General features: G+C 43.4%; 51 protein-coding genes, 1 tRNA gene and 8 pseudogenes (1 of these 60 only partly in view). 39 read left to right on the forward strand and 21 right to left on the reverse strand.

What is annotated here, in order from left to right:
- The 7 genes in view from ONZ52_RS13460 to ONZ52_RS13490 are tightly spaced (at most 38 nt apart) and all read left to right on the forward strand, a layout consistent with a single transcriptional unit that may run on beyond the window.
- Positions 1-252, forward strand: partial view of an HlyD family secretion protein gene (locus tag ONZ52_RS13460; protein ID WP_265219173.1) — the 3' end only. The gene continues 621 nt to the left of window position 1, outside the view; the window shows 252 of its 873 coding nt (coding positions 622-873); its start codon lies off the left edge, out of view; it ends in the stop codon at positions 250-252.
- The gene (locus ONZ52_RS13465; protein ID WP_265219174.1) at positions 222-545 is read left to right on the forward strand and encodes an HlyD family secretion protein; all 324 of its coding nucleotides are present in this window, start codon (positions 222-224) and stop codon (positions 543-545) included. The genes ONZ52_RS13460 and ONZ52_RS13465 overlap by 31 nt, the downstream gene beginning before the upstream one ends.
- Positions 542-715: a hypothetical protein gene (locus ONZ52_RS13470; RefSeq protein ID WP_265219175.1), complete on the forward strand. Its 174-nt coding sequence runs from the start codon at positions 542-544 to the stop codon at positions 713-715. Before ONZ52_RS13465 ends, ONZ52_RS13470 begins: the two co-directional genes overlap by 4 nt.
- A 12-nt stretch (positions 716-727) precedes the next feature.
- Entirely contained in the window at positions 728-1,021 is a 294-nt protein-coding gene (locus ONZ52_RS13475) for a hypothetical protein (RefSeq protein ID WP_265219177.1), read from the forward strand.
- The gene (locus ONZ52_RS13480) at positions 994-2,829 is read left to right on the forward strand and encodes a site-2 protease family protein (protein WP_265219179.1); all 1,836 of its coding nucleotides are present in this window, start codon (positions 994-996) and stop codon (positions 2,827-2,829) included. The genes ONZ52_RS13475 and ONZ52_RS13480 overlap by 28 nt, the downstream gene beginning before the upstream one ends.
- A gap of 38 nt (positions 2,830-2,867) precedes the next feature.
- Complete coding sequence (locus ONZ52_RS13485) at positions 2,868-3,680, forward strand: hypothetical protein (protein ID WP_265219180.1); 813 nt, start codon at positions 2,868-2,870, stop codon at positions 3,678-3,680.
- Between the two features lies 1 nt (position 3,681).
- Positions 3,682-4,185, forward strand: a complete 504-nt coding sequence (locus tag ONZ52_RS13490; RefSeq protein ID WP_265219182.1) for a hypothetical protein — start codon at positions 3,682-3,684, stop codon at positions 4,183-4,185.
- 11 nt (positions 4,186-4,196) lie between these two features.
- On the opposite strand, the gene ONZ52_RS13495 is transcribed toward ONZ52_RS13490, so the two are convergent.
- The gene (locus ONZ52_RS13495) at positions 4,197-4,358 is read right to left on the reverse strand and encodes a hypothetical protein (protein ID WP_265219183.1); all 162 of its coding nucleotides are present in this window, start codon (positions 4,356-4,358) and stop codon (positions 4,197-4,199) included.
- A 142-nt stretch (positions 4,359-4,500) separates the two neighbouring features.
- On the opposite strand from ONZ52_RS13495, the gene ONZ52_RS13500 reads away from it, so the two are divergent.
- A complete protein-coding gene (locus ONZ52_RS13500) occupies positions 4,501-4,815 on the forward strand; it encodes a transcriptional regulator (RefSeq protein ID WP_265219184.1) in 315 nt (104 codons plus the stop codon).
- Positions 4,808-5,107, forward strand: coding sequence for a helix-turn-helix domain-containing protein (locus ONZ52_RS13505; RefSeq protein ID WP_265219186.1), 300 nt, complete (start codon positions 4,808-4,810; stop codon positions 5,105-5,107). The genes ONZ52_RS13500 and ONZ52_RS13505 overlap by 8 nt, the downstream gene beginning before the upstream one ends.
- Positions 5,108-5,114: 7 nt before the next feature.
- Here ONZ52_RS13505 and guaD read toward each other — a convergent pair.
- The 3 genes and pseudogenes from guaD to dbpA all read right to left on the reverse strand — a co-directional run bounded on the left by guaD (position 5,115) and on the right by dbpA (position 8,245).
- Positions 5,115-6,415, reverse strand: a pseudogene (guaD, locus tag ONZ52_RS13510) (guanine deaminase).
- Between the two features lie 88 nt (positions 6,416-6,503).
- Entirely contained in the window at positions 6,504-6,866 is a 363-nt protein-coding gene (locus tag ONZ52_RS13515) for a VanZ family protein (protein WP_265219187.1), read from the reverse strand.
- On the reverse strand, positions 6,863-8,245 hold the full coding sequence (dbpA, locus tag ONZ52_RS13520) for an ATP-dependent RNA helicase DbpA (RefSeq protein ID WP_265219188.1): 1,383 nt from the start codon (positions 8,243-8,245) through the stop codon (positions 6,863-6,865). The genes ONZ52_RS13515 and dbpA overlap by 4 nt, the downstream gene beginning before the upstream one ends.
- A 196-nt stretch (positions 8,246-8,441) precedes the next feature.
- Between dbpA and ONZ52_RS13525 the strand changes: the two genes are divergently transcribed.
- The gene (locus tag ONZ52_RS13525; protein ID WP_265219189.1) at positions 8,442-9,935 is read left to right on the forward strand and encodes a putative bifunctional diguanylate cyclase/phosphodiesterase; all 1,494 of its coding nucleotides are present in this window, start codon (positions 8,442-8,444) and stop codon (positions 9,933-9,935) included.
- A gap of 45 nt (positions 9,936-9,980) precedes the next feature.
- On the opposite strand, the pseudogene ONZ52_RS13530 reads toward ONZ52_RS13525, so the two are convergent.
- The 6 genes and pseudogenes from ONZ52_RS13530 to ONZ52_RS13555 form a co-directional block, all read right to left on the reverse strand.
- A pseudogene (locus tag ONZ52_RS13530) lies at positions 9,981-10,915 on the reverse strand (LysR family transcriptional regulator).
- Between the two features lie 49 nt (positions 10,916-10,964).
- Positions 10,965-11,976 (reverse strand): annotated as a pseudogene (locus ONZ52_RS13535) (ABC transporter ATP-binding protein).
- A complete protein-coding gene (locus tag ONZ52_RS13540) occupies positions 11,976-12,974 on the reverse strand; it encodes an ABC transporter ATP-binding protein (protein WP_265219190.1) in 999 nt (332 codons plus the stop codon). Before ONZ52_RS13540 ends, ONZ52_RS13535 begins: the two are co-directional and overlap by 1 nt.
- Position 12,975: 1 nt before the next feature.
- Positions 12,976-13,914, reverse strand: a complete 939-nt coding sequence (locus ONZ52_RS13545) for an ABC transporter permease (protein ID WP_265219191.1) — start codon at positions 13,912-13,914, stop codon at positions 12,976-12,978.
- Positions 13,911-14,891, reverse strand: a complete 981-nt coding sequence (locus ONZ52_RS13550) for an ABC transporter permease (RefSeq protein WP_265219192.1) — start codon at positions 14,889-14,891, stop codon at positions 13,911-13,913. The genes ONZ52_RS13545 and ONZ52_RS13550 overlap by 4 nt, the downstream gene beginning before the upstream one ends.
- A gap of 281 nt (positions 14,892-15,172) precedes the next feature.
- Positions 15,173-16,705: an ABC transporter substrate-binding protein gene (locus ONZ52_RS13555; RefSeq protein WP_265219193.1), complete on the reverse strand. Its 1,533-nt coding sequence runs from the start codon at positions 16,703-16,705 to the stop codon at positions 15,173-15,175.
- Positions 16,706-16,926: 221 nt separating this feature from the next.
- Here ONZ52_RS13555 and ONZ52_RS13560 point away from each other — a divergent pair, with 221 nt between their 5' ends.
- The 7 genes from ONZ52_RS13560 (at position 16,927) to ONZ52_RS13590 (ending at position 23,546) form a co-directional block, all read left to right on the forward strand.
- The gene (locus ONZ52_RS13560; protein ID WP_265219194.1) at positions 16,927-17,547 is read left to right on the forward strand and encodes an acyl carrier protein phosphodiesterase; all 621 of its coding nucleotides are present in this window, start codon (positions 16,927-16,929) and stop codon (positions 17,545-17,547) included.
- Between the two features lie 243 nt (positions 17,548-17,790).
- On the forward strand, positions 17,791-18,402 hold the full coding sequence (locus ONZ52_RS13565) for a YlqF/YawG family GTPase (protein ID WP_265219195.1): 612 nt from the start codon (positions 17,791-17,793) through the stop codon (positions 18,400-18,402).
- Positions 18,399-18,818 carry a hypothetical protein gene (locus ONZ52_RS13570; RefSeq protein ID WP_265219196.1) on the forward strand — a complete coding sequence of 140 codons (420 nt, stop codon included), beginning with the start codon at positions 18,399-18,401 and terminating at the stop codon, positions 18,816-18,818. Before ONZ52_RS13565 ends, ONZ52_RS13570 begins: the two co-directional genes overlap by 4 nt.
- 11 nt (positions 18,819-18,829) lie before the next feature.
- A complete protein-coding gene (locus ONZ52_RS13575; protein ID WP_111636645.1) occupies positions 18,830-19,210 on the forward strand; it encodes a YacL family protein in 381 nt (126 codons plus the stop codon).
- An 85-nt stretch (positions 19,211-19,295) separates the two neighbouring features.
- Positions 19,296-19,895, forward strand: a complete 600-nt coding sequence (locus ONZ52_RS13580) for a hypothetical protein (protein ID WP_265219198.1) — start codon at positions 19,296-19,298, stop codon at positions 19,893-19,895.
- 155 nt (positions 19,896-20,050) lie between these two features.
- On the forward strand, positions 20,051-22,405 hold the full coding sequence (locus ONZ52_RS13585; protein ID WP_265219199.1) for a fatty acid cis/trans isomerase: 2,355 nt from the start codon (positions 20,051-20,053) through the stop codon (positions 22,403-22,405).
- 157 nt (positions 22,406-22,562) lie between these two features.
- Positions 22,563-23,546, forward strand: a complete 984-nt coding sequence (locus tag ONZ52_RS13590) for an LLM class flavin-dependent oxidoreductase (RefSeq protein ID WP_265219200.1) — start codon at positions 22,563-22,565, stop codon at positions 23,544-23,546.
- Between the two features lie 78 nt (positions 23,547-23,624).
- Here the strand turns inward: ONZ52_RS13590 and ONZ52_RS13595 are convergent, their stop codons facing one another.
- Both ONZ52_RS13595 and ONZ52_RS13600 read right to left on the reverse strand, forming a co-directional pair.
- A complete protein-coding gene (locus ONZ52_RS13595) occupies positions 23,625-24,554 on the reverse strand; it encodes a lysophospholipid acyltransferase family protein (protein WP_265219201.1) in 930 nt (309 codons plus the stop codon).
- Positions 24,547-25,257: a 3-deoxy-D-manno-octulosonic acid kinase gene (locus tag ONZ52_RS13600; RefSeq protein WP_265219203.1), complete on the reverse strand. Its 711-nt coding sequence runs from the start codon at positions 25,255-25,257 to the stop codon at positions 24,547-24,549. Before ONZ52_RS13600 ends, ONZ52_RS13595 begins: the two co-directional genes overlap by 8 nt.
- Positions 25,258-25,365: 108 nt before the next feature.
- Here ONZ52_RS13600 and ONZ52_RS13605 point away from each other — a divergent pair, with 108 nt between their 5' ends.
- Positions 25,366-26,391: a glycosyltransferase family 9 protein gene (locus ONZ52_RS13605; protein WP_265219206.1), complete on the forward strand. Its 1,026-nt coding sequence runs from the start codon at positions 25,366-25,368 to the stop codon at positions 26,389-26,391.
- Here ONZ52_RS13605 and ONZ52_RS13610 read toward each other — a convergent pair.
- Positions 26,384-27,343 carry a hypothetical protein gene (locus tag ONZ52_RS13610; protein WP_265219208.1) on the reverse strand — a complete coding sequence of 320 codons (960 nt, stop codon included), beginning with the start codon at positions 27,341-27,343 and terminating at the stop codon, positions 26,384-26,386. The two genes, ONZ52_RS13605 and ONZ52_RS13610, sit on opposite strands and share 8 nt — an antisense overlap.
- Positions 27,344-27,537: 194 nt before the next feature.
- Between ONZ52_RS13610 and ONZ52_RS13615 the strand changes: the two genes are divergently transcribed.
- From ONZ52_RS13615 to ppnP, 4 genes are all read left to right on the forward strand, one after another.
- Positions 27,538-28,083, forward strand: coding sequence for a DUF1285 domain-containing protein (locus tag ONZ52_RS13615; RefSeq protein WP_265219210.1), 546 nt, complete (start codon positions 27,538-27,540; stop codon positions 28,081-28,083).
- 88 nt (positions 28,084-28,171) lie between these two features.
- Positions 28,172-29,518: a DEAD/DEAH box helicase gene (locus ONZ52_RS13620; protein WP_265219211.1), complete on the forward strand. Its 1,347-nt coding sequence runs from the start codon at positions 28,172-28,174 to the stop codon at positions 29,516-29,518.
- A 141-nt stretch (positions 29,519-29,659) separates the two neighbouring features.
- Positions 29,660-30,547 carry a transcriptional regulator GcvA gene (gene gcvA, locus ONZ52_RS13625; protein WP_321160320.1) on the forward strand — a complete coding sequence of 296 codons (888 nt, stop codon included), beginning with the start codon at positions 29,660-29,662 and terminating at the stop codon, positions 30,545-30,547.
- A gap of 59 nt (positions 30,548-30,606) precedes the next feature.
- The gene (gene ppnP / locus ONZ52_RS13630; protein ID WP_265219213.1) at positions 30,607-30,897 is read left to right on the forward strand and encodes a pyrimidine/purine nucleoside phosphorylase; all 291 of its coding nucleotides are present in this window, start codon (positions 30,607-30,609) and stop codon (positions 30,895-30,897) included.
- A 41-nt stretch (positions 30,898-30,938) separates the two neighbouring features.
- Here the strand turns inward: ppnP and ONZ52_RS13635 are convergent, their stop codons facing one another.
- Together ONZ52_RS13635 and gloB are read right to left on the reverse strand one after the other, a co-directional pair.
- On the reverse strand, positions 30,939-32,531 hold the full coding sequence (locus tag ONZ52_RS13635) for a lytic transglycosylase (RefSeq protein ID WP_265219215.1): 1,593 nt from the start codon (positions 32,529-32,531) through the stop codon (positions 30,939-30,941).
- 145 nt (positions 32,532-32,676) lie between these two features.
- A complete protein-coding gene (gloB, locus tag ONZ52_RS13640) occupies positions 32,677-33,450 on the reverse strand; it encodes a hydroxyacylglutathione hydrolase (RefSeq protein WP_265219217.1) in 774 nt (257 codons plus the stop codon).
- Between the two features lie 95 nt (positions 33,451-33,545).
- Here gloB and ONZ52_RS13645 point away from each other — a divergent pair, with 95 nt between their 5' ends.
- The 3 genes from ONZ52_RS13645 to dnaQ are packed head-to-tail and all read left to right on the forward strand — an operon-like array spanning position 33,546 to position 35,436.
- Positions 33,546-34,286 (forward strand): class I SAM-dependent methyltransferase, encoded by a 741-nt coding sequence (locus ONZ52_RS13645; RefSeq protein ID WP_265219218.1) that lies wholly within the window; start codon positions 33,546-33,548, stop codon positions 34,284-34,286.
- Entirely contained in the window at positions 34,283-34,726 is a 444-nt protein-coding gene (rnhA, locus tag ONZ52_RS13650; protein WP_265219219.1) for a ribonuclease HI, read from the forward strand. The genes ONZ52_RS13645 and rnhA overlap by 4 nt, the downstream gene beginning before the upstream one ends.
- Positions 34,723-35,436 carry a DNA polymerase III subunit epsilon gene (gene dnaQ / locus ONZ52_RS13655; protein ID WP_265219220.1) on the forward strand — a complete coding sequence of 238 codons (714 nt, stop codon included), beginning with the start codon at positions 34,723-34,725 and terminating at the stop codon, positions 35,434-35,436. The genes rnhA and dnaQ overlap by 4 nt, the downstream gene beginning before the upstream one ends.
- 126 nt (positions 35,437-35,562) lie before the next feature.
- On the opposite strand, the gene nhaB is transcribed toward dnaQ, so the two are convergent.
- Positions 35,563-37,065 carry a sodium/proton antiporter NhaB gene (gene nhaB / locus ONZ52_RS13660; RefSeq protein WP_265219221.1) on the reverse strand — a complete coding sequence of 501 codons (1,503 nt, stop codon included), beginning with the start codon at positions 37,063-37,065 and terminating at the stop codon, positions 35,563-35,565.
- Between the two features lie 257 nt (positions 37,066-37,322).
- On the opposite strand from nhaB, the gene sohB reads away from it, so the two are divergent.
- The gene (gene sohB, locus ONZ52_RS13665; RefSeq protein WP_265219222.1) at positions 37,323-38,369 is read left to right on the forward strand and encodes a protease SohB; all 1,047 of its coding nucleotides are present in this window, start codon (positions 37,323-37,325) and stop codon (positions 38,367-38,369) included.
- Between the two features lie 110 nt (positions 38,370-38,479).
- On the opposite strand, the gene ONZ52_RS13670 is transcribed toward sohB, so the two are convergent.
- From ONZ52_RS13670 to folX, 3 genes and pseudogenes are all read right to left on the reverse strand, one after another.
- Positions 38,480-39,160, reverse strand: coding sequence for a CsiV family protein (locus ONZ52_RS13670; protein ID WP_265219223.1), 681 nt, complete (start codon positions 39,158-39,160; stop codon positions 38,480-38,482).
- Positions 39,157-42,571: pseudogene (mfd, locus tag ONZ52_RS13675) on the reverse strand (transcription-repair coupling factor). Before mfd ends, ONZ52_RS13670 begins: the two are co-directional and overlap by 4 nt.
- Positions 42,572-42,578: 7 nt before the next feature.
- Positions 42,579-42,947, reverse strand: a complete 369-nt coding sequence (folX, locus tag ONZ52_RS13680) for a dihydroneopterin triphosphate 2'-epimerase (RefSeq protein WP_265219224.1) — start codon at positions 42,945-42,947, stop codon at positions 42,579-42,581.
- Between the two features lie 440 nt (positions 42,948-43,387).
- Between folX and ONZ52_RS13685 the strand changes: the two genes are divergently transcribed.
- From ONZ52_RS13685 to sthA, 9 genes and pseudogenes are all read left to right on the forward strand, one after another.
- The gene (locus tag ONZ52_RS13685) at positions 43,388-44,725 is read left to right on the forward strand and encodes a Na(+)-translocating NADH-quinone reductase subunit A (RefSeq protein ID WP_265219225.1); all 1,338 of its coding nucleotides are present in this window, start codon (positions 43,388-43,390) and stop codon (positions 44,723-44,725) included.
- A 3-nt stretch (positions 44,726-44,728) separates the two neighbouring features.
- Entirely contained in the window at positions 44,729-45,925 is a 1,197-nt protein-coding gene (locus ONZ52_RS13690; protein WP_265219226.1) for an NADH:ubiquinone reductase (Na(+)-transporting) subunit B, read from the forward strand.
- The gene (locus tag ONZ52_RS13695; protein ID WP_265219227.1) at positions 45,918-46,718 is read left to right on the forward strand and encodes a Na(+)-translocating NADH-quinone reductase subunit C; all 801 of its coding nucleotides are present in this window, start codon (positions 45,918-45,920) and stop codon (positions 46,716-46,718) included. The genes ONZ52_RS13690 and ONZ52_RS13695 overlap by 8 nt, the downstream gene beginning before the upstream one ends.
- Entirely contained in the window at positions 46,718-47,380 is a 663-nt protein-coding gene (locus ONZ52_RS13700; protein WP_111607677.1) for an NADH:ubiquinone reductase (Na(+)-transporting) subunit D, read from the forward strand. The genes ONZ52_RS13695 and ONZ52_RS13700 overlap by 1 nt, the downstream gene beginning before the upstream one ends.
- Entirely contained in the window at positions 47,381-47,989 is a 609-nt protein-coding gene (gene nqrE / locus ONZ52_RS13705; RefSeq protein WP_111607678.1) for an NADH:ubiquinone reductase (Na(+)-transporting) subunit E, read from the forward strand.
- Positions 47,990-48,031: 42 nt separating this feature from the next.
- Positions 48,032-49,259, forward strand: a pseudogene (nqrF, locus tag ONZ52_RS13710) (NADH:ubiquinone reductase (Na(+)-transporting) subunit F).
- A 62-nt stretch (positions 49,260-49,321) separates the two neighbouring features.
- Positions 49,322-50,335 (forward strand): FAD:protein FMN transferase, encoded by a 1,014-nt coding sequence (locus tag ONZ52_RS13715; protein WP_265219229.1) that lies wholly within the window; start codon positions 49,322-49,324, stop codon positions 50,333-50,335.
- Positions 50,336-50,372: 37 nt separating this feature from the next.
- The gene (gene nqrM, locus ONZ52_RS13720; RefSeq protein ID WP_265219230.1) at positions 50,373-50,606 is read left to right on the forward strand and encodes a (Na+)-NQR maturation NqrM; all 234 of its coding nucleotides are present in this window, start codon (positions 50,373-50,375) and stop codon (positions 50,604-50,606) included.
- 21 nt (positions 50,607-50,627) lie between these two features.
- A pseudogene (gene sthA, locus ONZ52_RS13725) lies at positions 50,628-52,023 on the forward strand (Si-specific NAD(P)(+) transhydrogenase).
- A 117-nt stretch (positions 52,024-52,140) separates the two neighbouring features.
- Here the strand turns inward: sthA and ONZ52_RS13730 are convergent.
- Together ONZ52_RS13730 and ONZ52_RS13735 are read right to left on the reverse strand one after the other, a co-directional pair.
- Positions 52,141-52,692: a hypoxanthine-guanine phosphoribosyltransferase gene (locus tag ONZ52_RS13730; RefSeq protein WP_265219231.1), complete on the reverse strand. Its 552-nt coding sequence runs from the start codon at positions 52,690-52,692 to the stop codon at positions 52,141-52,143.
- Positions 52,693-52,731: 39 nt separating this feature from the next.
- Positions 52,732-53,577, reverse strand: a complete 846-nt coding sequence (locus ONZ52_RS13735; RefSeq protein WP_265219232.1) for a YihY family inner membrane protein — start codon at positions 53,575-53,577, stop codon at positions 52,732-52,734.
- 489 nt (positions 53,578-54,066) lie between these two features.
- Here ONZ52_RS13735 and ONZ52_RS13740 point away from each other — a divergent pair.
- The 4 genes and pseudogenes from ONZ52_RS13740 (at position 54,067) to clpX (ending at position 57,594) form a co-directional block, all read left to right on the forward strand.
- Positions 54,067-54,143, forward strand: a tRNA-Arg gene (locus tag ONZ52_RS13740).
- Between the two features lie 118 nt (positions 54,144-54,261).
- A pseudogene (tig, locus tag ONZ52_RS13745) lies at positions 54,262-55,589 on the forward strand (trigger factor).
- Positions 55,590-55,663: 74 nt separating this feature from the next.
- Entirely contained in the window at positions 55,664-56,296 is a 633-nt protein-coding gene (gene clpP / locus ONZ52_RS13750) for an ATP-dependent Clp endopeptidase proteolytic subunit ClpP (RefSeq protein WP_111607686.1), read from the forward strand.
- Between the two features lie 16 nt (positions 56,297-56,312).
- A pseudogene (gene clpX, locus ONZ52_RS13755) lies at positions 56,313-57,594 on the forward strand (ATP-dependent protease ATP-binding subunit ClpX).
- Positions 57,595-57,671: the final 77 nt, after the last annotated feature.

Consider the following 57,671-nt stretch of genomic DNA (forward strand, 5'->3'; position numbering starts at 1 on the left):
GCAAAAGAGGCTCTGCTCGTGACGTCTGCTATTGCAGGTGCGGTAAGTGAGGTAAGGGTTAAGCCTGGAGATTTGGTTAGCATGGGACAGCCTATTGTCATCATGGATAAAACGGAGTTCCAAGGGCGCTTTGACGTTGCACAGCGTGAATTAGAAAGGGCGATGGCGGAGCTTAGAACCACAGAACAGGCAGGCTATGTTGATCGTCGAAAAAAGCGGAATTGGCTGAGTTGGAATCTCAGGTCGCTCTAAAAACTATTGAGCGAGATTATTTACAAACTAAGCTTGATCAGACTCAAATTTTAGCCGATAAAGCGGGGGTTGTGGTGCTAGATGACCCAGAAAAATGGAAAGGTCGTCCTGTCGTTGTCGGCGAGCGTATCATGTCGATTGCAGACCCCAATAACATACAGTTAGAAATTAGGCTGCCAGTTACTGACGCTATATCGTTAAATCATGGTAACGAGGTCACACTATTTCTTGATACGGATCCTTTAAATCCTCTCCCATTTTTGGTGAATTATTCGTCTTTGAGCCGAGTTTGACCCAAGATCAGATCATTGCCTATCGGATAGTGGCGGATATACATGGTGATATTAAGCCACCAAGAATTGGTTTACGTGGCACGGCGAAACTGTATGGTGATGAGGTGTCTTTAGCATATTATTTGTTGCGTCGCCCCCTTACCTTTATTCGTCAATTTTTGGGTTTTTAGGTGTCTGTCCAAATGGAAGCGAACGCACTGCCTAAATTACGTCAAAACCTGTCTTTACTGACGGCTCCGCCAGACGAAGATGGCGAGCCGCGTTGGCAGATTTTTGATCCGCTTAGCAATAAATTTTACTATTTATCCAGAACCGCTTTTTATATTTTTCGGGAGTGGCGTTATGCGAGCCACGATAATGAGTTATTGTCTCGGCTTGCTCAAAAAGGCATTGACGTGGATGAGAAGGAGTTTGATTATTTCTTGCGTTTCTTGGAGTCGAATCATTTTTGGAGGCTCGCACAGAAAAAGATTTAACGCGCTTACGAACGGAAGTTAGTCAACATAAAAAACATTTTTTATCATGGCTTTTACACAATTACTTATTTATCAAAATCCCACTTTTCCGCCCTGATTTGTTCTTAAATCGTTTCTATCCACTGGCTAGGTATCTTTTTAAATGGCGTATAGACAGAATCGCCTTAGTACTTGGTGCCCTTGGCTTAGCGATGGTGTTAAGGCAATGGGAGACGTTTACTCATACCTTTCAAGACTTATTTAATTTATCCGCCATTGTTTATTACATTTTAGCCTTGGTATTAGTGAAAACGGCCCATGAGTTAGGGCATGCTTTGGTGGCTAAGCGTTACGGTTGTCGAGTGAGTTCTATGGGCGTCGCGTTCTTATTGATGACGCCCATTTTATATACCGATACGACTGACGCGTGGCGTTTGCGCTCACGTTTTCAGCGGTTAAGTATTGTGACCGCTGGGGTGAAAGTTGAAATTTACATTGCTTGTGTGGCGACATTTTTATGGGGGATCGTGCCTGATGGTGGTCTTCGTGGTGTGTTGTTCTTTGTTGCTACCACCAGTTGGATTTCGTCTTTATTGATTAATATTAGTCCGTTTATGCGCTTTGATGGCTATTATGCGTTGTCAGACTTTCTTGGTATGGAAAACTTGCAGCCACGTTCTTTTTTAGTCGGAAAGTGGTTCTTGCGAGAGCGACTATTTGGTTTTGGTTTTTTACCGCCAGAGCCTCTTAATCGAAAGAAATGTGCATTGATGGTGAGTTATGCGTGGTGCACTTGGGTTTACCGGTTTTTCTTATTTTTAGGCATTGCCGCTTTGGTGTACTACTTCGCTTTTAAAGTATTAGGTATTGTTCTTTTTTTGGTAGAAATTATTTGGTTTGTGTTGCTACCGATTGTGAAAGAAGTAAAGGTATGGATCAGTTTGAGAAAAAATATGTCGTTTAATCGCGCCACCACAATGACGGTATTGTTTTGTGTTTTAGGGTTGTTTGTTCTTGTTGTGCCATGGAAAACTCACATTAGTGTACCTGCGGTAGTTACTTTTGAACGTCATCAAACTCTTTATCCCAGTGAAGCTGGTAGGGTGGTTGCTTGGCAGGTGGCGCCAAATGAAAAGGTAAAGCAAGGGCAGTTACTGATATTGCTAGAGTCTCCCGATGTTGAACAGCAAATTGTGTTGACTCAGTCTAGGCTGAACGCGTTGCAAATAAGTTGGCAGCGAGCGGGATCCGGTGCGGGTATATTGGATGCCTTTTCTAGTCTACAAGTACAGATAGCAAGGGAGCAAGCTCGTCTACAATCCTTGCTTGACCAAAGAGAAAGGCTTGCGATCAGAGCGCCCTATGATGGTTATATAGGTGAGTGGCTATCTTTAAACGTTGGTGATTATGTCAATGAGCATTCAGCATTGGCAACACTGTATGATGATGAAAGCCTGATTGTTAAAGCCTATATAGATGGTCGTTTTATTCCATTGTTGAAACATGATGAAACGGCTTCATTTATAGGTAATGATGGTAATCCGTTGGCGGCAAGCCTGCTTATTGATAAGGTTATCCCCATCGCTATAAAACGTTTGCAGTACTCAGGGCTTGCTTCAACCCACGGTGGTGCAATAGCAACGCAAAAGTTAAACGATGAGTTGATCCCTGAAACAGCCACCTATGAAGTGCATTTAGTATTGCAAAGAAGCACGCAACTTAATCGTCAACAATTTGGTATGGTGAGTTTAGCTATTGAGCCAACCAGTTTTCTGGTCGATGGGTTGCGTTATCTTTATGGGGTGTTTATTCGAGAGTCTGGTTTTTAAATCAGGCCTGATGTCGATATTACAATGAAAATGATGATATGAAAAAGCAGAACCGTTTAGCCATTGATTGGACGCCTGAACAAATTGACGCAGTAGTAAAAGATTTAGCTACTTTGCGTTTGACGGTGGATCTGGATCTGGTGCCTCGTTACCCTTATTTTGGCGATAAAATTTATCCATTAGGACGTTGCAAAGAAATACGTGACGCTGTTTTTACCGCTTTGCAAACTCAGCTTCAACAGCCAAAAGGAGAAGGCATCACCTTAATAAGAGACGCGCTTGATAAAGGGGCGGTGTTAAAGAAAATATGGGGAGATTTGCGCGGTGTGTATTTTCAAAATGCGATGACGTTGGGAAACTGGTATTTGGATGTTTCTAACGACACCGTCAATCCTAATAAACCAAGAGTGGAAGTTTTGCCTTTAGCTGACTCGGGGTTTGCTGATATATCCAGTTTTGAGCAATTTATTAAGGTTGCCCAGTTTTATTGGGGGGTTGACGTGTATCGTAATGATGTTTGCCCAGCATTAGCGCCTTTTATGCCGTTGATCTATATACGTGAAGATGGGGTGAGTTGGATGGGAGAGGCGAACGACGATATGTTAGCCATGACCATGAGTAACGAATTTTCAGCCGCTGAGCGTATTTTGTCTGCGTTACCTTCTCCACCTGAAACATTGATGCAAAAGTGGCGTAATGTCATATCAAACTTGGCACCTAATGATTTTTTGCACGCCAAAGGCGATGCTATAGAATATTGTCGACACTATAGAGCGCAGCAATATTATTTGGGATCTCGTGTTCGTGACAGTGCCGTGATGGCGTATTTGGCGTTGCCAAAAGGTATTTGATATGCACAGTAGTCAGCAAGAAAAAATAGCGCTGGAACACCAAGCTGCGAAACTTTTTATGCGTTGTTATGAGCGTAATACGGGCAAACCTATCCGTCATATCTGGCACAATGATCCCATTCGCCCCGATGTCTCCTGCATGTTAGAAGGTGAACGCCTAGATCTGGAAATTGCGCACCTTTATGGTTCGGAAGAGGAGGCCATGGAAATACTGGGTCGTGACCTAAGTGATGCAACCCGTAACGTGCTACGTGCCTTAAAAGCAGAGCCTGTAGATGAGCGTTTATTGCAGGCTTTGAATCGAATTTTAGAAAATAAAGCCGGTAAGCGTTACGATACTAAGCGTGTTTGGCTGGTGATTCGAAATGCGCATCCTGCTTGGAGTAAAGAAGACATCAAGGCGTTGGAGCATCTTATTACTATTCCTATTCCTCATGCCTTTGAGAAGGTGTGGATTCTTGGCGATATGGAAGGTAAAAGCGGGATTGTGCGCCTTTACCCCTAAATTGAAAAACGTTACTTGTTTTTTTGTTTCTCTTCTAGGCGACTCTTTGCTAATTCATTGATTCGTATTTGTTCTGCTTTGTATTTTTTTAGAATAACCAGACCAACAATTAACGCGGCGCAGAAGAAAATAATAGCAAAGGCACCAAGGGCAACGGTGGCAAGTGAGTTCATGGTATTTGACCTTATAAAGTGATGCACGGATTATATAAAAAAATGGCCACACTGAAAGAAAGTGACATAGCTTTTTTGTTTTACCGCATCATTTTACCTTGTTGGTCTTGTAATAATCCGTCAATGACGTATATTTGTCATTATGTTTACTATTATTGAAACGCCTACATTTGAAGCGGATGCTAGAAAAATTTGGACAGAGGAAGAACGAAGTTCTTTTTTTGCTTGGTTGGCTGCGAATCCGGAAATTGGTGACCCCATTGTCGGTAGTGGTGGATGTAGGAAGGTTCGTTGGTCGGTTGCGGGTTCAGGGAAAAGTGGAGGAGTAAGAGTTATCTACTTCACTAGGTTAGCAAATGGTGAGATTTGGTTATTAGTGATTTACAAAAAAGCCGTCAGGGAAAGTATACCCGCGCATATCTTAAAGTCGATTCGTGAGGTATTAGAAAATGAGTAATGAGATTTTGAGTGCAGAGGAGCTTGGTAACAAGCTGCTTCAGTCTGTTAAAGAAATGAAAGCGGGCAAAGCCGCACGATTGAGTTATGCAAAGCCTAACATGGTGACAGAGGCTCGTGGTAAAACGGGTTTAACCCAAAAAGAATTTGCTAAAGTGCTGCATATTTCTTCGCGTACTTTACAGGAATGGGAACAGGGGCGTCGTCAGCCTTCTGGACCTGCTAAGGCGCTCATCGAGATTGCCTTTCGCCATCCAGAAGTGATCCGAGAAGACTTTAGTCTCAGAGGTTGATGGTATTCTAGCGTTGGTGAACGCATTTGCCAGCAGAGTAGGTGGCTTGGATAGCTCGGTCATCACCAATGGTCATAAAGACAAAAAGTGTCTCTTCGATGCCTTTTGATAAGGCCAAGCGTGATGTGAGTAGAGGCGTGGCTTTTTTGTCTAAGATGATGAAATCTGCTTCACTACCAACCGTCAGGTTACCAATTTTATCGTCTAAACGAAGTGCTCTGGCACCACCTAGAGTAGACAAATATAGAGATTTGATTGGGTTTAGGTTCTCGTTCTGTAGCTGAATCACCTTGTAGGCTTCGTTCATGGTTTGCAGCATGGAAAAGCTGGTTCCACCGCCGACATCTGTGCCAAGGCCAACATTCACTTTATGCTCTTCCGCTTTATTAAGTTTGAATAAACCGCTACCAATAAACAGGTTAGAGGTTGGACAGAAAGAAATCGCTGAGCCGGTTTCGTGCAATCTATGGTATTCGTTATCACAAAGGTGAATGCCGTGAGCAAATACAGAACGCTCGCTCAACAGTTTGTGCTGGTCATACACGTCTAGGTAGTTGGTACTTGCAGGGAAAAGGTCTTGTACCCACGCACATTCATCTTTGTTTTCAGATAGGTGAGTGTGAAGATAAACATCTTTGTATTCACTTAGCAGCTTACCTGCTAATTGCAGCTGCTCGTCTGAACTGGTCGGTGCGAAACGCGGTGTGATGGCGTAATGCAAGCGACCTTTGTTGTGCCAAGTTTCAATAAGCTCTTTGCTTTCTTGATAGCTCGTTTCCGGTGTGTCTGTTAGATAATCTGGTGCGTTGCGGTCCATCATGACCTTGCCGCAAATCATACGCAAATTATGGACTTCGCTGGCTTCAAAAAAGCTTCAACAGACACTTTATGTACCGTGCCAAATACCAGTGCGGTGGTTGTGCCGTTGCGTAAAAGTTCTTTTAGGAAGCGGTCTGCAACATTGCGAGCATGAGTTTTGTCACTAAACTTACTTTCTTCTGGGAAGGTGTAGGTGTTTAACCAAGTTAGTAATTGTTCGCCGTATGAGCCGATCATATCGGTTTGTGGGTAATGGATATGTGTATCAATGAAGCCAGGTGTGATAAGCGCGTCTGGATGATGCTCAACTAGGGTGTTATCTGGTAGTGTTGGTAGTAGATCGACTGCGTTACCAAGGGCGTAAATCTTATCGTCTTGAATGACTAGCAAGCCATCTTCAAAGTATTCATAGGCGGCATCAATGCCGACGTCTTTGGGATCTGCGATGCAGTGAATAATGGCGGAGCGCCACGCTTTCAAATGGCTCATATGTTTCTCGTGGGTGTCTTCTAAAATGATTTGAAATATAAAGTTTGACCGAATGGTTATACTTTATCAGGTCTTTTTCGTACTTTCATCAAACCTTATATTGTGATTTAAGAAATAATCCAATTATTAGTCTTGCTAGTATCACCAAAATAACGCCGAAAGCATCCGCGTAGAAATCTAACCATTCCGCATAGCGGTTTACATAAGGCTGAATCAGTTCAATGGCGCCACCTAAAAATATGATGAATAAAGACAGCAAGAGAAAGCGTTTCATTGGGCCAAAAGCACATAAAAGTGCCCATCCACCAAAGCCAATAACATGATGCGTTTTATCAGTACCCGGCACTGATGGAAGGACATCTGCAGGCGTTAATGTAGCTAGGCAGATGATGAATGCGCCTAAAACAAAACCGACAGCTTGTGCTGTCGGAGAGGTGAGCTTGTTGATCATCGTAAAATGCGCGCTCGAATATTTTTGCCTTTGATCTTTTTGTTTTCGAACTCTTTGACTACCGTTTTAGCCACTTCGTTGTCGACAGAGACATAAGCATGAAAGTCAAAAATATCGATTTTACCAACTTGCGATTTATCCAGTCCTAGCCCCGCTGTTAATGCGCCTAATATGTCGCCTGGACGAAGCTTGTTTTTACGACCCGCATCAAAAGAGATGGTGGTTTTTTGTGGAATCAAACGATAGTGCGGATCAATACTATCCAGTTCGATGAAGTTTGCCGTAGTGTTAAAGCGTGTTTCAATATCACGCACCTTGTAATCGTCTTTGGATGTAACAAGGTTGACGGCAATACCTGCTGCGCCGGCACGGCCGGTACGACCGATGCGATGGGTATGAACATCGGTATCACGGGTGGTATCGTAGTTAACGACTAGATCAATTTCTTTTACGTCAATGCCACGAGCAGCGACATCAGTAGCCACTAAGACACAGCTACTTTGGTTGCTAAAACGAACCAATACTTGGTCGCGTTGTCTTTGTTCAAGGTCGCCATGAATTGCCTGAGCAGCGACTTTATGCTCTGCTAGCCAATCAGCAACCACTTGTGACTCAGCCTTTGTGTTGCAGAACACAATAGCTTGACGTGGTTCAAAGTGCTGTAATGTGGCAAGCAGTGTTTCACATTTGTCTTTGTTTTCACTGCGCACAAAAAATTGTTCGATATTCGGTTTAAGGTCTTCTTGTGCTTCGACTTTAATGCTGATGGGATGGTTTTGGAATTCAGCACTGATGGCTTCAATTCCGTCGCCATAAGTGGCTGAAAAAAGCAGAGTTTGGCGGTTGCTTGGCGTTAATTCTACGACTTCACGTATGCTGTCGATGAATCCCATATCCAGCATTCGGTCTGCTTCATCCAATACGAGTGTGTTTAAGGCATTGAGTTTCAGTGATGCCTTGCGTAGGTGCTCCATCAAGCGACCAGGTGTGCCCACAACGATATGCGCGCCATGCTCCAAAGAACCAATCTGTGGACCAAACGGCATACCTCCACATAGGCTCAGAACTTTAATGTTGTCCTGAAAACGAGCCATTTTACGTATTTCTTTTGATACTTGATCAGCCAATTCACGTGTCGGACACATAACCAAAGCTTGAACGCCAAAGAAGCGTGGGTTGATTTTTAGCAACAGACCAATGGCAAAAGCAATGGTTTTACCACTGCCTGTTTGTGCTTGGGCAAGAATGTCTTTGCCATCAATCATAGGGGGTAAGCTTTGTTCTTGAATCGGAGTAAAAGTGGTGAACCCCATGTCTGAAAGTAAAGCGGTTAGTTTGGTCGGTAAAAGATTGTTTAGTGCATGCTGGAATTGGATCACAAGAGACTCGTTCGATGGAATAAATAATGGGCAAAGGATACCAGAAAACAACGCTGAATACTTTTCTTAACTATTTATTCCGTGTTGATTTTATGATTTTTAGGTAAAGTAGGCGTAAGTATAGATATAGTTGTATTGGCGCGGGTTTTGTTTACGGATTGGCAACGAGTGGATGATGGCTTCTTCAAGGAATAATGTGAAAAATAAAAACACACACTACATTGTCTTTTTTATTGTTTTTGCATGTGGTGTTGTGGCCAATTTTATGCCGTGGGAATGGAGTCCTCTATGGGTGTTTAGTGTATTGGCTTTGGTTTTGTCTTTTTATACAAAAAAATTCTTATCGAAATACTACTCTGTCCTTGATTCTGTCAAGAAACGGATCGAAATAGATGAACTTACTGGTTTATATAGTCGTTATCAGATTCAACAAGAGTTAAGTCAATTAATTCTTAATTGTCATGCGCAAGACAAAAAATTAGCGGCTTTAGTGTTGGATTTAGATCATTTTAAAACCATTAATGATGCGTTTGGTCATGAAATTGGCGATAAGCTACTGGCTAGTGTCGCTCAGCGTCTTGTTTTTGTTTGTCCGCCACAGGCTGTGGCAGGGTATTTGGGCGGGGATACCTTTCTGGTTTTGTTGGCGCTGAACAGTGATCAGGGTAAATCGGATTTGGTGACTTTATCCAAAAGTATCATAGATCATGTTAGTCAGAGTTACCTTGTCGATGCGTTGACGCTTAATATTGGCTGTTCGATTGGTGTTGCTATGTACCCAGAGTTTGGTTTGGATGCGGCAGCATTAATGAAAAACGCCGATATGGCTGTGTATCGCGCCAAGTCCGCGGGTCGAGCCACGTATTATTTTTACGATGGTGAAATGGGGAAACAGTTTGCGCGGAATGTCAGAATAGAGACTCGTTTGCGACAGGCTTTACAAAATGAGCGTTTAGAATTGCACTTTCAGCCCAAGGTGGATCTCATCACTGAGCACTGTGTGGGGATGGAGGCGCTATTACGCTGGAATGATGAGGAACTGGGGCGTGTATCTCCGGCAGAGTTTATTCCGATTGCTGAGCAGACTGGCGTGATTTTGCCTTTGGGTGAGTGGGTGTTTGAACAAACGTTTCGACATATTTTGGAATGGCAAAAGCAGGGCATTACCGTCCCTCCAATCGCGATTAACTGTTCGGCAGCGCAGCTCAAAAGAGTGGATTTTTTACCTAAACTATTAATGTTGTTGGATAAATATAAGATTGATCCCAGTTTATTAGAGATTGAAGTGACGGAATCCATTTTGATTGAAGACGCAAAAAGTTGCGCGGAGCTTTTGCGTCAAATGAGTCATCTTGGTATTAAGCTGGCCATTGATGATTTTGGCACGGGATATTCGAGCTTGAGTTATTTGAAAGATCTTCCTTTTCATTATGTGAAAATAGATCAGGTATTCATCCGAAATATTGTTGATGATAAAAGTCATGCGGCCTTAACGAACGCCATTATCAGTCTCAGCCACAGTTTGAACTTGAAAGTCATTGCTGAGGGTATTACAAGTCTAGAACAACTTACCTTGTTACGTGAATATGGCTGCGATATAGGCCAGGGCTATCTGTTCAGTAAAGCGCTTGGTGCGGATTCTTTAGCGAGTGATCCTATGATTGTCGCACTGAATGAACAGGCACTATAGTCTGGCAACAAGTATTGCTGTCCAACTATGCGCTTAGCGATGCCATTACAGCGTGCCGTCTTTACGTACTTTTTCTTTTAACGTATCCCAGAATTGTGTGAGATTAGGGTTCTGATTAAACCTTGAACGGTATAGTCGTATTTCCAGCGGAATATTCCAGTTGGCCTCTCCTGCCAACGCTACTTTTCCATAGTTCAGCGTGTCTAGCATCAGGCGTTTAGGAATCCAACCTATGCCGTAGCCCTCTTTTACCATGGCTTTGATACTGACCGAATGGTAGTTCTCGGACAGTGTCTGCAGCTGCGGGATGTCTCTTTGACGCTGTAGATGGTGATGTATCACAGGCTGTAAAAAGAGTTTTCATAGTAGCCAATATAAGGCAGCGGTTTTCTTTTTACTCCGGGCAGGGTGAATTTGGGTTGCCCTGTGTTGTCTGTGGCACTACATGGAATAAGTGTCTCTTCGGCAATAACCAAATGCTCGTATTGTTCATCATCGAGGGCACGGATAAAGTTGATCGCAGGATGCCAGTAGCACAACATGATGTCGCATTGTTGGTCCATAAGCGCATTGACAAAATCAATCCCTAACCATGAGCTTGATTTCATGTTGATGTCTAAATCAACATTGATACTTTGACAAAACGGTTCAATGACGTCTTTGTAAAAACTCAGAAATAATGTTTGTGTTGTTACAAAGCGTATTTGAGACTCTTCCTGTTTGCGAATTTCTTGGCAGCGCTCTTTGGCGTCTCGTAATTGTCTTGTAATCAGCTCTGCGCTTTGAAGAAAGACTTCTCCTGCTGGCGTTAAAGATAAAGGCAGGGTGTTTCTGTCTATCAGGGTGACGCGCATTTCCTCTTCGAGCAGTTTAATGCGTCGGCTAAAAGTTGGTTGTGTAACGTTTTGCTCATCCGCTGCACGAGAAAAATGACGTGTTTTCGCGAGCGCAATAAAGTCTTCAAGCCATCTTATTTCCATACAACCTCCCAAGAGAACGAAGGTATGTGTTTGAGTAATAGTGAGAGAATCATAATCTTCTCTCCTCAATTGCATGGCAAGCCACGCTACTGCCATCACTTTGTAGCACCATCGCAGGGGATTGTTCATAACAACGCTGATTTGCGTAAGGGCAGCGAGCCTGAAAAACACAGCCAATAGGTTTTTCTGTTGGGGTTGGTACTTCACCAATTAAACGAATAGGTTGCGCAATGTTGCTGTCCAAGCGCGGGATCGCTGATAACAAGGCTCTGGTATAAGGGTGCTTAGGCGCGCTGAATAATGTGCGTGTCGGAGCTAATTCACATACGCGCCCTAAATACATAACCGCCACACGTGTGGCGAAATGTTCCACTACAGCGAGGTCGTGAGTGATAAACAAGTAGCTTAGATTGCGTTCTTCTTGTTTATCCATCATCAAGTTAAGCACTTGAGCTTGTACTGATACGTCTAATGCGGATAAAGGCTCGTCGGCGACAATAAAGTCTGGTTCCACAGAAAGCGCACGAGCAAGACTTATACGTTGTCGTTGTCCACCTGAAAACTCATGGGGATAACGGTCTGAACTTGATGCAGAAATGCCCACGGATTCGAGTAATTCGTCAATTTTCTCATCCACTTGAGTCTGTGAAAGCTGTGGGTTATGGAAAGAAATGGGGCTCGCTAAGAGTTTGGTAAACCGTCATTCTAGGGTTCAAAGACGCATAAGGGTTCTGAAATACCATTTGCATACGGCGACGAAAAAACATGCGTTGGCGATTGTTTAACTGGTCAATACGCTGATCAAGGTAATGTATTTCCCCCGCACTTGGTTTGGTTAACCCCATAATAACGCGTGCTAATGTGGATTTGCCACAACCTGTTTCACCGACGACACATAAGGTTTCACCTTGATTGATCGTGAGATTAACGCCATTAAGAGCATGAACACTGTCTTTGTGTCGTTTAAATTTACCTTCATGGAGGCGCCATTGACTGAGCCAGCTTTCATTGGTTGAGAAGGCTTTTTCTAAACCACTAATCTGAATAAGAGGGGTGACCATCAGTTTGCCTCCTGATCTTGTTCAGCAAACTCATTGAGCATGTCTTCTACTAAAAAACAGGCCACACTAGATACGCCACTGTAAATAAAACGAGGTTGTTCCTCTCGGCACTTTTGCGTTGCGTAAGGGCATCTCGGGTGGAAGGCGCAACCGGAAGGGCGCTCAGCCAGTGATGGCATGCTGCCCTGAATTTGGTTCAATCTTTGTCCTGGTAACGTCATTTGGGGTAAGGCATTCAGTAAGCCCTGTGTATAAGGATGTTGCGGATCATTAATGATTTCCAGTGTGGGTCCTTCTTCGACAATATGACCGGCATACATGACAATAGTCCGCTCAGCCACTTTAGACACTACGCCAAGGTCATGACTAATCAGCACTAACGCCACGCCATTGTCTCTGCAGATTGCCAGTAGCAGCTGTAGAATTTCCGCTTGAATGGTGACGTCCAGTGCTGTTGTCGGTTCATCTGCAATAATAATATCTGGGTTTAGCAACAAAACCGAAGCAATGATGACCCTTTGTCTCATGCCGCCAGATAATTCGTGTGGGTATTGGTTAAAGCGTTTTTCAGGCGAGGCTATTTGGACGTGGTGCAGTTTTTCGATGGCAATATTGCGCGCGTCTTTGTAAGAGATTTTAGTATGGCTGCGGATGGTTTCGACCAGCTGATCGCCAATGGTTAAAACGGGGTTAAGCGTCATCATAGGGTCTTGAAATATCATCGCAATGCGTTTGCCACGAATTTCCTGAAGTTGACGCAGGTTCATTTTGGTCAGTTCTTTGTTTTCTAATTTAATGGAACCGGATTCGATATACCCAGGTTTGCCAATCAAGTTCACAATAGAGAAGCCCAATACCGATTTTCCCGCACCAGATTCCCCTACAATCGCGATGCGCTCTCCACGGTTTAGCGTGAAGCTGACGTCAATGAGGGCGGCGAGTTCGCGCTCTTTAGTGTGAAAGTTGACGTGGAGGTTGCTGACGCTTAGTAAATTCATTTTAGTCTTTGTAGGTCCTAGGGTTAAGGTGGTCGCGTAGCCAATCACCAAGAAGATTCATGACGAGAATCAAGAGTATTAGGGTGAGGCTTGGTATCACACAGATCCACCAAGATCCAGCAAACATGTAAGCAAATCCTGCGGATATCAAGGAGCCAAGAGAGGGTTCAGTGGCTGGCATGCCTAAGCCTAAAAAAGACAAGGCGGCTTCAGCGACAATGGCATTGGCGATTTGCACGGTAAAAATGACCAAAATTGGGGACAAGGTGTTAGGTAGGATATGGCGAAACATGATGCGTTTAGAGCTGATGCCCATGACACGAGCTGCATCGACGTATTCTTTCTGCTTTTCGGCCAATACCGAAGCACGAATCGTACGTGCGAAAAGTGGCCACTCAGTCAAACCAATTACTAAAATCAGAATAACCATCGCCAGTTGTTGATATAACGCAATGCCAAATAAAGATTGAAAAATAGCAAGAAAAACAATGGCCACCATCATGTTTGAGAAAGACAGTTGGATGTCCGCACAACGCATTAAAAAGTTATCGATGCGTCCACCCAAATATCCTGCGATGAGGCCGATACAGATGCCTAATGTCGCTTGTATTAATACGGCACAAATACCTATTGTTAAGGAAAGTCGCGTGCCGTACAGGATGACTGACAATAAATCACGCCCTTGAGCATCTGTGCCGAATAAAAACCGTTCGTCACCACTGATCCAGCTCGGCGCGATCTCGGCGTTCATGAGATCCATAAAGGCCGGATCTGCTATATCAAATGGCGCTACCAATGGTGCTAACAGGGCAACAAGGCAGTAAAAAAGAAAAACAATCAAGGCTAGGATAGCCAGTTTGTCACCGACAAAGCCAGACCAAACATGGTGCCAGCGGCTGCTTGGGATAGGATGAATAAGGTCTTTTTTCGAGTACTTCATAATCCGTGACTCGCTAAGCGTACGGTGGGATTGACCAATCCGTAAATTAAGTCCACTAAGGTATTAGTGATAACAAATATGCCTCCAACGACGATTAAATACGCAGAGACAAGCGGTGTGTCTACTCGGTTAACCGCATCCATAAACAAAAAACCCATGCCGGGCCACTGGAAAATAGTTTCTGTCAATATGGTATAAGCCACCAAAGTCCCTGCTTGAATACCGCCAACGGTTATAACAGGCAGCATGGTGTTCTTTAGGGCGTGTTTAAAATAAATGCGTGGTGCAGATAGCCCTTTTGACCAAGCAAAGCGAATGTATTCTGACTGTAAAACCTCCATCATTTCAGCTCGTATTAAGCGAACAAAAATTGGCATCAAGGCAATGGCTAGGGAGAAACTAGGAAGGAGCAGGTGTTTTAAGCCGTCTTTAGTAAATAGTCCGCTTTCCCATAAGCCAAAAATCTCGGTCGTCTGTCCTCTACCAAAACTGGGGGCCATATTCAATTCAATCGAAAAGATATAGACCATAAGAATGGCGACAATAAAGATAGGCACAGAGAGGCCAATCGAGCTGACGATCATTAATAGGCGGGAGAGTATGTGTTTAGGCTTAATCGCTGCTAACACCCCGCAAGGTGTTGCCACAAGGACAATGATTAAAATGGCGCAAAATGCCAGCTCTAATGTGGCGGGTAATTTGTTAAGAATCACATCTAAAGCTGGCTCTTTATAATAATAAGATGTGCCTAAGTCGCCGTGCAGTACGCCCTTTGCAAAGCGCCAATATTGACTGAAAAAACCATCGTTTAAGCCTAATTCGTTGCGAAGTTGATTACGCTCTTCTGGTGATACTGTCATACCAACCATTTGTTGCACTGGATCACCTAGTTTGTCTTGTATGGCAAAGCTGATGATGCTGATAATGATCATAACAAAACAAGCCTGCATTAAGCGGCGGAGTAAGAATATCAACATGGAATGAGACCTTTCACGACTACTGCGCTCTCCAATACTTTGTTAAAAACAGACTCAAAATGCTCATTTATACCCCATAGACTCGGCTTTGGCTCTCTGCGTCGCTCTAACACCTGCATCCATGTAGGTGTCCGCTTTTTCGTCTGTTTTTGCCTCGTCTTGGCTTCGCTCGTGACATCGTGCAAAGTTCTCATGGAATAATTTTATTCCTTTTGGCCTTTGCTAGAGTTATTTTAGTCATTGCCTTTTGAACAAATGTGCCCGCAACACACTTGGGATTTTTACTGTTTTTCAATGAATAAATCTCCTAGATGCGGGTAGTTTTGATCATTGACTATGTCTTGTATTTTGACATTGTCCTTTGCTGCCCAAATCAGCGATTGCCAGTAGAGAGGGACAACGGCTGCATCATTGTAAAGTGTTCTTTCTATCTGTTGCAAAAGGCGTAAACGTCTTTCTGGGTTCATTTCTCTATTGGCTTGACGAATATCGTTATCAATACTAGGTTGGCAATATTCGCTGGCATTATAAGCACCTAAGCCCGTTTTGGCATCCGCGCAGGCGATAATAAATTCAAATAAGTTGTTCGAGTCCATGGTGTCTGACTGCCAACCCAGCATCATCATATCGGCACTGCGGTTATCAAACTCTTTAAAATATTGCGCTTTAGGTAAGGTTTTTAAATCAACCGTGATATTGATTCGGGCCAACATGGCGGTAATAGCTTGAGCGACTTTTTCATCGTTCATATAACGGTTGTTTGGTGCCATCATACTAATGCGAAAGCCTTTTTCGTAGCCGGCCTGTTTCATCAAATCTAGAGCCTTTGATACATTGTATTCGGGTTCTAGGCCATTAATGTGGCCTAAAAAACGATCAGGACTTAATTGGCTTGCGGGTGTGGCATAGCCTTTTAATATTTTCTCCACAATGAGCGGTTTGTTGATGGCTAAGTTAATGGCCCTTCTTACCCTGACATCCTGAAATTCGACACGACGTTTTTGATTCATATGTAGCAATAAAATACGCGTGCTGGGTAGAGTAACTAGTTGTATTCCGTGTATTTTTTTTGTTCGTTCTATGTCTATCGGGGAAACAGGGAAAATAAAATCCACATCGCCAGAGAGTAGCGCCGCCAGTCGAGTCGAGTCCGCGTGAATGGGTGTTAGGATAATCTGATCGACGTTGCCAACGGTATCTTTATCCCAGTAATTGGGGTTGCGTTTAAGTTCCATGCGGCTGCCCAGTTCACGGTTCGTGAGTATGAACGGACCAGTTCCGGAGACATGGCTAGAAGCAAAGGTTTCGCCGTATTTAATGATTTCGTCGTGACCTTGGTAAAATGCCTCATCGAGTGGAAAAACATAGGTCATTATGTTGAGTAACAGAGGATTGGTATAGGTCGTATGAACGTCGATGGTGTAATTGTCAACCATAGAGACAGCATCAATTGTGTCGAACATCGCGCGAAAATCTGGAGACCTTTTTAGACGCTGGATGGTATACACCACATCTTTTGCGGAAAACGGATTGCCATTGCTGAAGGTAACATCTTGGCGTAAATAAAAGCGCATGGTCTGAGCATCAAGACGCTGCCACTTTGTAGCCAAACGGGGATCAAATTGGCCATTTTGTTTCCATCGTATAAGAGGGTCGAAAACTAGGTGAGAAAATTGTAATGTGCTTTCTGACAGCTGTTCGTGTGGATCCAATGAAACAGGGTCAGCGTCGAATGCCATTCTCAGGGTTGTTGCTGCCGCTTGATTCCATAAAGTGAGAGCCAAGCAGCAGGCTAGAATAACCTTTATTTTCATTATCTCTGTCTCTTTATTAGATGTGGCTTACACGCGATGATGGTGTGCTTTATCGAATGGCGTGAACACGATTTAGAAAGCATGACGATAATCCTGACCATGTAGACGACCCAGCATTTTTGCAAAAAAATAAGTAAAAAGACAGCAAGAGTATCTTGTTTTGTCATATTAAGATGGAATTGTGTTTTATTTAAAGTATTTCGCCAGCTGGGTAGGTAAATATGAATTATTTTGCACATCTACACATTGCCTTTATTACAAATACTTCTTGGGTTGGCAATTTATTGGGGGATTTTCCAGTTGAGCCAGCCAACTTAGATGCAGATTTGCTGGTGGGTTGGCGTATGCATCAAAAAGTTGATGTTATGGTTGATCAGCACGAAGCTAGCGTGTTGTTTCGGTCTATGGCACGCAAAGGGCGTCGCCGATTTGCAGGGATTGTTCAAGATATAGTCATGGATTACTGGTTAATTCATTATTGGTCAGATTTTAGCTCGCAACCTTTGTCCGTGTTTTGTGAGCAAGCGGTATCAGGCTTGGTGCAGGATAAAGAGAGAAGCCCTGCACGCTTAAAAAGCATGATCTATTCATTAGAGCGTGAAAACTGGTTGTCTAACTTGGGGACGTTAGACGGGGTTGAAAAAGCGATTCGCTCAATCATGCATCGTTGGCAACATGGTGCTCATTTACAAGGCTTTGTCGAGGAGCTGCCGAGTGTGATTGCTCAAGCAGAGGGGCCATTTTTACATTTATATCCAGATTTACTGGCGTATGTGCGAGAAGAAATAAAAAAAACCGAGGCCACACACAGCCTCGGTTCAACGGATCCTTTAACGATGTAAATCGCCGTGATCCGATCGAGAGAACAACCATATAAACGCTATAAGCTCAGTGCAGATTCTTTGCTTTCGTTTACATGGCGCAAATGAGTATAGAGCGTTTACGCCATACGTTGCTTTGATTTGGATCAGATTAGAGCTGGTTACTTAAATTAAAGACCCTCTAGCAGTATTTCCTCTATATTGAGAAGAACTTATGGTAGAATTCGCCACCGAAAAAGACTTGGTTAGAATAGGAGTGTTAGGTTGAGCGTTCAGTGGTATCCAGGGCACATGAATAAAGCGCGTCGAGAGATCGAAGAGGTCATGACGCAAGTAGATATCGTGATTGAAGTGTTGGATGCCCGCATTCCTGATTCAAGTCAAAACCCTATGCTTAATACGTTGCGTGGGGATGTCCCTGTGCTGCGTTTGTTGAATAAAAAAGACTTGGCAGATAAATCTCGTCTAGACTTATGGTTAGAGCACTGGCGTGGTAATGAGTCCATCTTGGCGCATCCGTTTTCTACTCTTGATAAAGCCGACATTGCCAAAATAAGTCAATGGGTGGGACAGATGGTGCCTCACAGAGGAAGTGCAGAGAAGCCTATTCGGGCCATGATTGCTGGCATTCCTAACGTGGGTAAATCCAGTTTAATGAATGCGTTATTAGGACGTCGAGTAGCGAAAGTGGGGGATGAACCCGCCGTGACGAAGTCACAGCAAAAATTGAAAGTCACGAATGGCTTCCAGATATTAGATACCCTGGTATTTTGTGGCCGAAAATTGAAAACCCGGATGCCAGTTATCGCTTGGCTGTTACGGGTGCCGTTCGTGCCACTGCTATTGATTATGAAGATGTTGCCTTGGTGGGTTTGAAGTTTTTTATTGCAGACTATTTAGACTCTCTTGTGGCGCGTTACAAGTTAAAAGATCTTTCACCAGATCCTTACGAGGTGTTGAAAGTGATTGGCTCGAAACGGGGAGCGTTGCGCGCAGGTGGTAACGTTGACATGCACAAAGCGGCAGAAGTCTTCTTGAATGATGTGAGAACGGGGGCTATAGGGCCTTATGTCATGGAAACGCCAGAAATGATTGCTCACGAAGAGCGTTTGGTCGAGGAGGCCAAGGCGAAAAAAGAAGCCGAAAGGCAAGCAAGATTGGCTGCCGCTGTACCACAACGCCAGCAAGCGAATAATCGTGCTTATCGTCATGCTCAAGCGACAGATCAAGTAGAATCAACAGAACAAGTTCACACTATTCAGCAAGATGAGAACACAGATGACAAGCAGTGAGGTTCACGGTCATGGATTATGAAATTGCCTTTGATCAGGACGAAAATGTTTATCGCATTTACACCGGATACGAGTTTGCCGCTATTGGTGAATGGGTTTCCGAATACGTGCGCGATTTAGAAAGTATTCAGCGGGTATTAATGGCGGCACGTTTGGCGGAAACGGCAAAAGAAGTGACGGAATTTAAACATGGTCCTTTTGATGTTGTGCTAAGTGAAGAAGGGGTTTCTGTTTCTAGGCAAATCGATTTAGATTCGGCGGAAGAAGAGATAAAAGCGATGTTTGATAGCCAAGAAAGCTTCTATCAGACCTCGACCGACGGTATACAAGCAGAATGTGGCTTAGACGATTTAATTGATTTGATTGAAAATTGGCACGAAGTACTGCAATAACCTTAACGTGTTAGGGTAGTTGTTCCTTGCGCTGGCTGGGTTTACACTAGTGCTTGTTTATTTTTTACGTTTTTAGGGAGCCGATATGCTCATCGAATTGGAAAAAGCCCGCACTCGAAACAATGTTGTTCGCATTTTTCGTGAAGAATTGGATGGACCAGATAGCTGGACTGACGGTTTTGTTGTGGATGCCAACGAAGAAATGGTTTTGCTCCAATTGGTGGATGACAGTGTTCGTCTTAATGGTTATCAAATTCTCTTTTTAGAGGATATTAGCGACTTTGCTCACCCAGCGCCGTTTAATGACTTTCAGAAGAAAGTCCTAGAACTTCGTGGCGAGGAAGTAACGGATCCTGAAGTGGATCTGGATGACTTGGCGGTATTGTTGATTGATATCAGTGAAGAATTTGGACTTGTAACGCTGCATCGTGAAGAGGTTGAGCCTGACAGTTGCGAAATCGGACGCGTTGTTCGTGCCGATGCGGTGACCTATGAGTTAGAAGAAATTGGCTCTGACGCGCGCTGGTTTGATGATACTTTTGAGTACGATTTGTACGATATCACGCGTATTGAGTTTGGTGGCGCCTACGAGGATGCGTTGTTACTAGCAAACGAGGCAATGGGCGATGACGCCTATGAACGCTCGGATGAATACCCTGATGACGGTATTGTAGACGAAGATTAGTGAGAGACTCTTTTTCTTATTCAACATAAAAACGCCTTAACGGGCGTTTTTTTATTTATATTATCGTATTTATGTTGTTTTATTGGACGATCTTGGCGGTTTTTAGATGATGTGTTTTACGAATAAAACGAAATAAAAAAATAGGAAGCTTTTTTATGTCTCGGTGGATAACCCTTTTTCTGACATTGGTGCTTGTTTCTGGCTGTGCGGCGTACGCTACTCATCAGTTTGATTCTGTGTTTGGCTCGCAAGATACAGCGAACCGAACTGGCGATATCAATGACGAGGAAGCGGCCTTTTATAATGAACAAGTTAAGCCTATTTTAGACAGTCGTTGTGTCTCTTGTCATGCCTGTTACGATGCACCATGTCAGTTGAAATTGACCGCTACAGGCGGGATTGAGCGAGGCGGCTCAAAAGAGCTAGTTTATGATGGCACTCGCTTATTGGCATCCTCTCCGACGCGTTTGTTCATTGATGCTAAAAGTACCGATGAATGGCGGACAAAAGGTTTTCATCCGGTTTTAAACGAACGTGAGCAATCGCCTTCCGCAAATTTGCAAGGTAGCTTGTTATATCGTGCTGTTGCACTGCGCAAAAAACAGGGCGATTTTACTCAGCCGATTTTGCCTGATAGCTATGATTTCTCGCTCGCTCGTGATCAGCAATGCGTCAGTATCGAGGAGTATCAGCAGTTTGAAAGAGATTACCCTAATTGGGGGATGCCTTATGGTCTTCCCGCGTTAAGTGACAATGAATATGATGTGTTAACTCGGTGGTTGGCGAAAGGTGGCAAGATGCCAGAAGCCAAGCCTTTGCCTGTTAAGCTACAACAACAGGTGGCGTTATGGGAATCACGATTAAACGGCAATGATCTTAAAGGCCGATTGGTTTCTCGTTACATATATGAACATCTTTACTTATATAGTCTTTACTTAGGTGATGATGGTAGTGAAGATTTTCGCTTTCAGTTAGTGCGCTCTAAGACGCCTCCCGGAGAGCCAATTGATCGAATTGCTACGCGTCGTCCTTATGATCCACCGGGTGTTGATCGTGTGTATTACCGACTTTGGGCTGATCCAGAAGTAAAGGTTCAAAAAAATCATATTCCTATGCAGCTCGACGACGCGAGGTATGCTCGCTGGCAGTCCTATTTTTATGGCAATGATTACGAGGTAACGAGAGACCCAGGATATGCGCCGGAAGTGGCGACAAATCCCTTCAAAGCCTTCCGTGAAATTCCGGCTTATGGGCGTTATCGCTTTTTGTTGGATCACTCTCAGAAAACCATCATGTCATTTATTAAGGGTCCAGTGTGTCGTGGGCAAGTTGCGGTGAATGTGATTAATGAGCAATTTTGGGTGTATTTTCTCGATCCAGAAATTGCGTATAACAAAGGCTCAGCAGATTATTTAGAAGATCAAGTGCAAAATTTAGATCTGCCTGCTATTGGATCAAGTAACACACTATCACCCACTTCTTGGGTGACGTTTTCTGAGCAGCAAAAGTCATATTTATCAGCCAAAGCCGCATTGATTGAATCGGAAGTAGGTAAGACCATTCCTTTGGACTTAAGCGTTATCTGGGACGGTGACGGAAATAATAAAAATGCGGCATTAACGGTTTTTCGTCACTTTGATAATGCCTCTGTTGTAAAGGGGATGGTTGGTCAGCATCCTAAAACGTCGTGGGTGATTGATTACCCTTTATTAGAGCGCATTCATTATCTGTTAGTGGCGGGCTTTGATGTGTACGGTAATGTGGGTCATCAATTGGTCACACGTTTGTATATGGACTTTTTGCGCATGGAAGGAGAAATGAACTTCCTACTTTTATTGCCTAAGGAAGATCGAGAATCGATTCGACAGTATTGGTATCGAGACGCTGATCAAACCATCAAAAATTATATATTTAGTGATTACATAAAAGTGGATAGCCAGTCTCAAATCGAATACAGCACAGACGATCATCAGTCTGAACTGTATGAAAAGCTTAGGCATAAGCTGGCTGCTGTATTGGATCATAGTCATGACTTAGAGCAGAGTAAGTTGTCTGCGAATCAAATTGAAGCCTTGTATAAGCTTCAGTCTGTACGTGGTGGCGGTTTGGTGTATTTGCCTAATGTAGCGACAGTATTAGTGACTCAGCAAGGCGTGCCTTTGGAAGTGATTAGTCTGATCCATAATAAAGCTCACGCTAATATATCGAGCTTATTGGATGAAGAAGCGGCTCGCTTGCCAGAAGAGGATGGTGTGACCATTGCGAAAGGCGTATTAGGCGATTATCCAAATGTATTAATGCAAGTGGAAGAAAGTGAATTGGTTGCTTGGGCAGATCAAGTCGCTAATCTTAAAACACAGGCAGATTATGCCGCTCTTCTTGATAGTTTTGGTATACGCCGGACCCATCCAAATTTCTGGTTTGTGAGCGATGCAATCAGTAACTTAAACAGACTTGATCGTCCAAGAGAGAGTGGCATATTGGATTACAATCGCCTAGAAAATAAATAGCATAGTGTTTTTTTGAAAAAGTAGTGCGTCGTCTGTAGATGAAAATTCAAACAGGGCGACGCTTCTGCATTTTCTGCATGATTGTTGGCTTGTCCTCTCTCTAAAAGGACCCAAATAAAAGGTATATTCTTTATCACCTTATGATTGGGTAAGTATTATGATTCCTTTTTCAATTCTTGATTTGGCGCCAGTTGCTGCTGGTTGTTCCGTTGCCGACTCATTGGCGATGAGCCGCAGAATGGCAATTGCAGCAGAGGAGAACGGTTATGCGCGCTTTTGGTTGGCGGAGCATCATGGTATGGCTGGCGTAGCCAGTTCGGCAACGTCGGTTGTATTGTCTTACATAGGCGCTGCGACATCCACTATTCGCATTGGTTCTGGTGGTGTTATGTTGCCGAATCATTCGCCTTTAGTGATCGCAGAGCAGTTTGGTACTCTGGCTGAGCTTTATCCGGGGCGAGTTGACTTAGGCCTAGGTCGAGCGCCAGGGACGGACATGCAGACAGCACGCGCTCTGCGCCGTAATATGGATGCTTCGGTGGACAGCTACCCAGATGATGTTCTAGAGTTGCAGCGTTTACTTGGTCAGGGTACTCAAGGTGTAATGGCGGTACCTGGGCACAATACCCATGTGCCCCTTTGGATGTTGGGGTCGAGTCTGTATAGCGCTCAAGTGGCGGCAGAGTTTGGTTTACCTTATTCTTTTGCGTCGCATTTTGCGCCAGACCAACTGATTCAAGCGTTGACGGTTTATCGTCGAAATTTCAAGGCGTCTGAACAGCTTGCCAAGCCTCACACCATGGCAGGTGTTATGGCGGTTGTGGCGGAGACGGATGAAGAGGCAAAATACTTATTTACGTCGGCTCAGCAACAATTTGTCAATTTGCGTCGTAACCGCAATTTACCTTTTGCAAGACCGGTCGATAATATGGATGAGATCTGGTCGCCGAGTGAAAAGCACATGGTCGAGCACATGTTGCAGTATGCCATGGTGGGATCTAAAGAAAGCGTTGCATTTCAATTGACAAGTTTTCTAGAGTTGACAAAGGTGGATGAACTGATTGTTTCTATGCCGATTCATGACTCGGAAGCGAGATTGAAATCGCTGCGCCTAATGGCCGAGATCCGAGATGGTCTTTAATGTTAAGTAATATGGCGGTTTAAAAAAACTAGCCGTTAAAAAAGCCACTGGAAATTTGATGCTCTCCAGTGGCTTTTTTTATTTGTCGTAAGGCGATGGATCGCCCGCAACAGGTTGTGTCTTAAAGCGTCGATGCGACCAATAATATTGCTCTTTTTTGGGTTCTATAACGGACTGCATTAATTCATTGATTCTCGTCGCGTTTTCAACATCATCTTGGCTTGGATAGTTTTCCACTTCAGTCAAACTTAGATGATAGCCCTTTTCGGTTCTACCATAATCATAAAGCACCACTGGCGCATTGGTCATGTTGGCGATACGTCCAATATGAGCGATGGTGGCACATTGGCGACCATAGAATGGGGCGAAGACAGAGTTTCTTCGTCCGTAATCTTGATCGACCGCGTACCAAACGGCTTTGTTCTGTTTGAGTGATTTCAGTACTTCTCGCATGTTGGTGCGTTCTATGGTTTTAGAAAAAATGGCTTGGCGTTGGCGCTCCATAACCCAGTTCATAACCGGATTAGTTTGTAGCTTGTAAATTGGGTGAACGTCAATAAAGCGTGGCATTTGGCTGCCGCAGATATCAAGAGGCGAAAAATGCCCGCTGATTAATATGCAGCCACGGCCTTTGGCTAACACCTTGTCTATTACTTCTTGTCCTTCAAAGGTAATACGATTTTGGCATTTTTTGGGGCCTTGAAACCAAGAGGAAAACGTCTCGATTGTGCCTTTTCCCATGCTTTCAAAGTGGGCTTTAGTGAGTGCTTTTCTGTCTTCGTCGCACATGTCGGGGTAGCAGATTTTTAAGTTTACATCGCAAATATGTCTACGTCTTTTCGCGATGACATGCAGTGTACGACCAAGGTATTTGCCAAGTTTTTGTTGTAATGGCCAAGGTAAAAAACTCAATATGTAGGCAATTCCCATAGCGAACCAGCTTAACCAGTGTTTTGGGCCAAGATAGTGAGTGATACTTTTGTCCAGTGTTGATGTCTTTTTAGCCATGATAGCCTTCTAAAAAAGTGCGCCATTGCGCATCCGAAACAGTGAAATGAGAGTGGAGATTAGATTCCTTATCCAAAGAGCGTTTTAATCGGTCAATGTTGGCTTGTTTCCATTGTGTATCCTGAGTTCTTAGTTCGCACTTATCAAAATCAATCAGCCAAACTTTACCGTTCTGATCAACCATGATGTTATGGCAGTTTAAGTCTGAATGATAAATACCTTCATTGTGGAAGCGTTTTACGACTTTTCCAATCTCGTACCAGTTTAGTGTATGGCTGTTGCCTGCTTTAATAATATCAAAAAGATCGATCGCGTTTTCAATAGTCTGAGTCAATAGCTCCCCTCGGTAGAAGCCTTTGTTGAGGACATATAAGCCGCCGATAGGTCGAGGAACCGGTAATCCTATTGAGCACATATGCTCTAATAAGCTCAGTTCAAGCCATGGGCGTGTGTGTTTTTGACCTGTAAACAAGAAATGACTCTTATTAAATTTTGCAATAAGTCCACCTCGACGGTAGCGTCTTATGACAAATTTTCCAAACTGACTATTGATAAACCAGACAGCGCCTCGGCCATGGCCTGTACCAGTCAAAGCGTGTTGTGACTGCCAGAATTCTGGGTCGAACCAAGTGCTTGATAGTGGTAATGTCTGGTCGCTTTTTAATAGTGTCGTACTAGGCGATATTGTGATGGCTTCTGGCATTTTGCTCGCTTTACATAGGATGGTCTTTATCGCGTCTATAAATTTGGACACATTCAAAGAGGACTATTCTATAATACTTGCCACGTTTAAGCAGCCCTAGAGGAACACATGCAGCAAGAGTCAATACAGGAAAAGCGAGTGCAGCACGTGGCTGTCGTTAGATTGTCGGCGCTGGGCGATGTGTGTCATGCCATGGCAGTGGTGCAAGCCATTATAAAATCCAATCCATCTGTGCAGGTGACATGGGTAACGTCTCCGCTAGAAGCAAATTTAGTGCGTTTGCTAGAGGGAGTACGCGTGGTGGTTTATGACAAGAAAAGTGGTTTGTCTGGATTATTGGCGCTGCGCGCGTTACTGCGTGATCAAACATTTGATGTGTTACTGCATTTACAGTGGTCTCTCAGAGCAAGTCTAGTGTCCCGCATGATAACCGCAAAAAGACGTATCGGTTTTGCACTGTCTCATTCTCGCGAAAAGCAGCACTGGTTTGTCAATGAGTATGCACCTGAGCCGAAAGGTGAGCATGTTTTAGATTCCTTTTTATCTATCGCTAGTGTGTTGGGTGTGACGTCGCCTGTATTACCATGTGAGCTGGCGTTGCCTGATGTGGGTTTTCACTTGCCTGAGCGTTATGTAGTGATTAATCCTTCAGCTTCTAAGGCGGAGAGAAACTGGACGATAGAAGGATATCAGGCAGTCATAGACTGTCTCTTGCTGAAAGGTATTTGTCCCGTTATAACGGGTGGGCCTTCTACTGAGGAGGCGGCATTTGCTCGTACTATTATTGCCGATCGACCAGATCAAGTGATTAACCTAGTTGGCAAAACGCCACTGGCGATGATGATGTCTGTATTAAAAGGTGCGTCATTAGTGGTGAGTCCTGACACTGGGCCTGCGCACATGGCGACGTTAGTGGGGACACCAGTGATTGGTTTGTATGCGCACTCTAATCCTAAACGAACAGGGCCTTATCGAGATTTAGACAAGGTCGTAAGTGTCTATGAGGTGTTGGTCGTAAAAGAATATCAAAAGCCCGTGTCTGAACTACCATGGTCGACACGCGTGCATGACCCTAAGGCCATGCAGCATATTTCTATCGATCAGGTGCTTGCTGCGCTAGAAGCGGTTATCTAGCTAGCGCTTGCTCAGCCAGTTTAAGATCTAAAGTCGCTTTAAGTAGCTTATACAGCTTGATTGAAGCGTCTATTTCTTCTTTGCGGTTGGTTAAACTTTCTATGTTTAAGCCGAGTGGAACTCCAAGAGGGAGGGCCGTTTCAATAATTTGCTCCAAAGCATTGCGACAAATTTTAATGGACTCTTCCAATGGTGCTTGAGCGTCCAAAATGCGATGCTTAGTTGCATCGGGAACGGAAATCCCCAGCCACTCCATGAACTCAAGTGTTTTGGCGCTGCCGCAGGGTGTGAAAGTTAAAATGATACGCTTTGGCGTTTCGCCTCTTTTTTTGCAGGTTCTTGCGTAGCGGCTAATTAGATCTGCGGTCGCTTGGTGGTTATAAACGGCTTGTGAGATGAAGAATTCGCATCCAGATTCTGTTTTTTTCAACAGGCGTAAGTGTTCGTCGCCTTTTTTTGCATGTCGTTCTGCAATGGTAACACCGCCTAAGTTAAAAGCATGCGGTGATGCTTTTAATGTGTCATAGGCCTGCGGTAAAGGTAGTTTGATATCGCCCGTTGAAGAGGGTGACCCAACCAAAACGAGGTCACGAATACCATATTCTTCCCATGCTTGTGTTAACCAGCCAGAAAACTCTTCAGAACTACGTGAAGAGACGGATTTGTAAGTAATAACAGGTTTGCCAGATTGTTGATGAAGGCGTTTTGACCAAGCGCGTGGGTCGTGGGTTTCCATGAAAGGAAAAGGGCGCGGCTTGTCAATGCGGCTGGTTTCATCTTGAATGTCATAGACAATCAAACCGTCCACATCGATATTATCAAGACGCTCAAGTAATTTATGGCTTACTTGCTCTAGTTGCTCTTCTTCCATAGAAGACTTAGGTGGTGTTGTACCAATGAAGTATACGCCTCGACTCGGATCTTGAAATTTTGTTGCTAATGCCGATTTCATAATGTCACACTCTAAATAGACGAGGCAGCTATGTGGTTCTGCGGCTCGATAAGTTTGTTTGTTGTGGTTATTCTAACAGTGAAATGAATTCAAGGCTTTGACTGTAAGTTGAATAATATTATTGATGAAGTGAAGGTCTCTAATCTTAATTTGGGGATTGGCTGGGTTGCACGTCATTATAAGTGAGAAAGCGCATGTCAAATATAGATTTGAAAGGTTTTTCTGAAGTGACCTCTTCGGGTTTGCCGCCGGTGCATACTTGGACGCCGCCGTTTTGTGGTGACATGGACATGGTGATTAAAGCAAATGGTGATTGGTGTCATGAAGGCAGCAAAATTAAGCGTTCTGCTATGGTGACAATGTTTAGCCGAATATTGTGGTTCGAAAATGGCGAGTATTTCTTAATGACGCCTGTCGAAAAGGTACGAATTAAAGTAGAAGATGCGCCTTTTCACGTTAATCGTTGGCAATGGATAGAAACCGTGCACGGTCGAGCGATAGAGTTTCGAACTCAGACTGAGGATGTTCTGGTGCTCGGAGTTGACTGTGATATTTGGATGGGTTTTTACCATGAAGAAGAGCGTCCTTACATTTCTATGCGCTATGGCATGAAGGCTCTAGTGGGGCGAAATGTGTTTTATGGTCTCGCTGAAGGTCTTACTGAGGTTGAAACGTCACAGGGCCGAGGTGTGGGTGTAATAAGTGCGGGTAAAAGCTATCTTTTAATGCAAGATGCATAACGAATTTTAGATTGTCTAGGTTATAATGCGTGCATTAGACGCGACGTTTTGGTTACGCGGTATTGTTTAGTTTTGAAGGGGTATTTGTTTGTTATTCGAAGAATTTGGTTTTGATAATCGTATTTTAAAGTCTATTGGTCATCTAGGATTTGATGAGGCAACGGAAATACAAGCTCGCGCTATTCCAGAAGCCATGGCTGGAAGAGACTTATTGGCGTCATCAAAAACGGGTTCTGGAAAAACGCTCGCCTATCTTTTGCCTGCGTTGCATCGAGTTTATAAGAAAAAAGCGCTGTCAAAACGCGACCCTCGTGTTGTGGTTTTAGTGCCGACTCGAGAATTGGCTAAGCAAGTGTTTGGTCAGCTAAGGTTGTTATTAGCAGGCAGCCGCTTTACGTCTATTCTCATTCAAGGTGGTGAAAACTTTAACGATCAGCACAAATCCTTGCAAAAAGACCCGCATTTTATTGTGGCGACACCTGGTCGTTTGGTGGACCATTTAAAACAGCGTCATGTTTTTCTAGAAGGGCTTGAGTTGCTCATTTTAGATGAAGCAGATCGTATGCTGGATTTGGGTTTTGCCGACGCGATGCGCGCGATTAATGCGGCCGCCAGCCATCGTCAACGTCAGACATTGTTCTTCTCAGCGACATTGGATAATACGGAAGTTAGTATTATTGCTGGCGAGTTATTACGGGAGCCTTCGCGTGTTGCTGTTGGTCAAGGTTTTGACGAGCACACGGATATTTCTCAGCACGTTTTGTTGTGTGATCATTTGGATCATAAAGAAGCTTTACTTAAGCATCTATTGTTGGGCCAAACGATCAAGCAAGCAATTATTTTTACGGCAACGAAAAGCGATACTGTACGCTTGTCTGAGATCATCGCAGGGTGGGGGTTAAGTACGCAGGCTTTGAATGGCAATTTATCGCAAAGCGCGCGCAATAAAACCATGGAAAGCTTTGCCAAAGGGCAGTTTGATGTCCTTGTGAGCACAGATGTGGCTTCTCGTGGTTTGGATATTGCCAGCGTGTCTCATGTTTTCAACTTTGATTTGCCCAAGCAAGCTGAAGAGTTTGTTCACAGAACGGGACGTACAGGTCGTGCTGGTTTTAAGGGCGACGCTTATTCTTTGGTTGGTCCGAAGGATTGGTTGAATTTCAAAGCAATAGAGGCTTTTTTGCAAAAAACATTTGCTATTGAGTCTATTGAAGGGCTTGAGCCAACGTTTAAAGGGTTGTTGCCACCTAAACCTGCCCGTAAAGAATTGAAAAAAGACTCTGTTAAAACTCCGGCTAAAGCGCCTAAAAAAACAAATAAAAAGCCTGCAAGTAAAGCCCGCTTTCATGATAATCAACAGGACGGCTTTGACGCATTTAAATTACCACCTAAGCGTTTTATCACGTCGGAAGTGACCAGTGATGAAGATGAGTAATCCGATTCGTATTGTGTAAAATTATTGTGTGTGTAGGGCTATAATAATTGACAGGTGAGCCATTTTCACGCTATTGATTAGATAAAGTGTAGAAATCTTTCTTTACCTTTCTTATCTATTGGAGATGAGCTTATTAATCGTTTGCCCCCTTTAAATTCATTGAAGTGTTTTGAATCTGCTGCTCGCCATGGCAGTTTCAATAAAGCAGCCAAGGAATTGTCTGTAACGCCTTCTGCGATTAGTCATCAAATCAAGGGTTTGGAAAGTTTTCTAGGCCTTGAGCTTTTTCGCCGTACAAAACGTAAAGTGATTTTAACGGAAGCGGGTGAATCGTATTTAAAACCCATAAAGAGTATTTTTGAGCAGTTAGAAAACGCGACATCTGAACTGAAGAGCAAGCAAAAGTCTGGATCGTTGCGATTAGCGGTTGCCCCAGCTTTCCTTACTCGCTGGCTTATGCCAAGAATGGAACGATTTCAAGAGCGTTATCCTGATATTCAGATCGAAATTAGTTCTTCTACAGGGTTAATTGATTTCTCTGCCAACGACATAGATATGGCGGTGTACTTTGGTAGTGGCGATTGGGAGGATGTTGAGGCGCATTATTTACGCCCAGCACGCTTGGCTCCAGTTTGTAATCCTCGGTTGATAAAGCCTGAACAGCCTATCGTTAAACCAGAGGATATGCGTTTTTATCCGCTCTTACACGTTACTAAACGAAAAGACGAATGGCATGATTGGTTACAACAACATGATCTTGATCCTAAGTTATTTCGTCGTGGTTTGATGTTTTCTAGTGGGTCTTTAACCGCTGGTGCGGCGGCTCAAGGTTTGGGTATATCATTGACAGACCCAGAATTGATTATGCCAGAAATAGAGGCTGGGACGCTAAAAGTGTTGTTTAATCAGCATTTGATTACCAATCGGTCTTTTTATTTAGTGTATGAGAAACGTCGTTCAGTTACCTCTGCTATGTCGGCTTTCAAAGAATGGATAATTGAAGAGATGGTGGGAAATAAAAACACATAAGTGCACTTTGAATCGTGGCTAAAAAAACATATTTTTAAAACGGAAATGAGAACTTGTATATGAGCACAGCGTTAAAAGTAAATAGCTATTTTAATGATCAAGTAAAATCCATTGCATTGGATAACGCGGAAGGAACATCAACGGTTGGTGTAATGGCAATTGGTGACTATGAGTTTGGCACGAGTCAACGAGAATATATGACGGTTGTATCAGGTGCACTAACGGTAAAATTACCGGGACAAGACGATTGGACAACCTTTGCGAAAGGTGACACTTTTATTGTAGAAGCGAATCAAACCTTCCAATTAAAAGTGACCGAGATGACTGCTTATCTTTGTCGATATGAGTGATACGACTTTTTTAAAAGTAGTATAATAAAAAAAAGGGCTGATCAAATCAGCCCTTTTTGTTGATTGTTTAGCCACCGACCACGTTTACAAGAAGAGTGACTTTGTCGCTTAGGTTGAACGTACTTTTTGCTGCTGACTTTGGGGTTCCATTCACGAATGTCATTGATGGACACCTTAAATTTGTTGGCAACAACAGCCAATGACTCACCCGATCTTATAGTGTAAACCACTTTCTTGATTACACTGCGAGTACTGTCACTGTTTTTTGATTGATCAGGTTCTAGCCAAAGTACCAGTTTTTTGCCAGGCATTAGCGGATCGCCAAGCCCCATATTGTTCCAACGGGCAAGCGTTTTTGTATCTGTTTTATATTTATTGGCAATTGACCATAAGCTATCACCAGAATTGACGGTGTAGTTTATTTTAATGCGATTGCGGTTTGGTGCCTTAGATTGCTTGGCTAGTAAGCGTTGGTGAGAGCTTAATGTGTAGCTTTCAATGTTGTTTCCGGCTACTGGGATCATGAGCTCTTGCCCAACGCGGATCATAGAGGAAGACATTTTATTAACGTCTTGCAGGACGTTGACTGTTGTGTTGTGTTGTTTTGCCACTAAGAGTAAATTGTCACCAGCTTTTACCGAATAGCGAACCCAAGTTACTCGCTCTTTGCTGGGGATTTCTGCCAGCTTTGCTCTGAATTTTTTAGCCTTGGAAATAGGCATTAACAGTCGGTGGGGGCCATCAGGGGAGGTTGCCCACTGGTTAAAGCCAGGGTTTAATAAGTAAACCTCATCAATACTAACGTTCGCCATCTCCGCCGCTTGAGCTAAATCTATTTGACCGCCAATGTTGACAATATCAAAATAGGGTTTGTTCGGGATGGAATACGTTGAGTAATTGTATTTTTCTGGATCTTTGATGATTTTAGCAAGGGCTATTAACTTGGGGACATAAGCACGAGTCTCTCGCGGCAGGTCTAGGGACCAGAAATCAGTAGGTTTCCCCGCTTTTTTGTTTTTTCTGATCGCTCTCATAACAGTGCCTTCACCTGAGTTATAAGACGCCAGTGCATGGAGCCAGTTACCATCAAACATTTTATGCAGTCGAGTCAGGTAGGCAATGGCTGCCTGAGTCGAGCCTATAATATCGCGTCGACCGTCGTACCACCATGTTTGATCCAACCCATACATTTGACCTGTAGATGGGATAAATTGCCAAGGACCAGAAGCGCGTCCATGACTGTATCCGAATGGATCGAAGCCACTTTCTACGATGGGTAATAGGGCGATTTCTGTAGGAATACCTGCTTTTTCTAATTCTTCAACGATGTAGTACAAGTAACGTTCACCACGCTTTGATACTCTATCTAAATATGAAGGATGAGAGCTGAACCAGCGTAGCTGAGAGGATAGGCGAGGGCGATCTATATCAAGATCAAGCTGGTATCCGGCGCGAATTCTTTCCCATATGTCAGCGTGTTCTTGTGGTTTTATCGTTGTGACCAATTGCTCATCGGTTGCTTCTTCACTGTCTTCTGTAGTCGATTCGACTGGTGGTACAGTGTCAATAAAACCTAATTGTTCGGTATCTGCTTCGGCAATATCTCCATCTTCTAAAGACTCTGTGAGGCTCATTCGAAGCGTTATCTTGATCTATTTTTGAGGCGGTTTGGCAGGCGCTCAGTGTTAGGCTGACAAGGCAAATCCAGAATATTTTATATATCATGTAAGTCACAAAATTGAATAAAGTTTGGACATTTTAAGGGAGTATCGCGATAGGTCAACTAAAACTATCCTTGGCTCGTCTAACTTGACTGAATGCCGCCACAGAATTATCGGCTGGTTTTTCGTTAAGTTGTTGTGCTGCTTTAACTTTTAAGGACTTAATGTGGGTTCGTAAAAAGGGGTTAGTTTTTTTCTCTACGCTGAGTTTTGTTGGTAAAGTGGAACCATTATTGGCCCTTTTTGCTTGGCTTATTCGGTTTGAGCGTAAAAGTGATTTGTTGTTGGGTTCTAAAGAAAGAGCAAAACGGTAGTTTGCTAATGTATATTCGTGGGTGCCGTAGATGAGTGCGTTGTCGGGTAAATGGAAAATTTTTGTCATCGCGTCTAACATCTGCTCTGGTGTTCCTTCCATTATTCGACCACAGCCGCCCCTGAATAAGGTATCGCCACTGAATAAAGTGTTTGCCCCCTCGGGACAAAAGTAACACAAATGATCAAGCGTGTGCCCTGGGGTAGCGATAACATGAAAGGTGTGTTTGAAAATGGCTACTTGATCACCTTCGTACATGGGCGTAGTAATGAGATCCGTAAGATGCGCAGGACCATAAACATGGCAAGCAAAATATTGTTTTAGTCTACTGACGCCCCCAGTATGATCTTTGTGGTGGTGGGTAATTAAAATGCCTGTTAAGGTTTTGTTCTCTTTGTGGCAATAATCTAATACGACGTCGGCATCTCCCGGATCTACAGCCCAGATGGCTGAACTATCTTTATCTTGGATGATCCAGATATAATTGTCCTGAAAAGCGGGAAGCGGAAAAATAGTCATAAGTTGTCTGCTTTATAGAGGCGGTTGTTGTTTATATGGCGTGTCTATAAAAAAATAAATACAGCGTCATACCGTTTAAAAAGAGAATTCATTGTATGTTGGATGATCAATCAAGACAATTTTTTCAAAATTGGTACAAGAGTAATTTAGGCGATAGTGTCTTGCAGTTGGAGCGCGATGAAGTCGCAGCTGAACTCGATTCCGCAGTCGGCTATTATCTTGTCACGCAATCTCCTCTCAAAGACTTCTCTGTGCGAGAGCATCGTTTACGTGAGAGTATTTTAATCGCGCCTATTTTGGAATTTGGTGCGCCATCGAATACGGTTGTTGCCAGGGCAAGTGAACTGCCTTTTGAGGCGGATGGCATCGATGTCCATGTTTTTCACCATACGTTGGATATTTCCGCAACGCCACACGATGATTTACGTGAAGCGGCAAGAACCCTGTTACCAAGTGGCAAGTTGATCATTATCGGCTTTAATCCTTGGAGTGTTTGGGGGTTTTGTCGTTTGTTTTCTAAAAAGGTGAAAGCGCCATGGTGCGGTCATTTTATTGCTCATCAACGCTTGGAGGATTGGCTAAAAGTAGCGGGCCTCACCTTGGAAACAAAGCGTTTTGTGTATTATCAACCCCCTCTGCAAAATGGCAAATGGCGATCGCGTTTTGCTTGGGTTGATAGAATGTTTAAGCCGCTTAAGCTGCCTTTTAGTGGTATTTATGTCATGGTGGCAACAAAGCAGGTAAAGCGCTTTATTCCGCTAAAACCTCGTTGGTCTGGGGCTAGAGTCCGAGTGCCTCCTTTAACGAAACCAACAGTGAAAGAGATGAAAGAGTGAAAAAGGTTGTAATGTATACAGACGGTGCTTGTAAGGGAAACCCTGGTATTGGTGGTTGGGGAGCTTGGTTAACCTTTGGTGAGCATGAAAAACATTTATGTGGTGGTGAGCAGGATACGACGAATAATCGTATGGAGCTTATGGGAGCAATAGAAGGACTGCGGGCATTAAAAGAAAAGTGTGCAGTGACTTTATATACAGACTCTTCATATGTACAAAAAGGCATCACTGAATGGCTGGCTGGCTGGAAACGAAAGGGGTGGATGACGGCGTCCAAACAACCAGTAAAAAATAAAGATCTTTGGCAGGCTTTAGATGAGTTGTGTCAGTATCATGACGTGACGTGGAAATGGGTAAAAGGTCATGCTGGTATTGAAGGGAATGAAATTGCGGATCAATTGGCAAACAAAGGTATTGAGGAGTTAAGGGCGCTATCATGAGACAGGTTGTGCTGGATACAGAGACAACGGGTATCGATCCAAAACAAGGGCATCGAATTATCGAAATTGGTTGTGTGGAAATGATTGGTCGTAAGTTAACCAATCGGCATTTTCATGTATATATTAACCCAGACAGAGAGGTGGAAGAAGAAGCCTTTAAGGTTCACGGGATAAGCAACGAGTTTCTTGCTGATAAGCCTCGTTTTCATGAAATTGCGCAAGAGTTTTTCGATTTTATCAAAGGTGCTGAACTGATCATCCACAATGCACCATTTGATATTGGCTTTATGGACCATGAGTTTGCTCGTATTGGTGGCTATCCGAAAACAGCTGAGGTATGTGGTGTCTTTGATAGCTTAGTTTATGCTCGTAAGAAACACCCAGGACAGAAGAATAACCTCGATATTTTATGTAAACGTTATGGCATTGATAACTCTCACCGAGAATTGCATGGCGCTCTTTTAGACTCGGAAATATTGGCCGATGTCTATTTGTTGATGACGGGTGGGCAGACTAGTTTGGGGCTTGCTAATCATGCGGACTCAGACAGTAAAGAAGAGGGTGGAGTGGAAGCTATTCGTCGTTTTTCTGCCAATCGCCCTGCGCTAAAAATTATCCGAGCCAGTGAGAGCGAGTTAGAAATGCATGAAGCGCGTTTAGATTTGATCGACAAAAAATCCGGTCAGTCTCTCTGGCGTATTAAGCATTAATAAGCAGTAAAAAGCAGTAAAAAGCATAGATATACAAGCTTCCAAATAAATATCCCCCCAATCCTTGATTAAACAGATTGGGGGGATATTTATTTTTATGTAGCTTATTGGTTAATTAAACACATATTACAATAGGTAAACAACACATAGCCCGCCAACGATGCTCAACACTATCGTATAAGGAAGGGCCATCCACACCATTTTGCCGTAAGACAAACGTAAGAGTGGCGCAATGGCAGAAGTCAATAAAAATAAGAAAGCGGCTTGACCGTTTGGTGTGGCAACACTTGGTAAGTTAGTGCCTGTATTAACAGCCACAGCTAAGGTGTCAAAATGTTCTCGAGTAATGGTGCCAGCATCCAGTGCGGCTTTGATTTCATTGATGTATACAGTAGCAACAAAAACGTTGTCACTGATAGCAGATAGTAAGCCATTAGCAATAAACAGCATAATTGGCTGGCTATCTGTGGGCATCTGTAGCACTACATCAATGACAGGTTGAAATAGATGTTGCGAATGGATAACGGAAACCACAGTAAAAAATACCACCAATAATGCCGTAAAGGGTAATGACTCCTCAAATGCATGGCCAATCTGACGCTCTTCAACGATACCGTTGAATGACGTTAGCAGTACAATGACCATTAAGCCAACCAGTCCAACTTCCGCAACATGGAAAGCAAGAGATAGTACGAGAATAATAGCGACAATGCCTTGCACAATCAGTTGAGCTTTGGTTTTGCTTGTGTGTTTTTTGCTTTCTTCTTGTTCAAAATTATTAAGAATATCTCGAACGGTATCTGGTAATTGAGCGCCGTAATCAAACCAAGCGGTCTTTTCTAAAACGATCACCGTTAATAAGCCACAAATTAAGACAGGCATTGAGACGGGGGCAACATTCATGAAGAATTCGCCAAAATTCCAGCCTGCAACCTTAGCAATCAGTAAGTTTTGTGGTTCGCCTACTAGCGTTGCGACGCCACCAAGCGCGGTACCCACCGCACCGTGCATTAATAAATCGCGTAGAAACGAGCGAAATTCGTTTAAGTCTTCTGTGTTGACTGGCAATATTGAATCGTCTTTACCATGGTCGTGATTTTTATTAGAGCTTTGGCCTGAAGCCGCCTTGTGGTAGACCGAATAAAAGCCAACGCCAACACTGATTAGAACGGCTGTCACCGTTAAGGCATCTAAAAAAGCCGAAAGCAATGCAGCAGAAAAACTAAAAATTAATGAGATGACGATTTTTGATTTTACTTTGACTAGAAGCTTGTTAAAAATAAACAGCAGCATGTCTTTCATAAAGTAAATGCCAGCCACCATAAACATGAGCAGCAGAATAACTTCCATGTTGTGAGATACTTCAGTGTATACACCCTCAGGGGAAGTAAGCCCAAGGACTACGGCCTCAATGGCAAGCAAGCCCCCAGGTTGTAATGGGTAGCATTTTAGCGCCATCGCCAGTGTAAATATGAACTCAATAATTAATAGCCAGCCTGCAACAAATGGCCCTAATACCACTAAGACAATTGGGTTGATAATCAGAAACGCTAAGATGACTTGCTTGTACCACAGTGGTGATGCACCGAGGAAATTTCTTCCTAGTGCTTGGGACAGAGAGGCTTTCATTGATGACTCCTTTTGGGAAAACACTGAAAATGTGCAAAAAATTAACAGGATTTTTCTGTTTTTGTATAGCAGATCAAAAAATCTTGTTAGTTTTCTGGGGTTTTCAGGCTTTAAAATGCTCAGACTCTATCAAAGTGTGCAGATAATAAGGCATATGCTTGACAGTATCTATAGTGAAATATCAGTAAATATGATTGTTATTTGTAAAAATATCCCCAATATGCCAAGAACTTATGACTATTTAGAGGAAATAAACGTTGGAATTTTTAACTGACTATGCTGGTTTTTTGCTGAAGTTAATCAGTGTTGCTGTGGTGATTGGTTTATTGTTGGCAATAGTGGCAAGCGGAAAGCGTAAATCGCAACCTGGTAGCTTATCTATCACTAAATTGAACGAGACATATGATGCGATGAAGGCGGAGTTGGATCGTCAGCTAATGGATAAGAAAGCTCTAAAAAACATCGAAAAAGAGAAGAAGAAAAAAGACAAGCTTGAGAAAAAAGCTCAGAAAAAAGTCTCTAAAGTTGCTGATGCGAAAGAAGAGACCAAGAGGCGAGTGTATGTATTGGATTTTGATGGAGATATTAAGGCGTCCGCGGTAGAGACAATGAGAGAAGAGATAACTGCGATTCTAAGTATCGCCAAGCCGCAGGATGAAGTTGTTGTTCGTTTGGAAAGTGGTGGCGGTGTGGTTCACGGGTATGGTTTGGCTGCGTCCCAATTACAGCGAATTCGAGAGGCGAATATCCCATTAACGATTTGCGTTGATAAAGTAGCAGCTAGTGGGGGTTATATGATGGCGTGTGTGGCAGATAAAATTATCGCAGCGCCTTTTGCTATTTTGGGTTCCATTGGCGTGGTCGCCCAAATTCCAAACCTTCATCGCTTGTTGGATAAAAGTCTCATTGATGTTGAGTTGCATACAGCAGGGCGATACAAGCGTACGTTGACCATGTTGGGGGAAAACACAGATGAGGGCCGAGAAAAGTTTAAGCAAGATTTAGAAGATACTCATGATCTTTTTAAACGATTTGTCTCAAGCCAGCGTCCGCAGTTAGACATCGAAAGCATTGCCACCGGTGAGACTTGGTACGGTTCGGAGGCATTAGGCAACAAATTGGTTGATGTCGTGATGACCAGCGATGCCTATTTGGTGTCTAATTACAGTACGGCGGAAGTAATTCGTTTAGCGTACAAACAACCGAAAGGCATGGCTGAACGCTTAGGGTTGTCATTTTTTTCAGTGATTGAGCAAAAAGCCATTGCCTGGGTGGGGAAGTTGGCCCAGTCCCGCGGCTATTAGTCTGTTTTTTGGTCAGTAAAAAGGAGCTTTTGTAAGCTCCTTTTTATTTAAGCGCTCGTTGCGGGAAAGAAGGGTTATACTTTATTTACTGCCCAAGTCGCTTTCTGGTGTCACTGCTGTTGCGAGATGGCCTGTTCCAATTCAATCGGTTCAAAGTATATTAAAGTGCCTATGGTTGGATGGTCTAAATAGTTGACCTTTTTGCTAGCGGTTCTATTGTTTTGGCGTAATTTAAGTACCGATGTAGGCGTTACTTCTGCCGAGCTGGCTGTTGTGGGTGCGATTGGTTGCGGCGTACTGTTTTTGTCCTGAGGTGTAGAAGCTGTTTGTTGAGCGCGGCCAAACAAATAATGCTGATAGCGTATGTCAGACTCCAAATATCGCCCTAGAGTGATAGCGATATTGCCAGTTAACACTGGGTAACCATTTACGTTTTGTTGGCTGACGAAACTTTTGTTGATGGTGTCACCTGGCTGCTTAAAGATAAGCGTCCATTTTTGGTTAGCAAGTATCTTTACCTGACGACCCAGTCTATTGCCAAATGGCGATGCCTGGTTGCTGTTAAGTGTGTTTCCTGCGACGTCATTGGGTGCTGGAAAACGAACAAGTCGGTCAGTTGGTAAGATGTTTTTGTAACTCACTTGTTCACTTGACTGGCCTTCAGGCCACATAAAGGTAACCACATAGGCCTCATAGGCCTTGGCAGTATTCGGATCGAAGCGGTTGTCAGCCGCATAAACGCCACTGGTTAACAGCGTTAAGGATAATAAATTACAAATTAAGGCTCTCAATGTAATAATTCCAAAGTCATTGTTGTGTGCTGGAAGCGCTCTTCTGCGCTGTTCATTGATACTAAAAACTTCAAGGTGTCAGAGCCTGCGAGTTTATAAACATCTGGCTTTGTTTGAATGAGTTTAATCAATTTCATCGGATCAACTGGCGTTTTGCTGTTGAAGATGATTTTACCTTCTTTTGCGTTGACTTCAATTTTATTAATGCCAAGGCTTTCTGCCTTGAGTTTCAGCTCAGTTTGGCGGAATAGGTTTTTGGTAGCATCAGGCAGTAGCCCAAAGCGGTCAATCATTTCCACTTGTAGGTCTTTCAGTTCGTCACTGGCTTTCGCGCTGGCAATGCGTTTATACAGAATCAGGCGTGAATGTACATCGCCTAAGTAATCTTCTGGTATCAGCGCGGGGACCCGCAAATTCACATCGGTTTGAGCGGGTGAGGTAATATCAATATCAGGCGATTCGCCATTTTTTAATGATTTGACGGCTCTGTCTAGCATGTCCATAAAGAGTGAGAAGCCAACATGTTCAATGTGACCGCTCTGGCCGTCACCTAATAGCTCCCCTGTGCCCCTAATTTCTAGATCGTGAGTGGCCAAAGTGAAGCCAGCTCCTAGCTTGTCGGCGAGCATAATGGCCTCTAAGCGTTTTTCGGCATCACTGGTGACCCTGCGATCATTGGGGGTAAGTAGGTAAGCATAAGCTTGGTGGTGTGATCGACCAACGCGTCCGCGTAATTGATGTAGTTGTGCTAAACCAAATTTATCTGCGCGTTCAATAATGATGGTATTTGCATTCGGTATGTCGATACCCGTTTCTATGATGGTCGAGCAGACGAGTACGTTGGCGCGTTTGTGATAAAAGTCAGACATCACTTGTTCCAGTTCTCTTTCACGCATTTGCCCATGGCCCACAATGACACGAGCTTCTGGAATGAGTGCTTCTAATTCTTCCGCCGCTTTCTGAATAGTTTGCACTTCATTGTGTAAATAATAAACCTGCCCGCCGCGATGCAATTCACGCAATATGGCTTCTTTGATTTGGTGCTCGTCTTTCTGTTTGACAAAGGTTTTTACAGATAAGCGTTTTGCTGGAGGTGTGGCGATGATGGATAAATCGCGAATACCCGATAAAGACATATTTAATGTTCGGGGAATGGGGGTCGCTGTGAGAGTCAGTATGTCAACTTCCGCTCTTAAGGCTTTAAATTGTTCTTTCTGTTTGACACCAAAGCGGTGCTCTTCGTCAATAATAACCAAGCCCAAATTGGCAAACTTAATATCACTTTGAATCAGTTTATGCGTGCCGACAACAATATCGGCTTTGCCTGATTCTAGTCGATCAATTGAGGTATTGGATTGCTTGCCAGACCGAAAACGAGATAGAAATTCGATTTCTACCGGCCAATCAGCAAATCGGTCACAAAAGTTTTCATAGTGCTGTTGGGCGAGTAGGGTGGTTGGTACGAGGACAGCCACTTGTTTGCCATCTTGCACTGCAAGAAAGGCTGCTCTCATAGCGACTTCTGTTTTGCCAAAACCAACATCGCCGCATACCAAGCGGTCCATCGGTTTTTTTGTTGACATGTCACGCATAACGGCATCAATGGCCATTTGTTGATCTGGGGTTTCTTCAAATGGGAAGCCCGCAGCAAATAGCTCATACTGATCGTCTGGTTTGGCAAAGGCATGACCTACTCTGGCTTCGCGCTTGGCGTATATTTCTAGCAATTCTGCTGCGGTATCGCGTGCTTTTTCGGCGGCTTTTTGCTTTGCAATGCTCCATTTGTCAGTACCGAGTTTATGCAATGGCGCGGTGTCTTCGTCTGCGCCTGTGTAGCGCGAAATCAACTGCAATGAGGAGACGGGAACATAGAGTTTTGCGTCATTGGCATAGCCAAGAGTGAGTAGTTCTGTTTCTTGCCCATCGATCTCTAAGTTGGTTAATCCAAGATAGCGACCTACGCCATGGTCGATATGAACTACGGGTGCGTTTAATCTCAATTCAGTGAGATTGCGAATAATAGCGTCTTCGCTAATAGTGTTTTGTTTATTGCGTCGACGATGCTGAGAAACGCGCTCGCCTAGTATTTCGCTTTCAGGAATGAGTGCTAATTCATTGTTGATGATGAAGCCGCGACCAATGTTGCCCTCTGTGATGGCAAGCGATTTGGTCGATTTTGTGAAGGCTTCCCAACTTTCAACCTGTTTAGGTTTAATGTTGTACTTTTTGAGTAAGTCGAGTAGAGCCTCTCGCCGACCGGCAGACTCAGCCACTATGAGCACTCTTGCTGTAGTGTTGGCAAGAAAAATGCTGTAATTTGCTTAGTGGTTGCTCGGCTCGGGAGTCAATTTTTACCACATCAAGCGCGCTGTAGGCGGGGTGCTCACCGTCGGCAGAAAAAATAATGTTGGCATATTGGTTGAGTTTCGCAAACAGCTCGTCTTCTCTTAAGCAAATTTCATCGGGCTTTAAAATGGGGCGTTCAATATTGTAATTGAGTGACTCGTGACGGCTGCGGAAGTCGAGTTTAATACTGGCAAATTGATCATTAAAATTATCTGAGCGTATGATGAGTGTCTCATCGGGCAGATAGTCGAATACGCTGGCCGTTTGTTCAAAAAACAAAGGTAGATAGTATTCTACACCTGCAGGGATAATGCCGCTGGAAATGTCTTGGTAAATAGGGCTAGAAAGCGGGTTGGTGTCAAAACGCTCTCTAAACGCTTGGCGAAATTGCTGGATACCTTGGGCTGTGGTTGGAAATTCTTTTGCGGGCAGCATTTTTATTTCTGTTACTTTATTGATGCTGCGCTGAGTTTCTGGGTCGAACCAGCGTATAGAGTCGATGTCGTTATCAAACCAGTCTATACGAATAGGGTTGTCCGCCCCCATTGGGTACACATCCATTAATGCCCCGCGAATGGCATATTCGCCATGCTCGTGGACATTTTCTACGTTTAGGTAGCCTGCGTTCGTGAGTTTGCGAGATAAGTCTTCAAGAGGCAGTTCTTGCCCTTCTTTTAAATGAAAGCGCTGTGCATCTAAGTGTTGCTTAGGGCATAAGCGAGTTAAGCAAGACGCCACGGTTGTCAGGACTATTGGGTTCTTGGTTTCAGTCAGCTTCGCTAATGTTTCTAGACGTTGGGAAATGATGTCTTGGTGTGGCGAAAAGGCGTCATATGGCAGGGTTTCCCAGTCACTGAATCGGAGTATTTCGTGTTTATTTTGATTCAGAAACAGTATTTCATCTTCAAGCTCATTTAGTTCGGCAACCGTATTGGCCATAAAGAGAATAGGGCGTTTATGTTGAGCGGCAATGGCTAGCAACTGCAGGGCTTTACGACTGCCATCTAAACCATTAATTAAGTTTTTGAAGCCGGGCTTTAGGGTGATTGAAACGGTTTCTGACATGTTAGGCTTATTGATCTCTAGTGGCGGACAGTGTTAATGAAACAGAGTCGGCGAAACGCAATGCATGTGGTTTTGCCACTTCCACTTTCGCAAAAGTAACATGGTTTGAAGACATACACAGTTCCAGTAGGTCTGCGGTTAATTTTTCAAGCAGTAAAAAACGATTGTTTTCAGTATGGGCAATCATTTCTTTGCAAATGGTTCGGTAGTTTACCGCATTTTCTACGTTGTCTGTGTCATAGGCTTGGGAGGCTGGGTAGTGTATCCAAGCATTAATGACAACGTCCTGTTTGTTCTGTTTTTCCGATTCATTGAATCCAATATAGGTTCTTAAACGTAAGTTTTTAATATGAATTTGAGCTTCTGGTTTGATCATAGGTTTGCTTCCGTGTTTTGAGCCTATTCATTTGTTAGGCGATATTGTGTCGTTTTCAATAAGATATGGCAACCGACTAAAGTACGGCTGATCTTCCTATTTGGATTGCCTAGCTTTGATTTAATTTGCCAAGGCGGTTTGAGTGAGCTGGATTGTCACTCATCATGTAATAAAATAACAAAAAAAAGTATTTTTTATGGCTGCACGTCAATGAATAAGGAGCAAGTTGTGCTTTTAAGTAAAAGTTGGTGCTTAAAGTCCGCTTCATGAGCTGGTCAATGGGGGGAATGATCTTTATAATACGTCGGTTTTTTGGTGAAGTGAGTTTGTGTTTTACAATTATCTTAAGATTGATTGTTCGCTCGTGCATGTTTTCCCGGAGGGGGTGTGAGCATTACACATTACGCTTTTTGTGTTCAATTTATTGTTGGGCAGAACATATGTATAAAATTACAAAAGGCCTAGATCTACCGATCTCAGGTGCTCCCAATCAAGTGATTGAGACGGCCGCTGCGGTGAAAGCAGTGGCTGTGATTGGTCCAGACTATCATGGAATGAAACCCACCATGTTGGTCAAGGAAGGGGATAAGGTCAAGAAAGGTCAAGTCATCTTTACGGATAAGAAGACGGAAGGCGTGAAGTACACGGCTCCTGCCTCTGGAACCGTTGCTGCGATCAATCGTGGTGAAAGACGTGTCTTTCAATCATTAATTATTAATGTTGAGGGCGATGAGTCTGAAACTTTCGCCTCTTACTCTGGTTCTGAATTGAAGTCTTTAGAGCGTAGTAAGGTGGTTGATAATTTGGTCGAATCGGGTTTGTGGACTGCGTTCCGTACTCGTCCATTTTCAAAAGTGCCCGAAGTGGCGTCCGTTCCGAACTCTATTTTTGTGACGGCGATGGATACCAATCCATTGGCTGCTTCTCCTGAAGTCGTTTTGGCTGATCAAGCTGAAGCCTTTGCTGATGGTCTTACTGTGCTAACGCGTTTAACGGAAGGTAAGGTCTTTGTTTGTAAAGCAGCGGGTGCAAAGATTCCAACAACATCTGATGTGACGGTTGAAGAGTTTGCTGGTATACACCCAGCAGGTCTTGCTGGTACTCACATACATTTCCTTGATCCAGTTAGTGATAAAAAGACGGTTTGGTCTATTAACTATCAAGACGTTGTAGCGGTTGGTAAGTTATTCGTTACGGGTGAGTTAAGTGTTGAGCGAGTGGTTTCTTTAGCGGGTCCACAAGTTAAAAAGCCTCGTTTGGTTCGTACTCAAGTTGGCGCAAGCCTCGATAACTTGTTGTCGGGTGAGTTGGCTGATGGCGAGAATCGAGTGGTTTCTGGATCTGTGCTTTCTGGTCGTGCCGCGAAAGGGCCTTACGCCTTTTTAGGTCGTTACCATAATCAGGTGTCTGTGCTGTTGGAAGGTCGTGAGCGTCAAATGATGCATTATCTTCGTGCTGGCGTAGAAAAGCATTCTATTATGAATGTGTTCTTATCTAAGCTGACAGGAAAGAAATCTTTCGATATGACCACCACGACAAATGGTAGTGATCGTACTATGTTGCCGCTTGGTAACTTTGAACGCGTAATGCCACTGGATATCCTTCCTACACAATTGCTACGTGCTTTGGTTGTGAACGATACAGAACAAGCTCAGAAGCTTGGTGCGCTTGAATTGGACGAAGAAGATTTGGCTTTGTGTACTTACAGTTGCTCAGGTAAGTTCGAATATGGCCCGATCCTTCGGGATTGCCTAACTCTAATAGAGAAAGAGGGTTGATTCATGGGGCTTAGAAAAGTACTTGATAAAATCGAGCCTGAATTTCATTCAGGTGGAAAATATGAAAAGTGGTACGCGCTTTACGAAGCGGTAGATACTATTTTTTACCGTCCAAGCTCAGTAACTAAAAATGGTTCCCATGTTCGTGATGCGGTGGATATGAAGCGCATTATGATTTTGGTTTGGATGTGTACATTTCCAGCCATGTTTTTTGGTATGTACAACATTGGTTTTCAAGCCAATACCGCTATGGATGCCATGGGCGTTACAGCGGGAGATTCTTGGCGCCACGGCATCATTGGTAGTTTAACTAATTATGATGCTTCCAGCATATGGGATAACATGATTTACGGCGCAATGTACTTTTTGCCTGTTTATCTTGTGACTTTCGTTGTAGGTGGTTTCTGGGAAGTATTGTTTGCGTCTGTACGTAAACATGAAGTTAACGAAGGTTTCTTTGTTACCTCAATCTTGTTCTCCTTATCTTTGCCTGCGACTGTACCTTTATGGCAAGTCGCTTTGGGTATCACCTTTGGTGTGGTATTGGCGAAAGAGGTGTTCGGTGGAACGGGTAAAAACTTCCTCAACCCAGCGTTGGCTGGCCGTGCCTTTTTGTTCTTTGCGTACCCAGCCTCTATGTCTGGTGATGCAGTTTGGACAGCGGTTGATGGTTTTTCTGGTGCAACAGCGCTTAGCCAATTGGCTGCGGATGGTGTTCCTGGTCTAACGGTTGCTTGGTCTGATGCGTTTTTTGGATTTATCCAAGGCTCAATGGGTGAGACATCGACACTGGCTATCTTGATTGGCGGTGGTGCTTTACTGATCATGCGAATTGCCGCATGGCGTATTGTGGCTGGTGTTATGTTAGGTATGGTTTTGACTTCTGGATTGTTGAACTTCATTGGCTCCGATACCAATCCTATGTTTGCAACGCCGTGGTACTGGCATCTTGTCTTGGGTGGTTTTGCCTTTGGTATGATGTACATGGCAACCGACCCAGTGTCTGCATCAATGACGAATCGAGGTAAATGGTTCTACGGAGCATTGATTGGTTTGATGGTTGTGTTGATTCGTGTTGTTAACCCTGCTTACCCTGAGGGTATGATGTTGGCAATTTTGTTCGCGAATTTGTTTGCGCCATTTATTGACCACTTTGTTGTTCAGGCGAACATTAAACGGAGGATTGCACGCAATGGCTAGCAGTAACGATAGTATTAAAAAGACCATTATAGTTGCTTTATCTTTGTGTTTGGTTTGTTCTATTTTTGTTGCTGCTGCAGCGGTAGGTCTTAAGCCTATACAGAACACCAATAAAGATTTAGACCGTAAACGTAACATTCTGTCGGCGGCTGGCATGCTTGAGCCAGGCAAGTCTGTGGACGAGATTTTCGAGACGGTTGAAACGCGTATTGTTAACTTGCAAACAGGTACATTCGCTACGCAAGAGGAATTGAAAGAGGCTAATATCAATGTAGCGACTTTCAATCAGCAGGCTGCTGCTAAAGATCCTAACTTGTCTATTGCTCTAAAAGCTGAGGAAGATCCAGCGAGTATCAAGCGCCGTGCAAATTTTTCGGCGGTTTATCTTGTTAAATCGGGCGATACGATTGAACGTATCATTCTTCCAGTTCATGGATATGGCCTATGGTCAACCATGTATGGTTTTATGGCTTTGCAGAGCGACTTTAATACAGTGCTAGGCTTTGGTTTTTACGACCAAGGTGAAACTCCAGGGTTGGGTGGCGAAGTAGATAACCCTAACTGGAAGGCTTTGTGGAAAGGTAAGAAAGTATACAACGACGAAGGTGAAGCGGTTATTCAACTTGCTAAAGGTGGTGTAGACAGTTCTGATCCTAAGGCAATGTATAAAGTAGATGGCCTATCTGGTGCAACATTGACAAGTCGTGGGGTGACTCATCTTGTTCAATACTGGTTGGGCGAAGAAGGTTTTGGACCATTCTTGTCACAGCTACGTAGTGAAGGAGTTCAATAATGTCTGATGTGAAAAAAGTCCTCTTTGGGCCGATTCTTGCGAACAACCCAATAGCCTTGCAGATATTGGGTATTTGTTCCGCATTGGCGGTGACGAGTAGTTTGAGTGTTAGTTTGGTTATGGCGATCGCTTTGACCTTAGTAACGGCTTTCTCTAGCTTCTTTATTGCGATTATTCGTAATCATATACCGAACAGTATTCGTATTATCGTACAGATGATCATTATCGCTTCATTGGTAATTGTGGTTGATCAGATTCTGAAGGCGTTTGCTTTCGAAATCAGTAAGCAGTTATCAGTGTTTGTAGGTCTTATCATTACAAACTGTATCGTTATGGGACGTGCTGAAGCATTTGCCATGAAAAACGGACCTGTAATGAGTTTTGTTGACGGTATTGGTAACGGTTTAGGCTACAGTGCGATGTTGATCGTCGTGGCGTTTTTCCGTGAGCTGTTTGGTGCTGGTAAATTGTTTGGTGTTGAGATTTTTGCGACGGTTCAAAATGGCGGTTGGTATCAACCGAATGGTTTGATGTTGCTTCCACCGAGTGCATTCTTCGTAATTGGCTTGGTTATATGGGCTTTACGCGCTTATAAGAAAGAGCAGGTTGAAGCGCCAGAGTTTAAAATTGCGGCAAATTCTCGTTCTCAGGAGGCGCTATAAATGGAACATTTAATCAGTCTGTTTATTAAGGCCGTTTTTGTTGAAAACATGGCATTGGCATTCTTCCTAGGTATGTGTACTTTTTTAGCATTGTCTAAAAAAGTAGAGACAGCAATAGGTTTGGGTATTGCCGTTGTGGTTGTTTTGGCGATTACCGTGCCACTGAACAACTTGTTGTATCAAAATCTTTTGGCAGATGGTGCTCTTGAGTGGGCCGGTTTGGGTGGTGTTGATTTAAGCTTTCTAGGTTTGTTGAGCTACATTGGTGTTATCGCTGCTGTGGTTCAGATACTAGAGATGACACTAGACAAGTACATGCCTGCTTTGTACAACGCACTGGGCGTTTTCTTGCCGTTGATTACAGTAAACTGTGCCATCATGGGGGCTTCTTTATTCATGGTGGAACGAGACTATAACTTCAGTGAAAGTCTTGTTTACGGTGTGGGTGCTGGTGTTGGTTGGGCGCTCGCTATCGCTGCCCTAGCTGGTATTCGGGAGAAACTTAAATATTCAGACGTTCCTGCAGGGTTGCGTGGTCTTGGTATCACTTTTATCACTGTTGGTCTGATGAGTTTAGGTTTTATGTCATTTTCGGGTGTGCAGCTTTAATCGGCCGCACATTTAGACAACCAAGAATAAGGTTTAACTAACATGGTCAACTTAGAAATTATTCTAGGTGTGGTGATGTTCACGGCTATCGTGCTTGCGTTAGTGGCAATTATCCTTGCTGCTCGTGCACGCTTGGTAAGTACTGGTGACGTTACAATCCGCATCAATGGTGAAAAAGAAGTGACTGCGCCCGCAGGTGGTAAGTTGCTTCAAACATTAGCAAATAGTGGCATCTTCCTATCGTCCGCATGCGGTGGTGGTGGTACTTGTGCTCAGTGTAAATGTAAGGTTATGAGTGGTGGTGGCTCTATGCTTTCCACTGAGCAATCTCACTTCACGCGTCGTGATGAAAAAGAAGGTTACCGTCTATCTTGTCAGGTTTCTGTGAAACAGGATATGGATGTGGAGGTGCCTGAAGAGGTGTTTGGTGTTAAAGCATGGGAATGTACAGTTGAGTCTAACCCTAACGTAGCGACCTTTATCAAAGAGTTGACGTTAAGATTGCCTGAAGGCGAAAACGTAAACTTCCGTGCTGGTGGTTATGTTCAATTGGAAGCGCCTGCCCACACTGTGCATTATAAAGATTTTGATATCGAAGAAGAATATCGCGGAGATTGGGATAAGTTTAATCTTTGGAAGTTTGTTTCTAAGGTGGATGAAACTGTTATTCGTGCTTATTCGATGGCTAACTACCCTGAAGAAAGGGGCATTGTTAAGTTCAATATTCGTATTGCTTCTCCGCCTCCAGGTAAAGATGATTTACCTCCAGGTCAAATGTCATCTTATGTGTTCAGCCTTAAGCCAGGCGATAAGATCAAAGTATACGGTCCTTTTGGTGAGTTCTTCGCTAAAGACACAGACGCTGAAATGGTGTTTGTAGGGGGTGGTGCGGGTATGGCGCCAATGCGCTCTCATATTTTCGATCAGCTTAAGCGTTTGAATTCTAAGCGTAAAATTTCTTTCTGGTATGGGGACTTGTAGTGTTCGAGAAGCATTCTATGTGGAAGAATATGATAAGCTTCAGGAAGAAAATGAAAACTTTGAATGGCATTTGGCTCTCTCAGATCCTCAACCTGAAGATAACTGGGAAGGCAAAACTGGGTTTATTCATAATGTTCTTTATGAAAGTTATCTAAAAGATCACCCAGCGCCAGAAGATTGTGAGTTCTACATGTGTGGACCTCCAATGATGAACGCATCTGTAATCAAGATGTTAGAAGACCTAGGCGTCGAAAAAGAAAACATTTTGCTTGATGATTTCGGTGGCTAGCACCTGATAAAGACCCACCCTCTGGTGGGTCTTTGTTTTATTGGCTATAACAAAGACTCTTTATGCGTAAAAAAATACTGTTCCCAGTTTTCCTGCTTATTATTGTTGCCGTTTTTTATAGACTTTCTGTGTTTACCCCAGAATTGGTGAGTTTCTCTGGTCCTACAATGGGGACAACTTATACGGTTAAATTTTATACCACGGAAGAGGTGAAAAACCCTTGGGATCTAAAAGATGACGTTGATGCCGTGTTGGTGAGAGTGAATAAGCTCATGTCAACCTATGACCCAAATTCTGAACTGTCTGAATTTAATGCGTTATCGGCAGGACAGTCATTTACGGTGAGCGAGGAGATGGCTTACGTTATTGATAAAGCTTTGCTTTTAAGTCGTATGACCGATGGTGAGTATGATGTGACTATTGGTCCTTTGGTGAATCTCTGGGGATTTGGTCCTGGAAAGCGAGAAGATAAGGTACCAACGGACGTTGAGATAGAAGCGGCTAAATCGAGAGTGGGTTATCAATTTTTAACGCTTGATGGTCTTCGTTTGAGCAAAGAAAAAGATATTTATGTGGATTTGTCATCCATTGCAAAAGGATATGGCGTGGATGCTGTAGCTAAAGTTTTGCAAGACAAAGGAATTGAAAGCTACTTGGTTGAAGTGGGTGGTGAAATTTCGTCAAAAGGGGTTAAGCCGGATGGTTCGCCTTGGCGCGTGGGTATTGAAAGTCCAGCTGGCGGTCATAACATTGCTGAGAGAATTATAGATGTAACCAATATAGCGTTGGCGACATCGGGGGATTATCGAAATTATTTTGAACAAAATGGTGTGCGTTATTCCCATACTATAAGTCCGCTTACTGGAAGGCCGATTACACACCGTTTGGTATCTGTTACTGTAGTGGATACAACCACAACGATGGCTGATGGATTGGCAACGGCCATTACGGTGCTTGGGCCAGAAAAAGGCTATGAATTTGCACAAGAGAACGGTATTGCCGCTTATTTGCTGGTGAAAACGGATTTTGGTTTTGAAGAGCGTCCGTCTGATGCCTTTAAGTCCTACTTAAAGTAGGCGAGCTATTTTTTGTATTTTTTATAGGAGAAAAGTCATGTTGACGATTGTTTTAGCATTTGTCCTTATGCTTTTGTTGGTTACTGCTATGTCTGTTGGTGTTTTGATGGGAAGAAAGCCCATTTCTGGCTCGTGCGGTGGTATGAGCGCATTGGGTATGGAAGTGGCTTGTGATATTTGTGGTGGCGATAAAGGTAAGTGTGAAAAAGAGACAAAAAAGAATGCAGCCGAGAAAGTCTCTGATGACACATTTTATGACGCAACGAAATAATTGAACAGTGAAGAGGGTGTTATGACAACAAGACATTATGATGTTGTGGTTTTGGGTACGGAGCTCTGCGGGAGAAGGCGCAGCAATGAGTGCCGCAAAGGCAGGCAAAAAAGTGGCGGTTATTGAAGCCAGTTCACAAGTCGGCGGAAGTTGTACGCATTTAGGGACTATTCCATCAAAAGCATTGCGTCATGCTGTTAAAGAGATTATTGCCTTTAACACCAATCCTATGTTTCGTGATATTGGTGAGCCTCGTTGGTTTTCGTTCCCGAAAGTTTTAGACCGAGCGAACCGAGTTATTGATAAACAGGTTATGGGGCGTACTGAGTATTATGCACGCAATCGAATTGATATTTATTTTGGACGCGGTAAGTTCAAAGATGTGAACACCATCGAAGTAAATACTTATGAAAAAGGGCCTGAATTACTAGTGGCCAAAAAAGTGGTGATCGCTACGGGTTCTCGTCCATATCGACCAGCAAATATTGATTTTTCCCATCCTCGTATATACTGCTCAGATACTATTTTAAGTTTAAGTCATACTCCTCGTTCTTTGATTATTTATGGTGCGGGCGTCATTGGCTGTGAATACGCGTCGATTTTTTGTGGATTGGGCGTTAGAGTTGAACTGATTAACCCGGCGAAAAAATTATTGAGTTTCTTAGATGACGAGATTACTGATGCCTTGAGTTATCACCTTCGTGATGGTGGTGTGCTGATTCGTCATAATGAAACTTATGATTCTGTTGAGACAACTGAGCGTGGCGTTGTGATGCATATGGCGTCAGGTAAGAAGATACGTGCTGATGCATTGCTATTTTGTAACGGACGTTCTGGTAATACCGACAATTTGGGCTTAGAGGCTATCGGCTTAGAGGCCAATGCACGCGGTCAGTTAGCGGTAAATGACACTTATCAAACTCAAGTTGAGAGTGTTTATGCGGCTGGTGATGTCATTGGTTGGCCAAGTTTGGCAAGTGCTGCTTACGATCAAGGGCGTGCAGCGGCAGCTAATATGTTTGGTCTTGCGGGTGGCGAGTTCATTAGTGAAGTGCCGACAGGTATCTACACTATTCCTGAGATCAGTTCTGTTGGTAAAACAGAGTCTGAATTGACGGCTGAAAAAGTGCCTTATGAAGTGGGTCGGGCTTTCTTTAAAAACACCGCTCGTGCACAAATCACGGGCGAAGCAGTAGGGATGTTGAAAATACTGTTTCATCGTGAGTCGCTAGAGTTATTAGGGATTCATTGTTTTGGTGACCAAGCATCAGAGATTGTTCATATCGGACAAGCTATTATGAAGCAGCCAGGCAAGCAGAATACTTTGAAGTATTTTTTGAATACTACGTTTAACTATCCGACCATGGCTGAGGCTTATCGTGTCGCGGCGTTAAATGGCTTCAACCGAGTGTTCTAAGTGCACAGAGTCTGTTAGACAGAGTGTGAAATAAAAATGCCCACTTCAAAGGTGGGCATTTTTTTATCTATGATTTATCGTTTAATTAGCATGTGATGTAAGGATGTCTTGATAGGCTTAGCTGTCTTTGATGGCGTAAATACCTTTAAGGTTTCTGAAAAAACCTTTGTAATCCATGCCATAACCAAATAAAAATCTATCTGCTACCTCTGTACCAATATAATCGGGTGTCATATTTGTTTTGCGGTCGTGCAGTTTGTTGATCACGGTGGCTGTGTATACGCTGCTGCTTCCCTGTTGTTCCAGCCATTCTACGATAGCTTGGAGCGTATGACCTTGGTCGAAAATATCGTCAATGACCAATATGTGTCTATTTTTCAGGCTGGTTTGCGGGTAGCTTAGCCAGTTTAGAGAAGCGCCTTCGGTTTCCATTCCGTACCTTGTCGCATGGATATAGTCTAATTCTAATGGAAAATGCAAACGTTCTATTAAAGCAGCTGTTGGGATTAATCCGCCGTTCATCACACACAGAACAAGGGGCATTTTATCCGCGAGATCGGCAGAAATCTGAGATGCCATTTTATCAAGGGCTTCATTGAGTTTTACTTCGTCGACTAAGCAATCCGCTTCATCTAAAATTTTGTTTAGGTCGTTGATTGTATTTGTCATGGTAAGCCCTGTTGTGAAAAAATTTTGCGGGATTTTACATTAATCCTGACCAGATGCTAAGTTTTTCTGTTGAGAAGTGTGCTTTATGTTATGTAGCGTGGCACATAGGCAGATTGAGGCGAGTACAATAAGCCACGAGCTTTGCAGCCACACAAGAAAAATAGGTATGGCCGCAAAAGCACCGTAAACAACTTGATAGCCTGCAAAAAACTGCGCGAACGAGCCGAACAGGGTATTTAATAAGTATAGGCCCACGCTGCCAGCCAAAGCCGAGATGGCTGCCCATTTTGCGGATACTTCAGCATTCGGTGTTAAAAAATTCAGTGTAAACAGCATGAAGAAATAGAGAATGATGCTGCCAAGTTCCAATAAATTATCAAGCCAAGCATTTGTTTGTACTCCATATATCTGCATGGATATAAGTGTGCCGTATAGACTTAATGACGAGGCAAAAATAATGGGACCCAGTGTGAGAATAGCCCAGTAAGTAAGTAGTCTTTCCCTGATTTTCCGGGCTTTTTTAATTTCCCAGATCGATTGAACACTGCTTTCAAAGCTGTTGAGCAATAATAGGGCGGTGACAAATAGGGCGATTAGGCCTGCCAATGGGAGGTTTTTCGTTTGCGCTGAAAACTTAATGAGATAAGGCATCATGATGTCACTGGAGCCTGGTGCAAGATGCTGCTCAATTAATTTAAATAATTGTGTTTGCATTGACTCAAGGGCAGGTGTGAAGCTCAGTATTCCTACAATGATGGTGATGATAGGGACAGCTGCTAATAGACTCGATAGCGTGAGTTGCGCCGCCTTTTGTGACAGGTTGCTGTTTTTGAACCTTGCAATGGTCAAATATCCATAACGTTTGAAGACAAGGAAAAAATACATAAGGCGTTCAGACATGGTGGTGAAACTCTTTTGATTGAAGTGTTACGATATCATAGCCTGAGATTTTTTCACGGCTTCCAAGCGATTGGATGGTTTTTAGCGCCAAAATTTTTTATTTTTGTCTGACTTATCTTTTGTTTTTTTGCGTCATCTCTTTCACTGTTTGAAATCTGTTCTGCTTATTAGTGTGGTAGTAGGCGAATTTTAAAAAAGATCGATAATCTTCTTTTTAATGCACATTGCACAAACACAGTGCAAGGTGATTCCTTTTGGCGCACTTAGCTTGTTTTTTATCGGGTCTGCTTGTAATATTTAACTCGTTCCTTTTGTGATATTTGTGCTGCGGAGTAGTGAATTTTAACTATTCTCGGTTCCTTGGTTGCAAATAGTCATTTTTAGCCCAGTTTTACTGGGCTTTTTTATGTCTATTGGTTGACGATTGCTATTCCATCCCTATAATAGCCCACCACATGAAATGTAATGAGCATAGTTCCGTTAGCTCAGTTGGATAGAGCAACCGCCTTCTAAGCGGTAGGTCACTGGTTCGAATCCAGTACGGAGCACCATTTCAGTCCATTACTTTAATTAATTTTTATTTAGGTTTTGTTGGCTGGTAATTGAATGTATGTCTTGTTAATGACGAGATTGCCAACAAATTAAAGCAAGTTCCCGAGAGGAAGTTTTATGCAAGTTTCTGTAGAGACAACGTCTCCAATTGAGCGCGTTCTGACAATCAGTGTTCCCGCTGCTCGTGTGGACGAAAAAGTAAATTCTGAAGTGGCTAAAACAGCGAAGACAATTCGCATTGACGGTTTTCGTAAAGGTAAAGTGCCGGTTAGCGTTGTTAAGAAACGTTACGGCCAAGGCATTCGTATAGATGCTGTTGAACAAATCATGCGTGATGCTTACGTTGAAGCGATTCAAAAAGAATCTATTCAACCTGCTGGCATGCCTTCAATTGAACCTAAGAACTTTGCTGAAGGCGCCGACCTTGAGTTTGTTGTTAAGGTAGAAGTATACCCAGAAGTAACATTGGCTGATAACTCTGCGATTAAAGTAGATCGCGTGGTATCAGAAGTGACTGAAGCTGATGTTGATGTCATGCTAGAGACACTACGTAAGCAAAATGCAGAGTGGTCTGCTGTTGAGCGTGAATCTGCTGACGGCGATCAAGTGACGATTGACTTCGTAGGTTACCTAGGTGACGAAGCGTTTGAAGGCGGTGCTGCTCAAGGTCACAAATTGGTATTGAGGCTCTAACACTATGATCCCTGGTTTCGAATCAGGTATTTTGGGTGCTAAAGCAGGTGAAGAACGCACTATCGCTGTGACTTTCCCTGAAGATTACCAAGCAGAGAATTTGAAAGGTAAAGAAGCGACGTTCAAAATTACGGTTTCTGCTGTAGCTGAACAAATTCTTCCTGAGCTTAACGATGCTTTCGTAGAGAAATTTGGTCTAGAAGAAGCGACAGTGGCTGCATTGCGTGCTGAAGTACGCAAAAATATGGAGCGTGAGCTGAATCAAGCGATCAAAGCTAAATTGAAAAATGCCTTGTTCGAAGGTCTAGCTTCAATCAACGAAGTGGAAGTACCTTCTGCTCTTATTGATCAAGAAGTGGATGCACTTCGTAAGCAAGCTGCTCAGCAGTTTGGTGGTCAAGGTTTTGATGCTTCTCAGTTGCCAGCTGAGTTATTCCAAGAAGAAGCCAAAAAACGCGCTAAACTTGGTTTGCTTATCTCTGAAGTAATCAAAAAAGATAACTTGAAAGTGGATAACGACCGTGTTCGTTCTTTCTTAGAAGATATGGCTCAGGCTTATCAAGAGCCACAACAAGTGATTGATTTTTACTTAAAGAACAAAGAACAATTGGCGCAAGTGCAATCTGCTGTACTTGAGGAGCAAGTTGTTGATAAACTGTTGGAATCTCGCCCAAGTTACTGAAGTAACATTGGGATATGAAGACGCTATCAAGCCAAATGCCCGAGCTGAAGAGGCTGGGGAAGAAGCATAAGACGAGTCTTATCTTTTTTAATAAGGTCGACATAGCATTTGTTATGTCGACTTTTTTGTTTTAAGGAATGCGATATGAATTTGATGAACCCAACTACCGGTCCTGTTGCTATTACAAGTAATGGCCTTGTTCCAATGGTTATTGAACAGACTGCTCGTGGAGAAAGGTCATTTGATATTTACTCGCGCTTACTTAAGGAGCGAGTGATATTTTTAGTTGGTCAAGTTGAAGATCACATGGCTAACTTGGTTGTCGCTCAGTTGTTGTTTTTAGAATCAGAAAACCCAGATAAAGACATTCATTTGTATATTAATTCGCCTGGCGGCTCTGTAACAGCTGGTATGTCCATTTATGATACTATGCAGTTTATCAAGCCAGACGTAAGTACTATGTGTATTGGTCAGGCTGCCAGCATGGGGGCGTTGTTGTTAACAGCGGGCGCAGCAGGAAAACGTTATTGCTTACCAAATTCACGAGTGATGATCCATCAGCCATTGGGTGGTTATCAAGGTCAGGCCTCTGATATTGAAATCCATACTCGCGAGATTCTAAGCATCAAGCATAAACTAAATGAAATCATTTCCTTTCATACAGGCAAGCCGATTGAGCAAGTTGCCATGGATACGGACCGTGACAATTTCATGAATCCGCAAATGGCAAAAGAGTACGGCTTGATTGATGAAATTTTGCAGAAACGAAAAGTTTAACAAAAGGGTGGAATAGATGTCGGATGATAAGTTTAGCCGTGGCGACCACTCTGATCGGTTATTATATTGCTCTTTTTGCGGAAAGAGCCAAGACGAAGTAAAAAAACTCATTGCAGGACCGTCTGTTTATATCTGCAATGAGTGCGTGGATTTGTGTAACAACATTATTACGCAAGAGTTGTCTCAAATTGCGGATGACAGCAGCGCTGGTGATGAGTTGCCAACGCCAGCAAAATTGAGCGCCGCACTTGATGATTATGTTATCGGGCAAGACAAGGCGAAGCGTGTCTTAGCGGTTGCCGTTTATAACCATTACAAACGTTTGCGTCACCAAGGTAAAACAGACACCAGTATTGAGGCTCGGTAAGAGTAATATTTTGCTAATTGGCCCAACAGGTAGCGGTAAAACCTTGCTTGCTCAAACGCTTGCACGCGTTCTGGATGTGCCTTTTACTATTGCGGATGCAACAACCTTGACCGAAGCGGGTTATGTTGGCGAAGACGTAGAAAATATTATTCAGAAATTGCTGCAAAATTGTGATTATGATGTTGAAAAAGCACAGCGCGGCATTGTTTATATTGATGAAATAGACAAGATTTCTAGAAAATCAGATAACCCTTCCATTACCCGTGATGTATCTGGTGAAGGTGTTCAGCAGGCTTTGCTAAAATTAATCGAAGGAACGGTTGCTTCTGTGCCTCCGCAAGGTGGTCGTAAACATCCTCAGCAAGAATTTTTGCAAGTAGACACATCCAATATTTTGTTTATTTGTGGTGGTGCGTTTGCGGGCTTAGAGCGCGTGATTAGTGATAGAACCGAAAAGAGCAGTATCGGCTTTTCTGCCACAGTGAAAAGCAAAGAAGAAGGGCGTTCTTTTTCTGAAGCGGTTCACCGTGTGGAAACTGAAGATTTGGTTAAATTTGGTTTGATTCCAGAATTCGTAGGTCGTTTGCCAGTGGTTGCGACATTGTCTGAGTTGGATGAAGAAGCATTGATGACCATTTTGAGTCAGCCTAAAAATGCGCTAGTTAAACAGTACCAGCATCTTTTTGAACTGGAAGGTGTAGAGCTTGAGTTTTCTCCCGAATCCTTGCGTGAAGCCGCCAAGTTGGCTTTGGAGCGTAAAACGGGTGCTCGTGGTTTGCGTAGTATATTAGAATCTGCACTGTTGGATTGTATGTATGAGCTTCCAACTCGTAATGATGTTGTGAAAGTGGTTATGGATGCAACTTCCATTCGCGGTGAGTCAGCGCCATTGATGGTGTTGGAAAAAGAAGAGTTGGCTAAAAACGCCTAACTCTTCAAAGCCTGATAGCGACATCTAAAGCCGAATTTAAGTATTATTGCTTGAATTCGGCTTTTTTTATGATGTTT

It is taken from the genome of Marinomonas rhodophyticola (assembly GCF_026113935.1).
In the GTDB taxonomy this organism is placed as follows: domain Bacteria; phylum Pseudomonadota; class Gammaproteobacteria; order Pseudomonadales; family Marinomonadaceae; genus Marinomonas; species Marinomonas rhodophyticola.

Excerpts from the sequence above, each read along its gene's own strand:
- ONZ52_RS13540 (WP_265219190.1), bottom strand. The coding sequence starts at position 12,974 with ATGAATTTACTAAGCGTCAGCAACCTCCACGTCAACTTTCACACTAAA.
- ONZ52_RS13595 (WP_265219201.1), bottom strand. The coding sequence starts at position 24,554 with ATGGCTAAAAAGACATCAACACTGGACAAAAGTATCACTCACTATCTT.
- folX (WP_265219224.1), bottom strand. The coding sequence starts at position 42,947 with ATGATCAAACCAGAAGCTCAAATTCATATTAAAAACTTACGTTTAAGA.
- ONZ52_RS13645 (WP_265219218.1), top strand. The coding sequence starts at position 33,546 with ATGTTGGATGATCAATCAAGACAATTTTTTCAAAATTGGTACAAGAGT.
- ONZ52_RS13695 (WP_265219227.1), top strand. The coding sequence starts at position 45,918 with ATGGCTAGCAGTAACGATAGTATTAAAAAGACCATTATAGTTGCTTTA.
- clpP (WP_111607686.1), top strand. The coding sequence starts at position 55,664 with ATGAATTTGATGAACCCAACTACCGGTCCTGTTGCTATTACAAGTAAT.
- nqrM (WP_265219230.1), top strand. The coding sequence starts at position 50,373 with ATGTTGACGATTGTTTTAGCATTTGTCCTTATGCTTTTGTTGGTTACT.
- gloB (WP_265219217.1), bottom strand. The coding sequence starts at position 33,450 with ATGACTATTTTTCCGCTTCCCGCTTTTCAGGACAATTATATCTGGATC.
- ONZ52_RS13700 (WP_111607677.1), top strand. The coding sequence starts at position 46,718 with ATGTCTGATGTGAAAAAAGTCCTCTTTGGGCCGATTCTTGCGAACAAC.
- ONZ52_RS13600 (WP_265219203.1), bottom strand. The coding sequence starts at position 25,257 with ATGCCAGAAGCCATCACAATATCGCCTAGTACGACACTATTAAAAAGC.
- ONZ52_RS13490 (WP_265219182.1), top strand. The coding sequence starts at position 3,682 with ATGCACAGTAGTCAGCAAGAAAAAATAGCGCTGGAACACCAAGCTGCG.
- ONZ52_RS13550 (WP_265219192.1), bottom strand. The coding sequence starts at position 14,891 with ATGTTGATATTCTTACTCCGCCGCTTAATGCAGGCTTGTTTTGTTATG.
- ONZ52_RS13730 (WP_265219231.1), bottom strand. The coding sequence starts at position 52,692 with ATGACAAATACAATCAACGACCTAAACAAAATTTTAGATGAAGCGGAT.
- ONZ52_RS13735 (WP_265219232.1), bottom strand. The coding sequence starts at position 53,577 with ATGTATTTTTTCCTTGTCTTCAAACGTTATGGATATTTGACCATTGCA.
- ONZ52_RS13575 (WP_111636645.1), top strand. The coding sequence starts at position 18,830 with ATGGATTATGAAATTGCCTTTGATCAGGACGAAAATGTTTATCGCATT.
- ONZ52_RS13500 (WP_265219184.1), top strand. The coding sequence starts at position 4,501 with ATGTTTACTATTATTGAAACGCCTACATTTGAAGCGGATGCTAGAAAA.
- ONZ52_RS13685 (WP_265219225.1), top strand. The coding sequence starts at position 43,388 with ATGTATAAAATTACAAAAGGCCTAGATCTACCGATCTCAGGTGCTCCC.
- ONZ52_RS13485 (WP_265219180.1), top strand. The coding sequence starts at position 2,868 with ATGAAAAAGCAGAACCGTTTAGCCATTGATTGGACGCCTGAACAAATT.
- ONZ52_RS13560 (WP_265219194.1), top strand. The coding sequence starts at position 16,927 with ATGAATTATTTTGCACATCTACACATTGCCTTTATTACAAATACTTCT.
- ONZ52_RS13690 (WP_265219226.1), top strand. The coding sequence starts at position 44,729 with ATGGGGCTTAGAAAAGTACTTGATAAAATCGAGCCTGAATTTCATTCA.
- ONZ52_RS13590 (WP_265219200.1), top strand. The coding sequence starts at position 22,563 with ATGATTCCTTTTTCAATTCTTGATTTGGCGCCAGTTGCTGCTGGTTGT.
- ONZ52_RS13715 (WP_265219229.1), top strand. The coding sequence starts at position 49,322 with ATGCGTAAAAAAATACTGTTCCCAGTTTTCCTGCTTATTATTGTTGCC.
- ONZ52_RS13610 (WP_265219208.1), bottom strand. The coding sequence starts at position 27,343 with ATGAAATCGGCATTAGCAACAAAATTTCAAGATCCGAGTCGAGGCGTA.
- ONZ52_RS13580 (WP_265219198.1), top strand. The coding sequence starts at position 19,296 with ATGCTCATCGAATTGGAAAAAGCCCGCACTCGAAACAATGTTGTTCGC.
- ONZ52_RS13515 (WP_265219187.1), bottom strand. The coding sequence starts at position 6,866 with ATGATCAACAAGCTCACCTCTCCGACAGCACAAGCTGTCGGTTTTGTT.
- nqrE (WP_111607678.1), top strand. The coding sequence starts at position 47,381 with ATGGAACATTTAATCAGTCTGTTTATTAAGGCCGTTTTTGTTGAAAAC.
- ppnP (WP_265219213.1), top strand. The coding sequence starts at position 30,607 with ATGAGCACAGCGTTAAAAGTAAATAGCTATTTTAATGATCAAGTAAAA.
- ONZ52_RS13605 (WP_265219206.1), top strand. The coding sequence starts at position 25,366 with ATGCAGCAAGAGTCAATACAGGAAAAGCGAGTGCAGCACGTGGCTGTC.
- ONZ52_RS13615 (WP_265219210.1), top strand. The coding sequence starts at position 27,538 with ATGTCAAATATAGATTTGAAAGGTTTTTCTGAAGTGACCTCTTCGGGT.
- nhaB (WP_265219221.1), bottom strand. The coding sequence starts at position 37,065 with ATGAAAGCCTCTCTGTCCCAAGCACTAGGAAGAAATTTCCTCGGTGCA.
- dnaQ (WP_265219220.1), top strand. The coding sequence starts at position 34,723 with ATGAGACAGGTTGTGCTGGATACAGAGACAACGGGTATCGATCCAAAA.
- ONZ52_RS13495 (WP_265219183.1), bottom strand. The coding sequence starts at position 4,358 with ATGAACTCACTTGCCACCGTTGCCCTTGGTGCCTTTGCTATTATTTTC.
- ONZ52_RS13475 (WP_265219177.1), top strand. The coding sequence starts at position 728 with ATGGAAGCGAACGCACTGCCTAAATTACGTCAAAACCTGTCTTTACTG.
- ONZ52_RS13585 (WP_265219199.1), top strand. The coding sequence starts at position 20,051 with ATGTCTCGGTGGATAACCCTTTTTCTGACATTGGTGCTTGTTTCTGGC.
- ONZ52_RS13555 (WP_265219193.1), bottom strand. The coding sequence starts at position 16,705 with ATGAAAATAAAGGTTATTCTAGCCTGCTGCTTGGCTCTCACTTTATGG.
- ONZ52_RS13545 (WP_265219191.1), bottom strand. The coding sequence starts at position 13,914 with ATGAAGTACTCGAAAAAAGACCTTATTCATCCTATCCCAAGCAGCCGC.
- ONZ52_RS13505 (WP_265219186.1), top strand. The coding sequence starts at position 4,808 with ATGAGTAATGAGATTTTGAGTGCAGAGGAGCTTGGTAACAAGCTGCTT.
- ONZ52_RS13635 (WP_265219215.1), bottom strand. The coding sequence starts at position 32,531 with ATGAGCCTCACAGAGTCTTTAGAAGATGGAGATATTGCCGAAGCAGAT.